The following is a 54,556-nucleotide window of genomic DNA, read 5'->3' on the forward strand; positions in this document are numbered from 1 at the left end:
GCAGTCGCGGCTTCTCGCGCTCCGCGACAGCATGCGTCAGGCGGGGTGACATCCCCCCGCAGGCGCCGCCCGTCTCCCGCGGGTCCCGTGACTTTTGCGCGCAGAAACTGCGCTTTGCCGCTTGCCCCTGCCAGCAAAGTCGGTATGTATGCGCCCGTCGGGCCGTGGCGCAGTCTGGTTAGCGCGTCCGTCTGGGGGGCGGAAGGTCGCGAGTTCGAATCTCGCCGGCCCGACCATTGAATTCCGCAGCAGATTGGGGATGACCGGGGTGCATGACGTGACATTGCCCATCGGTGTTCTCCCCGATCGCGCGATCTCCCGGATGATTGCCGATGGCGTGATTTCCGCCGAAGCACCCGTGCTCCCCGCCCAGATACAACCCGCGAGCCTTGATCTCCGCCTGTCCGGCACCGCCTATCGCGTGCGCGCCTCTTTCCTTGCAGGCCGGGGACGGACGGTGAAGGACCGGATCACGGAATTCGGCATGCATGAGATAGACCTCCGCCCCGGCGCGGTGCTGGAGAAGGGCTGTGTCTATCTGGTTCCGCTGGAGGAGCGTCTCGCCCTCCCCGACGGGATCGCAGCGGTTGCGAACGCCAAAAGCTCCACCGGGCGGCTGGACCTGCTCACCCGCATGATTACCGACGGCGGGACGGAGTTCGACCGGGTTGTCCCCGGCTATGAGGGGCCGCTTTACGCGGAGATCTGTCCCCGCTCCTTCTCCGTTCTCGTGCGGCCCGAAATGCGCCTGAACCAGATCCGGTTCAAACGCGGCAATGCCGTGCTCACGGATGCGGAACTCGCCGCGCTCCACGCGAAAAGCGCTCTCGTCGCCGGGGGGGAGCCGGTGATAGACCAGGGGCTCGGCTTTTCGGTGGATCTGAAGCCCGACAGCGGGACGCTGGTCGGCTACCGGGCCAAGCCCCATGCCGGGCTGATCGACCTCGACCGGATCGGAGGCTATGACCCGGCCGATTTCTGGGAGGAGCTGCACAGCACGGATGGGCGGCTGATCCTCGATCCGGGTGCGTTCTACATCCTCGTCAGCCGGGAGGCCGTGCACATCCCGCCCGATTGCGCGGCCGAGATGGCCCCCTACCTTGCGATGGTGGGGGAGTTCCGCGTGCATTACGCAGGTTTCTTCGATCCGGGCTTCGGCCATGCGGCTGCGGGCGGTGCCGGTTCCCGCGGCGTATTGGAGGTGCGCTGCCACGAGGCGCCTTTCGTGCTGGAACATGGTCAGATCGTCGGGCGGCTGGTTTATGAGCGGATGGCAGAGCTGCCGGACAGGCTCTACGGTGCGGGCATCGCCTCCAACTATCAGGGCCAGGGGCTGAAGCTCGCCAAGCATTTCCGCTGAGGTTTTACGCAGCGGAATCACACCGCGCCGGGTTGCAGCCCCCGCCGCCGTCAATATGTCAAAGGCAGAAACGAACCGGAGCGGTCAGGGACCGGCGGTGCGGGTCAGTTGACCTTGCGCCTTGCCGTGATATGTCCCGACCAAGCAAAGGATTGCCCGATGAACATATTCAACACCATTCGCGCCCTTGTCGTCGACAGCCTCGGGGATCTGACCGCTGAGGGCCTTCTGCCTGCCGGTCTGGACACCTCTGCCGTAACGGTAGAGCCGCCGCGCGATGCCGCCCACGGCGATCTGGCGACGAATGCCGCCATGGTTCTGGCCAAGCCCGCCAACATGAAACCCCGCGATATCGCCGAGGCGCTGGCGGCGAAGCTGACGGTCGATCCCCGCATCGCCGCAGCCGAGGTCGCCGGGCCGGGATTCCTGAACCTGCGGGTGCACCCCTGGGTCTGGGACACGGTGGTTCGCGGTGCGGTGACGGACGGCGCGGATTTCGGCCGCTCCACGCTCGGCGAGGGCAAGAAGGTCAACGTGGAATTCGTTTCGGCCAACCCGACGGGACCGCTGCATGTCGGCCATACGCGGGGCGCGGTGTTCGGGGATGCGCTTTCGCGTCTGCTGGATTTCGCTGGTTACGACGTCACGCGCGAATATTACATCAACGACGGCGGCGCGCAGGTCGATGTGCTGGCGCGCTCCGCCTATGAGCGCTACCGGGAGGCCAACGGCCTCGACCCCGAGATCCGCGAGGGGCTCTACCCGGGTGATTACCTGATCCCGGTGGGTGAGGCGCTGAAGGCGAAATACGGCACCTCGTTGCTCGACAAGCCCGAAGCCGAGTGGCTGGACGAGGTACGCAACTTCGCCACCGATGAGATGATGAAAATGATCCGGGAGGATCTGGCGCTCCTCGGCATCGAGATGGACGTGTTCTTCTCCGAAAAGTCGCTCTACGGCACCGGACGGATCGAAAGTGCGCTGGAACGCCTGCAATCCGAAGGGCTGATCTACAAAGGTGTTCTGGAACCGCCGAAGGGCAAGACGCCCGACGACTGGGAACCGCGAGAGCAGACGCTGTTCCGCTCCACCGCCTATGGCGACGACGTAGACCGACCGATCCGCAAGTCCGACGGCGCCTGGACCTATTTCGCTCCCGACATCGCCTATCACTGGGACAAGATTTCGCGCGGCTTCGACGTGCTGATCGACGTGTTCGGCGCCGATCATGGCGGCTATGTGAAGCGGATGAAGGCAGCGGTTGCCGCCCTTTCCGCCAACAAGGTGGAGTTCGACGTCAAGCTCACCCAGCTCGTGAAGCTTTTCAAGAACGGCGAGCCGTTCAAGATGTCCAAGCGCGCGGGCACCTTCGTGACCCTGCGCGACGTGGTGGATCAGGTCGGCCCCGACGTGACCCGCTTCGTGATGCTCACCCGCAAGAACGATGCGCCGCTGGATTTCGACTTCGACAAGGTGCTGGAGCAATCCAAGGACAACCCGGTCTTTTACGTCCAGTACGCCAACGCACGGGTGAATTCGGTGCTGCGCAAGGCGGCTGAGATGGGCATCGACGTCGATGACGTGACGCTCGCCGATACCGACCTTGCCCCGAACCGCCATCCGGCGGAGACGGAGTTGGCGCGGAAGATCGCCGAGTGGCCCCGCCTTGTGGAGATTGCGGCCCGCAACAACGAGCCGCACCGGATCGCCTTCTATCTCTATGAACTGGCGTCCGAACTGCATGCCTTCTGGAACAAGGGCAATGACACCCCTTCGCTCCGCTTCGTCCAGGAGGATGACATCGACGCGACGCAGGCGAAAATCGCCCTTGCGCGGGCCGTATCCGTTGTCATTTCCGCGGGCCTTGGTATCCTTGGCGTCACGCCGGTCGAGGAAATGCGCTGAGAACAAGCGCGCCGCCGGCGCGGCGGGCAGCAGGACGCCTCCTTCCCCGTTGCGGGGAGGAGCGGCTCCGTCGGTATGAGAGGCGGAGCCATGGCGGATTATGAGTATCAGACGACGGAAGACACTCCGCGGGAAGGACGCGGGGCGCGCCTTCAGGGGTTCGTCAATCTGGCGGGAACGGTCGTTTCCGTCTCACTGCTGATCGGCTTGGCCGTCTGGGGCTACCAGCTCACCATGCGGGATGTGACGGGGGTACCGGTTATCCGCGCGCTGGAAGGACCCATGCGTATCGCGCCTGAGGATCCGGGCGGGCTGACGACCTCCTATCAGGGTCTTGCCGTGAATGCCGTCGCGGCGGAGGGGTCGGCCGCCCCGCCGCCCGATCGTCTCGTCCTCGCTCCGCGCCCGGTGACCCTGGAGGAGGAGGATCGTCCCGCCGCCGCCTTGCAGGCCGAAGCCGTGCAGGAGAAAGTCGCCGCCGCCGTGGATGATGCCGCGGTGGACAATGCCGTGGCGCAGGCCGTGGCTGCCCTTCCCGCTGATATCTTCGCGCCCGAAGAGCCGGCGGGGGAGCCGGTTGCGGAGGAACCGCCTCCGCCCGCCTCCAATGCCCGGCTCTCCGCCGATCTGCGCCCCATGCCTCGCCCCCCGCGCCGCACGACGGTGGCGCCGGTGGCACAGCCGGTCGCCCAACCTGTGGAGCCATCGAGTCTCAAGACCGGCGATCAGCTCGTGCAGCTCGGTGCCTTTGACGATGCCGCGACGGCCGAACGCGAATGGGCGCGACTGCAATCGAAATTCGGTGCGCTTCTGCGCGCGCGGTCCCGCGTCATCCAGCCTGCGGAAAGCGGCGGACGCACCTTCTATCGCCTGCGCGCTGCAGGGTTCGCCGACGATGCGGATGCGAGACGCTTCTGCACCGCCCTTCTGGCCGAACAGGCCGCCTGTATTCCCGTAACGGTACGCTGATGCCCGGAGCCACCATTCTGGGGTGCGAGGGATTCGCCCTCCTGCCCGACGAACGCCAGTTCTTCCGCGAGGCCGACCCCTGGGGCTTCATCCTCTTTGCCCGCAATATCGAAACGCCGGAGCAGGTCCGCCGCCTGACCGACGATCTGCGCGACGCCGTGGGCCGGGAGGCGCCGGTGCTTGTCGATCAGGAAGGCGGTCGCGTTCAGCGGCTCCGCGCGCCGCACTGGACGGAGTGGCTACCCCCCCTGGAGCAGATGGCGCGGGCCGGCGCGGACGCCGTGCGCTCCATGTGGCTCCGCTATCGGCTGATCGCCGCGGAACTCCGCGATGTCGGCATCGACGCGAACTGCGCCCCCCTTGCCGACATCGCGGGGCCGGCGACGCATCCCTTCCTCCGCAACCGCTGCTATGGCGAGGATGTGGCGACCGTCACCGCCGCGTCCCGGGCTGTCGCGGACGGGCTGCTGGAGGGCGGGGTGCTTCCGGTGCTCAAGCACATCCCCGGCCATGGCCGCGCGACGGTGGACAGCCACCTGTCGCTGCCCACCGTCACCGCGCCGCTGGAGGAGCTTGAGAGAACCGATTTCGCCGTCTTCCGCGCGCTCAACGATCTGCCGATGGCGATGACGGCGCATATCGTGTTCCCCGCGCTCGATGGAGAGCGTCCGGCGACCTGCTCGCCCATCGTGATGCAGACGATCCGGCAGGACATGGGTTTTGGCAATCTCCTCATGTCGGACGACATCTCCATGCAGGCGCTGGCGGGCAGTCTGGCAGAGCGGAGCCAGTTGGCCATTGCCGCGGGATGCGATGTGATCCTGCACTGCAACGGCAAGCGCGCGGAGATGATGGAGGTGGTCGCTGCCTCCGGGCGGATGGAGGGGATCGCGGCAGAACGCGGGCAGCGGGCGCTCGCTGCCCGTCACGCGCCTGATGCGGTCGATCTCCCCGCGCTCCGTGCGGAACTCGACCGGCTGCTCGCGGAGCCGGTGAGTGGCTGAGACATCCGGCAAAGGGCGGACGGAAGCCTCTCGCACGGGCACGCCAGCGGCCGGAGCCGGACGCGGCCAAGCAGGTGACGCGGCATCCGCCCCCTCCCTTCCGGCAACCGACCCGGCAGAGGCACCCTGCCCGCTTTTCGCAGCCACTGGGCCGGGCAGTACCTCCGCTCCTCTCATGACCGCCCCGGCGGGCAGAGACGCCGCGATCCTTCTCTCGGGCGGCTCCGGCGCTCAGACGACCCCTGCCGGACCGGCCGCGTCCGGCGCGACCGGCTCCATCGCGGAGCGGCGCGCGGCAGAGGCGCTGATCGTCGATGTGGAGGGTTTCGAAGGCCCACTCGACCTGCTTCTCTCGCTTTCGCGCAGCCAGAAGGTGGACCTGCGCCGCATTTCCGTACTGCAACTGGCAGAGCAGTATCTGGCCTTCGTCGAGGAGGCCCGCGCGCTCCGCATAGAACTCGCCGCCGATTATCTGGTGATGGCCGCGTGGCTCGCCTACCTGAAATCCCGTCTCCTGCTGCCGCCCGACCCGGATGCGGACGGCCCCACGGGAGAGGATATGGCCGCGCACCTGGCCTTCCAGCTGGAGCGGCTTCAGGCGATGCGGGAGGCGGCGGAGCGCCTGATGGCCCGGCCCCGCGTCGGCATGGACATGTTCCCGCGGGGGCGGTCCGAACCCGTCGTCGCGGCGCGCACGACGCGCTATACGGCGACGTTGGCCGATATCATGCATGCCTATGCTCGGCTCCGCACCAAGGAGGAGTTCCGTCCCTATGCCTTCGACCGCGAGAACGTTTTCACCATGGAGCAGGCGCTCGCCCGTCTCCGCGACCTGATCGGCTACGGCGGTAGCTGGACGGATCTGAGCCGCTACCTGCCAGATGGCTGGGTGGAGGACCCCGGACGCCGCCGCTCCGCCACTGCCGCGACCTTTGCCGCGACGCTGGAGCTGGCGCGGCAGGGGCGGCTGGAAATCAGGCAGGGCAGCACTTTCGCGCCCATCCAGATCCGCGCGCGCAGCGCGGCGCGCGGATGACCGGGCTGTTCCCCCCGCCCCCGATGGAGGAGCAGGAGCGGATGGTGGAGGCCATGCTCTTCGCCTCTGCCGACCCGCTCACCACCCGAGCGCTGGCGGAGCGGATGCCGGACGGCTGCGATCCGGCGGAGGCTGTCGCCCGCCTCGCCCGCCGCTACGCAGGACGGGGCGTGGAACTTCGCCGTGCGGGCGAGGGCTGGGCCTTCCGCACAGCACCGGACCTGTCCGGCCTGTTCCGGGACGAGGTGGTGGAGACGCGCCGCCTGTCCCGCGCGGCGGTGGAGACACTGGCGATCATCGCCTATCACCAACCCGTCACCCGGACGGAGATCGAGGAAATCCGTGGCGTCGCCCTGTCGCGCGGCACGCTGGACCAGTTGTTCGAGCTGGGGTGGATCCGCTTCGGACGCCGCAGGCTGACGCCGGGTCGCCCCGTGACCTTCATGGTGACGGAGACATTCCTCGACCATTTCTCCCTTGCTTCCGCCCGGGATCTTCCCGGTCTGGCAGAGTTGCGGGCGGCAGGTCTGCTCGACAATCGCGTACCTCTCGACCGTGCGGACGCCCCGGGCAGCGCGGAGGAGCCGCCGGAGACCGGGGACGAGCCGGAAGACCGCCCGGCGACGCTGGACGACCTGTTCGGCGCCTGACGATAGAACGCGCCGGGCCGGGTCAGTCCCGGCCCGCGGCCAAGCCGGGCGTGGCACTGCCTGCCGACTCAGCCGTCAGGCAGTCTCCCCGAACAGCCGAGCATGTTCCTGCAGGGCGAAACGGTCGGTCATGCCCGCGACATAGTCGAGCACCACGCGGGCAAGCTGCGTCTCATCCGCCGCGCGCGCCACATCCACTTGCCATTCCACAGGCAGAAGCGCTGGATCGTTCATGAAGAGCGGAAACAGGTCGCGGACCACCTGCGTTACCCGCGCCCGCTCCTGCATGACGGAAGGAGCGCGATACATGCGCTGGAACAGGAAGGACTTGATCGCCTTCAGTTCCTGAAACAGCGGCTTGGAGAAGCGAATGATCGGCCCCTCCATCGCGCGTATCTCGTCCACCGACTGGGGCTGCGCCGCAGTGAGCCGGTTTCTGGCCACGGCGATCACATCCTCCACCATGACGCCGAACACCCGCCGCAGGGCTTCGTGCCGCCGCCGGGTGGGATCGAGCCCGGGATAAAGGCGATCCACCGCCGAAAAGGCCGGGCCGGTCAGCGGCAGTTCCATCAGGTCGTTCTCGTCGAACAGACCGGAGCGCAACCCGTCGTGCAGGTCGTGGTGGTTGTAGGCGACATCGTCTGCCACCGCCGCCACCTGCGCCTCCGCGCTGGCATGCGTGGACAGGTCGAGGTCATAGCCCGCGTTCACCTCTGCCAGAGCGTAGGAATAGGGCGGCTCCACCGGGCCATTATGCTTGGCAATGCCCTCCAGGGTCTCCCATGTCAGATTCAGCCCGTCGAAATCGGCGTAGTGCCGTTCGAGAGACGTGACGATCCTGAGCGCCTGCGCATTGTGATCGAACCCGCCATAAGGCGCCATAAGTTCCGCCAGCGCATCCTCGCCCGTATGGCCGAAGGGCGGATGGCCGAGGTCATGTGCCAGAGCCACGGCCTCCGCCAGCTCGGTGTTGAGATCGAGCACGCCGGCAATGGTCCGTGCCACCTGCGCCACCTCAAGGCTGTGGGTCAGCCGCGTGCGATAGTAATCGCCTTCGTGCTCGACAAAGACCTGCGTCTTGTGCTTCAGCCTGCGGAAGGCGGAGGAATGGATGATCCGGTCCCGGTCCCGCTGAAAGGGCGAACGGAAAGTGGACATCCGTTCGGGGTGAAGCCGCCCCCGGCTTTGGTCGGGGAGGCACGCATAGGGCGCGAGCATGGGTCTGCCTGTTCTTGTGCCGTCTTTTGCCCCCACCTATATTGCAGGGATGACCGGAATGATACGGGTTTTCCCATGAGTCTGACCCTTCCCCCCAAAGTGACCGACCGGGCCTTTGCCCGCATCGCGGAGATCAACGCTGCCACGGGAGAGGGGAAGGCCCTCCGCGTAGCGGTGGAGGGCGGCGGCTGTTCGGGCTTTCAGTACGACATTCGGCTGGACGACGCGACGGCCGACGATCTGGTGATCGAGAAGGACGGATCGCGGGTGCTGGTGGACAGTGTCTCCCTGCCCTTCCTGTCCTCTGCGGTGATCGACTTCTCGGAAGCGTTGATCGGCGCGCGGTTCACCATAGAGAACCCGAACGCCTCCTCCTCCTGCGGCTGCGGAACAAGCTTTTCGCTCTGAGGGCGTCGGCAGCCCGCGCATTCGCGCCCTGCCATCACGAGCACTCCGGCGCATGACACCGGGACCGCGTTTTCGGGGCGATTGCGTGGTGGGTATCCGTCCATCGCGCTCTCCCGGAGATGACCTTTCCCGTGCCGGGGGATCGGACCGGAGCTTGGTGAGTTGGCACGCGCAGATGGCGCAGGCCGCAACCGAGTCGCGGCCCGCCGCAGCCATGCAGCTTGTCTGCCTCTGGCCGACCGGCTCACGCACCAGCCCCGGCCAGGACGGCAAAACGACTTCCGGTCAGGCTGCTGAAAGGCTCACACTCACCTTGTCGCGTCCCTCCGCTTTTGCGCGGAGCAGCGCCTGATCCGCGCGCCGGATGATTTCCGCCGCCCCCTCGCGCGCGGTACCCGTCGCCACGCCGACGGAAAGTGTCACGCGCACATCTTCAGCCCCGTCGGGCAGTGACACGGGACCAGCGGCGGTCGCCCGGCGGATATCCTCGGCCACCTGTTGCGCCCGCGGCAGAGCGGCATCCGGAAGCAGGACCAGAAACTCCTCGCCCCCTATACGCGCGAGGAGACCCGAATTCCCGATCGCGGCACCGATGCGACGGGCAAGTTCCACCAGAACGGCATCCCCCGCGGCATGCCCCCAGGTGTCGTTCACGACCTTGAAACGGTCGATATCCAACGCAAGCACCGCGAAACTCCGTCCGGCGGCAGAGGTCCGCGCGATCTCCGGCAGGATGTGGCGACGGTTCGGCAGGCCGGTGAGCGGATCGGTCACCGCCAGCCGCAGCCCGGCACGGAGAGAGGCGCGGCGGCGATCGGCCAGCCGCTTGCGGTGAAGCTGCACCTGAAGGCGAAAGGCCAGCTCGGCGTCCGGCGCCTCGGCATCCACCACATCCGACGCGCCCAGATCGAACGCCATGGCCCGCGCGCTTCGTGAAGACTCCGGGAGTTGAATGCAGATCGCCGCATCCCTGCTGCTGGGCCGGGAGCGAAGGTCGGACATGAGCTGTAGCGCCTCCTCCTCCTGTCCTTCCACGGTGGTAAGGAGATAGAGATCAGCCGCCTTCTCACTGCCCAGCGCATCCGCGCGGCTGAGGTGCTGCGTCAGTCCCCCGCCCAGCGCTGCTGTCAGACACGGGCGGGGATCGCGGGAGGGGGTACCAAGTGTCACGACGGCGATATGGGCCGCGGCCTCAAAGGGATCCGCAGCCTCCGACAGGCCGAAGCCCGGCACGTCCTCCTCGAAGTCGCCCGCACGATCGCTGGCGCGGAGCAGGCTGCGAAGCCGCGCAAGCAGGATCATGTCATCCACCGGTCGCGGCATCGCATCATCCGCTCCGGCGCGCAATGCGGCCAGCCGCTGATCCCCTCCCGCAGCGCCAATGACGATGACCGGCAGGCGGCGGGTTCGAGGATCCCTGCGGAGCGTGCGACACATCTCGGCACAGGAGGGCGTGGCGAGACCGACATCCAGCAGGATGGCGTCCGGCCTGAGGCTCCGTGCGAGCGTCAGTCCCTGCGCCGCCGTCTCCGCCTGTATCGTTTCATAGCAGGCAGAGGCAAGGCGGACCTTGAGGACGATACGGTTCGTCGCCACCCCATCCACGATCAGGATTTTTCCGACCATTCCAATATCCGCCCGCTGCTTGCCGACTGCCTATCGAGCTTTTACGAAATTGGTTAAAATTTCCTTTCCGGATCAGGAGACATTTATGCAGAACGAGCGTGAATCCGCCGAGACTCTGGCCATCGCCGCGCTCGGCTGGCTGGCTGCCGATGAAGACCGCTGGCAGCGCTACCTGGGCGCCACGGGAGCTTCGGCGGAAAGTGTGGCCCGGTCGGCTCGCGAGCCGGAGCTTCTGGCGGCGGTCATGGACTTCCTTCTGACGGAAGATCAGCTGGTGATGGCGTTCGCCACAGATGCAGGTGTCAGACCAGAGGCCGTCCTGCGTACGCGCCGGCTGCTTCCAGGCGGCGAAGCGCTCGACTGGATGTGAACCTTGACTGGGCTTGGGGCCTCGCCGGCATGGCGAAGGCCGACGGCGCATGTGACCTGCTCCATCCTACCATCCAGCTGCCCGCGCGGAAGTGTCACGCCATCCTTGCCACGCCCTGCCGGAGCGGGCAGGGTTTCCACCTTGCTCGCGGAGAAACTGGAATGCCCCTCACCACCCCCGATATTGCCGCGATCGTGTTCGACAAGGATGGGACGCTTTTCGACTTCAACGAAAGCTGGTCCGCATGGTCTTCGCGGTTGCTTGAGGATCTGGCCGGAGGGGAGCGGGCACTCGCCTCATCCCTCGGAGCAGCCATCGGCTACGATCTGGAGGAGCGCCGCTTCGCGCCAGACAGCATCGTCATCGCGGGCACGCCGAAGGAGATCGCGGAGAAACTTCTGCCTCTGTTGCCGGGCACCAACATGGCGGGTCTGGTCACGCGGATGAACCTGCTGGCCGCACAGGCGCCTCTTAGGGCCGCCGTGCCGCTTGGCCCGCTTCTCCGGCAGCTGAAGCTTCGCGGCCTCATCCTCGGCCTTGCCACCAATGATGCGGAGGCGCCCGCCCGCGCTCATCTGGCGGAAGCCGAGGTGCTTGACCTGTTCGACTTTGTCGCAGGCTCCGACAGCGGGCATGGCGGCAAACCGGAGCCGGGAATGCTTCTGGCCTTTGCCCGCGCCTTCGATCTGGATCCCCGCCGGGTCGCCATGGTGGGCGACAGCCTCCACGACCTCTCCGCCGGACGTGCGGCCGGTATGCGGACGGTGGGCGTGCTGACAGGACCGGCGCGTCGAGCGGACCTGGCCCCTCTGGCCGATGTCGTTCTGGAGAATATCGGCGACCTCCCCGCCTGGCTGGAAGGCGGAGCGCGCCAGACTTGCGCGGAAACCGGCAGGGAATCGATCTCCTGAGCCACGCTTGCCGCCAAACCGACATGGCCATGTCGCGAACAGGCCATCCTTTCCCCTAGGGGGAGAGCATGTCTCTGGCGAGAAGCTACAGATGGGAAATGCGCCAATGGCGAGCGATGTCGTGCCGGGACAGATGCCGTGGTCTATTCCGGAGAACCCCGATCCGCCCCTCGGTTTCCTTTTGCCGGAGGATGTGATCCGCATCCGCCGCGCCGCGCTGCGCCTTCTGGCAGAGCGGGGTGTGGAGCTTCCTGGGCTGGAAGGAGAGGCCGGTCTGCGTCAGGCGCTGGCCACCGCCCGGGTGAGGACGGATGGAAATATCGCGCGGTTCGATCCCGACTTCGTGGTGCACATGGCGGGCCTCGCCCCTGCGATCTTTCGCCTGGAGCCGCGCAACCCCGCGCGCTCGGTCACCGTCGGCGGGCAGCACATGCTCTTCGGTGCGGTAGCCTCCGCGACCGAGGTCTGGGATTTGCAGCGCGGGCGCAGGAGCGGCGATCTCGCGGCCTGCGAGGATCTGCTGCGTCTCGCCCAGAGCTTCAACTGCATCCATTTCCTTGGCGGCTATCCCGTGGAGCCCCAGGACATTCCCCCTCCCATGCGCCATCTCGTCTGCGCGGAGGCCGCCCTTCGGCTGACAGACAAAGTCATTCACGCCTATCCGCTCGGCCCCGACGCGGTGCGGGACGTGATGACCCTGGCACGGTTCGCCTCGGGTCTGGAGGAGGCGGAATTCACGGCAAAGCCGCGCCTTTATGTCAATATCAACTCCGCAGGCCCGCTCGTCTTCGATGCGAGTGTGCTGGCCGCCACTCTCTGCGCCGCGCGGGCGGGGCAGGCGGTCATGGTGACCCCGCTCGTCATGGCAGAGGCCGGCTCAGGCGTGACGGTCGCCGGCATGGTGACGCTCGCACTCGCGGAGGCGCTGGCGGTGGTGGCACTCGTCCAGCAAGTGCGCCCCGGAACGCCGGTGATTCTGGGCGCGCTGTCCGCCTGTCTCGGTCCGACCTTCGGCGCACCGGTGTTCGGCACCGCAGAGAGCCTTCGCATGACGGAGGCGCTGGGGCAGATGGCGCGCAGCCTTCAGCTGCCCTTCCGCGCAACCGCGGCGTCCACCGCGAATATCGCCGATGCGCAAGCGATGGCGGAAACGGCCAATAGCCTGTGGAGCGGGGTGCGGTCCGGCGCGAACCTGCTCCAGCACGCGGCGGGGTGGCTGTCGCGCGGCACGGCCGCCAGCATGGAAAAGTTCGTCCTCGACTGTGAGCAGATCCAGCTTGTCCAGCGCTACTGGCAGACCTCCCCCGGCCGGACGGAAGACGAGGGCCTGCTGGCAGGACTCCCCGGCGCGGGCGGTACAGGGACTGCCTTCCCCGAACCGGTCTCCGCCGACTGGCGGCCCTACCCGGTGTGGGAGGAGGATGGCGCTCTCTGGGCCAGTGAGCGTGCGGCCAAATGCGCGCGGCGCATCCTTGACGCCTATCAACCACCCGCCCTCGATCCGGCGCGGGCGGAAGCGATGACGGACTTCGTGGCAAAGCGCCGCCGCGAGCTGGAGGCCAGCCTCGACTAACGGCCCGCGCGCGCAGGCGCCGTGATACTTTCTTAACCCGGCTGTGAAATGCTGCCCCCGAACTGGAGGCCTTCCATGCACGGACTCTTCAACCGATCTCTGCAATCCTATCTGCGCAACACCTTTGGCAGCGACTTCTGGGACGCGCTCGCCGCAGAGGCCCGAATCGACGCGGAAGGTTTTGAACCGATCCTGATCTACGACGACGACATCACCTGCCGCATGCTGGACGTCGCCGCCCAGCGGCTCAACAGACGGCGATGCGACCTGCTGGAGGATTTGGGCACTCACATCGTCTCCGGGGAGGACGGGGGCGCCTTCCGTCGTCTGCTGCGGTTTTCCGGTGTCAGCTTTCTCGACTTTCTCCGTTCCGTCGATCATCTGCCCGGCTGGGGGCGTCTTGCGCTGCCGGAACTCGATCTTCCGAGACTGGAGATGGAGGAGCTCGGCGCCGGTCGCTTCCGGCTCACCTGCCGGTTCCGCCTGCCCGGTGCAGGCCATCTGGCGAGCGGCGTATTGCGCGCCATGGCGGACGAATACGGCGCGCTCATCCTGATGGAGGAGGTGCAGGATCTTCCCCATGGCGGAGAGCGGATAGAGATAGACGTGCCGCACTGGTCCCACACGCCCGGTCGGCATTTCGAACTGGCGGGGTGAAGGATGGACCGTGACCTTTGCCGCATGCGCTTCAGCCACGACGCCCTCGCTCGGCTCATGCCGATGTTCCTGTGGATCGGCGCCGACACGAAAGTGCGCGCCGCAGGGCCGACGATCTCGCGCGTCACAGGGCCGGAGCCGCTTGTCGGACGGCCGTTCGGAGAGGTGTTCAGCCTCCGCAACAGCTCCCGAGGCATCCGGCTGGAGGATATCGCCCAGTCGGACGATCCTCGCCTCTATCTTCAACTCCCCGGACGCGGGGGACGCGAGCTGAGGGGCATTGCCGTGCCACTGGACGGAGAGGAAGTGTTCCTGAACCTTTCTTTCGGCGTCGGTGTGGCCGACGCGGTGCGCATGCACGGGCTGACGCAGGCAGATTTCGCGCCGACCGACCTCGCAGTCGAGATGCTCTATCTGATCGAGGCAAAGAACGCCGTGATGGAGGAGTTGCGCGGCCGGAACGACCGCCTTCGCAGCGCCAAGACCCGCGCAGAAGCAGAGGCACTGACGGACCCGCTCACCGGCCTTGGCAACCGTCGCGCGATGGAGCGGGCGCTGGAGGAGGTGATCCGCGCTGGGACGCCCTTCGCGCTCGTCCATGCGGACCTGGATTTCTTCAAGCAGGTCAATGACACATTGGGCCATGCCGCAGGCGACGATGTGTTGCGGGAAGTGGGTCGGATCCTGGCCACGCGGCTCCGGCAGCAGGATCATGCCGCTCGTATCGGAGGGGACGAATTCGTCGTTGTGCTGCCGGGCGTCACGTCCGCCGCGCCGCTGGAGGATATCGCTACCCGCTTGCGCAACCGCTTCTCGCGGCGGGTGCTAGACGGCGCACCTGGGGTCCGGCTGAGCGCGAGCCTGGGTGCGGTGATCGTTCCCGCTCGGACCGCTGCCACCGGTACCGAGGTACTGGATGCCGCGGATCGGGAACTTTATGCCTCCAAACAGGCGGGGCGGGCGCAACTCTCCGTCAGCACCTTCGACCCTCACCTCTCGCACCCTTCGTCGCTCCGGGCCGGCGAGGACCGCTGATCACCATCGGCGGAGATTTGCCGCCCCTTCCCACCCGTCAGCAGGAGTTTGCTAACGCTTTTCCATCCATCTTGCGAAGTGCCGAGGATCCCGGATTCTCCCCGGATTGCGAGATTACGGCGAAGCAAGCCGGCGGCGTCTGAGGGACATTATGAACGGAAAACGAGTCGGAAAAACCGGCCAGATGGCCTTTGCTCTCCTGACGGCCGCAGCTCTGGGTGCCTGCGCCTCACCTGCTCAGGAAATTGGCAACCGTCAGGGGATGGAGCCGGCTCGGGAACAACTCGCCCTGCTGGAGGTCAAACAGAAACAGGCGAAGGGGCAGCGCGTCTGGTGCGTGCCCTTCGCGCGCACGGCGAGTGGTATCAACCTTCGGGGGGATGCAAAGACGTGGTGGAACAAGGCAGAAGGCCAGTATGGCCGCGGAAATGCGCCGGAAGTCGGTTCCGTCATGGCTTTCCGGGCGACACGGGGAATGCCGCTAGGCCACGTCGCTATGGTTTCCGAACTGGTCTCGCCGCGCAAGATCAAGGTGGATCATGCCAACTGGAGCCGCAACGAAGTATCGCTTCGCATGGCCGTGATCGACGTTTCCGCCAAGAACGACTGGTCTGCCGTGCGGGTGGAGAGCCATCCCGCAAGCTTCGGACGGGTCTATCCGGTCACCGGCTTCATCTATCCGCAGCAGCACAAGTAACCCACTCCTGCCGACCGCATACCGCAAAAGGAAAAGGGCGCCCGTCAGGCGCCCTTTTCTGTCTCGTCCGAACCCCTGGGGTCAGGAGGCTTCGGTGATGAACTTCACCGCGTCGCCGAAGGTCTGGATCGTCTCGGCTGCGTCGTCCGGGATTTCGATCCCGAACTCTTCTTCGAAAGCCATGACGAGCTCAACGGTATCGAGGCTGTCTGCCCCGAGGTCGTCGATGAAGGAAGCGTTCTCGGTGACCTTGTCTTCTTCGACGCCGAGATGCTCGACGACGATCTTACGAACGCGATCTGCGATGTCGCTCATTTCAAGTCCTCATATGGTGTCGGGAAGGTTCCCGTCTTTGTCACGTTCCGGGCATGCCGGACCCCTGCACGTACGGGAGTTCCCGGTCAGGTCAGCGGCCTAATATCACAGGAGCGGACGGAGGCAACTGCTTTCCGGTCCGCGGCCTGCTGCTCAGATCATCGCCATTCCGCCGTTCACATGCAATGTGGTTCCAGTGACGTAAGCGGCCTCCGGGCTGGAGAGATAGAGGACGGCAGCGGCGATTTCCGCCGGACGCCCCATCCGGCCAGCGGGGATCTGGGCGAGCAGCGCGGATTTCTGGGACTCGTTCAGCTTGTCTGTCATCGCCGTTTCGATGAAGCCCGGCGCCACCGCGTTCACCGTGATCCCACGGGACGCCACCTCGGCGGCCAGCGCCTTCGACATGCCCACCATGCCCGCCTTGGAAGCGGCGTAGTTGCCCTGCCCCGGGTTGCCTGTCGCCCCCACGACAGAGGAAATATTCACGATCCTGCCCCAGCGCGCCTTCATCATCCCGCGCAGCACGCCACGGCAGAGCAGGAAGGTGGAGGTCAGGTTGACGTCGATCACCGACTGCCACTCCTCATCCGACATGCGCATGAACAGGTTGTCGCGCGTGATGCCCGCGTTGTTGACGAGGATGTCCACGCTGCCGAGCGCTTCCACCGCGCGCTTGGGAAGCTCCTCCACCTGCGACCGGTCGGAGAGGTTGCAGGGCAGCACAGGAGCATTTTCGAGCTTCGCCGAAAGCGCCTCCAGCGGCTCCACTCGTGTACCCGAGAGGGCGACCTTCGCACCCGAATTGTGCAAAATCTGGGCGATTTCGGCGCCAATGCCACCCGAGGCGCCTGTTATGAGCGCATTTTTCCCTTCAAGGTTGAACATCTTAGCCTCTTGTTTATCTTTACGTGCATAGGATACGGCAGACGCATCAGTGAGTTGCCCCTACGGCAACTCCTATCCTGCGAGGGAGAGAATCGCGATGGAGGAAATCAGCATCTCGCTAGATGGCGCAAGGCTGACCTCGGCCCTGTCGGGCACCGCCATAACGGCGATAATGGGTCTCACGTTGCTTCTGGTTCTCTCCTGCGCAGCCGCCGCCTACTTTCTTGGACGATCCCGTCGCAAGACGCCATCCCCCATGGCCAACCCGCTAAGGCAGCTTGAGGCGGTGCGGAATGTCGAATTCACCGTCAAACCGCTCCTTCCGCGCAGCACCGCACATGTGCTGCCGCTCGTCGAAGCGGCGTTGGCGGAATATGCTCCCGAACACCGCGTCATGGCGCAGGTCGCTCTGCAGGAGGCGATCCAGCCGGTCACGACGACATCGAGCAACGCACTGCTTCGTGCCGACCTGTCCATCAAGTCCAAGCGGCTCGACATCGCCGTGATCGACGATATGGGACAGCTTGTCGCAGCCCTGGGCTGCGCGGGGTCGCATTGCAGCCCGATGCGCGATTCGATCCGGCGGGAGGCACTTCAGAATGCCGGCATACCCTATCTCGACCTGAACGAGGTGCAGGACGAGCTCGCGATCTGCAGCTTCATCGCCCAGAAGGTGGCGGGTACGACGGTGCCGAGGACGCTCAGCTCCGCCGCCTGACCCCTTTACTGGAGGGAGGCTGCAGCCGCAGCGACTTCCTCCGGCGTACCTACGGTTCGCACGATGCTTTCCTTGGCAATCCGGCGAATCATGCCCGAGAGGGCTTTGCCCGCGCCAATTTCCCAGAACTCTGTCACCCCCTGACCCGCCATCCACTGCACCGATTCGCGCCAGCGGACCGATCCGGTGACCTGCTCGACCAATAGCTGCCGAATCGCTTCCGGGTCATTTACCGCCTCTGCCCGCACGTTGGAGACGACGGGCACCGCCGGCGCTGCCACCGCCACCCCGGACAGCGCCTCAGCCATTGCATCTGCGGCGGGCTGCATCAGAGAGGAATGGAACGGCGCGCTGACTGGCAGAAGGATCGCCCGCTTGGCTCCCCGCCCCTTGGCAATCTCGACGGCCCGTTCGACCGCCGCGCGTGTGCCGGATATGACGACCTGCGCGGGATCATTGTCATTGGCCGCCTGAACGACTCCGCCTTCGGCCGCAGCTTCCGCGGCAACTTCCGTCGCAGCCACAAAGTCCAGTCCCAGAAGGGCGGCCATCGCGCCCTCTCCCACCGGAACAGCCGCCTGCATTGCGCGGCCCCGCAGCTTCAGAAGCCGCGCTGTATCCGCAAGGCCGATGGCCCCTGCAGCGCAAAGCGCCGAGTACTCACCTAGTGAATGCCCGGCGACATAGGCGGCGGCGGAGATCGCCACGCCCTCCGCCTCCAGCGCCCGCATCGCGGCGATCGAAGTCGCCATCAGCGCGGGTTGGGCATTCTCGGTCAGCGTCAGCTCATCCTGGTCCCCTTCCCAGACGAGGCGGGACAGGGACTGGCCGAGCGCCTCATCCACCTCCACGAACACAGCGCGCGCGGCGGGATAGCTCTCCGCCAGCGCGCGCCCCATGCCGATGGTCTGGGCTCCTTGCCCCGGAAACACGAATGCGCGCATGTCTATCTCCCTTTTTGCGTCTCGCGGATACCCGCTCCCATCGCGTCCTGCAACGCTTGGCACCGCGCTTTGGCCTTGTTCTGCGACGCCTGCCGTGTATAAGGCGAGCTTCCTTCCGCTGGTCACGAAACCGGCGCAGACTCTCGTGGGCGGATGCGGAAGGTAAGTCCCGCCCTATGAAATGCGCCTGACAATGGAGCCTACATGCCGCTTTACGAGCATGTCCTCATCGCGCGTCAGGATCTGTCCAACGCGCAGGCCGAAGGCCTCATCGAACATTTCTCCACGGTTCTCGCGGATAACGGCGGCAAGGTCGTTGAAAACGAGTACTGGGGCGTCAAGACGATGGCCTACAAGATCAACAAGAACCGCAAGGGGCATTACGCCTTCCTGAAGTCCGACGCGCCCGCCGCGGCGGTGCAGGAGATGGAGCGTCTCGCCCGTCTGCATGACGACGTGATGCGCGTGCTGACCGTGAAGGTCGAAAAGCACGAGGATGGCCCGTCGGTGCAGATGCAGAAGCGCGACGACCGTGAGCGTGGCGACCGCGGTGATCGCGGCGACCGTCCGCGTCGTTTCTGATCTCGAAAGGATATTGATCCATGGCCAACAAACCCTTCTTCCGCCGCCGCAAGGTCGATCCGTTCGGGGGCGATAACGCGCCCAAGATCGACTACAAGGACACCCGCCTGCTGCAGCGCTACATCTCCGAACGCGGCAAGATCGTGCCCTCGCGCATCACCGCCGTCTCCGCGAAGAACCAGCGCAAGCTCGCCCAGGCGATCAAGCGGGCGCGCTTCCTTGCGCTCCTCCCCTACGCTGTGAAGTAAGGAGAGAAAGATGCAAGTCATTCTCCTGCAACGCGTTCAGAAACTCGGCCAGATGGGCGAAGTTGTGAACGTCAAAGACGGGTACGCCCGCAACTTCCTGCTGCCGCAGGGCAAGGCGCTCCGCGCCACCGAAGGCAACATCGCGAAGTTCGAAAGCCAGAAGGCGCAGCTCGAGGCCAACAACCTCGAGACGAAGAAAGAAGCCGAAGCGATGGGCGAGAAGCTCGACGGTCAGACCTTCGTGCTGATCCGCTCGGCTTCCGATGCCGGCGCGCTCTACGGCTCCGTCACCACCCGCGACGTGGCGGACGCTGCGACTGCCGACGGTTTCACGCTGAACCGCGCACAGGTCTCGCTGGATCGGCCGATCAAGGATCTCGGCGTGCACCCGGTCACCGTCGTGCTCCACCCGGAAGTTTCTGTCTCCATCGCCGTGAACGTTGCGCGTTCCGCCGAAGAAGCGGAACTTCAGGCGTCCGGCAAGTCGATCCAGGAGCTCGCGGCCGAAGCCGAAGCTGCTGCCGATTTCGAGATCGCAGAACTGTTCGATGACATCGGCGGAGCGGCCTCTGACGAGGAGTGATCCTCCAGAACCGACCTGTGGAAAGGCCGCGTCCCGGACGCGGCCTTTTGCTTTGCCGCCCGGTATCAGCCCTCATCATCGACGCTGGGTTCCAAGCCTTTTGAGCCTGCCAAACATGACTGGATGCTGCGTCGATGCCAGCAGCGTTGCAGTTCCTCCGGGGGTGCAACGCATCTCTGAACAGATCGCACGTCGTAACTACGATCAGGCGGCATTCAGGGCGGCTGGAAAGCTGGCTCTTCGCCAAGAAGGGCTATGGGCGTGCCATACGCCAGAAGCCGTACGCAAGCAGAAGGATCCGCTGACACCTTCTGAATTTCGTCACGGATCGTGGAGGAACGCGCCGTGCGGAGGCTCGGTGATCTGGTGTGCACCCGTTCGACCGACCTCATCAGGATTGCTATCCACACCATCGCGCCAGAACTGCGTCAAGATACTTGTGAGTCAGCCTCTCGCGACTGGCAGAGGCGGCATCAACGAGAAAGGCCGCGCCTTTCGGCGCGGCCTTCGGATCATGCGACGACGGTGGGGATCAGACCTCGTCCAGTGCCTCGATCGCCTTCTGGAGATCGTCCTTCGTGATCTCCTTGTCCGTCACCTTCGCGCCTTCGACGATGTAGTCAACGACCTTGTCCTCGAAGATCGGTGCGCGGAGTTGCTGCTGCATCTGCGGGTTCTTCTGCACGAATTCGAAGAACGCGCGCTCCTGCCCCGGATACTGACGGGCCTGTGCGAGCACGGCTTGCGTCATCTCCGCATCGGTGACGTCGATGTTCTCCTTGCGCCCCAGCTCTGCCAGCAGCAGTCCCAGACGCACCCGACGCTCGGCGAGCTTGCGGTGTTCATCGCTCACTTCGATGTTGCCGTGATCATGGGTGTGCACCTCCGGGTGCTCCTCATGCCAGAGCTGGTGCGCGATCTGGTTCGCCTCGGCTTCCACCAGCGTCGGCGGAAGGTCGAAGGCGACCTTGCCGTCAAGCTGGTCGAGGAGTGCGCGCTTCAGCACCTGACGCGCTGCGCCGGTATACTCGGCTTCCAGACGTTCCTTGATCTGCGACTTGAGCTGCGCAAGGTCTTCGGCGCCGAATTTCTTCGCCAGCTCGTCATCGATCTCTGCGGTTTTCGGCGCCTTCACGGCCTTCACCGTGACGGTGAAGACAGCTGCCTTGCCGGCCAGATGGGGCGCCCCGTACTGCTCGGGGAAGGTGACGTCCACGTCCTTCTCGTCACCGGCCTTCACGCCGACGAGCTGCTCCTCGAAACCCGGAATGAACGAGCCGGAACCCAGCACCAGCGGGTAATCCTCTGCAGATCCGCCCTCGAAAGCCTCGCCATCCACCTTGCCGACGAAGTCGATGACGACCTGATCGCCATCCTCGGCCGCGCCGTCCTTGTCGTCGTAGGATTTGGCGGTTTCGGCGAGATTCTGCAGCGCCTCATCGACGGAAGCGTCATCGGCCTTTACGACCAGACGTTCCAGCGCGATCTCTCCCCGGTCGAAGCCCGGGATCTCGGGCAGCGCCTCATAGGTGAAGTTGACGACCACGTCGTCGCCTTCCTTCCAGTTCTCGCCGTCCTGCATCTTCACTTCGGGCTGGAGGGCCGGACGGTCACCGGATTGCTCGAAATGCTCCTTCATCGCGCCGTCGATGGTGTCCTGCATGGCGTCGCCCAGCAGACGCGGGCCGAACTGCTTCTTCAGCATCGCCATCGGCACCTTGCCCTTGCGGAAGCCTTTCAGCTCAACCTCGGGCTGTGCTTCGATGAGCTTTTCCTGCACCTTGGATTCCAGCTCGGCTGCCGTCACCGTGATCTGGTAACCGCGCTTAAGGCCTTCGTTCAGGGTCTCGGTGACCTGCATATATCCGTCCTTTTCCTCTCTGGTGCGGGTGAAGGGACTTGAGTCCCCACGCCTTGCGGCGCCAGAATCCAGATCTGTTCACCTCGCGATTGGGTGGCCTTTTATTGAGGTTTCGGGCGGATGGGAAGAAGAAAGCAGCGTCACGCGATCCGGGTGGCCACAACTTTGGCCAAAGGTTTTGCGCCAGTTGACGAGGCACCCTGAGCACTAGATACAGGCACGAGTGCGGGCGTGGCGGAATGGTAGACGCAGCAGGTTTAGGTCCTGCCGCCGCAAGGTGTGGGGGTTCGAGTCCCTTCGCCCGCACCAGCCGGCCTGCCAGTCGCGTCCGACGGCGCTCTTCCCTCTCTCCCCGAGGTCCGACTCGTAGCGCCTCCCGGCCTGGGATCTTCCCTCAAGCTTCAGCTTGAGGCGAGAGGAAAGGCGATTTCGCCGCGCCCTCGGCGGCGCCCGTTCTTTTGGCGCCCACACCCAGCGCGCGCAGGCACTCCGGCACCATGTCGGGCAGGTCTTCCGCGATGAGGCCCGGACCGAAACGACGCGCCGCATCGGCATGCAACCAGACAGCGGTCCGCGCGGCCCGACCGGGAGAGAATCCGCGGGCCAGCAACCCCGCGATCAGTCCGGCGAGCACGTCCCCCGAGCCCGCCGTGGCAAGCCACGGCGCGGCCTCCTCCGCCACGGCGGCATGGAGCCAGACCGTACCGGAAGGGTCTGCGATAGCGGTGACTGCTCCCTTGAGCAGAACGGTGGCCCCGGCCCGCGCCGCCGCTTCGCGCACCAGATCGACACGGCTTTCGCCTCGGGACAGACGGTCGCCAAGATCGGGGAACAGCCGGGCGAACTCCCCCTCATGCGGGGTCAGAACGGCGGGCCTCGCAAGCGGCATCACCTCCCGCCGCTCAGCCAGGGCGGTCAATGCATCCGCATCCAGAACCACGCCCGGAGCGGTGAGGGCCTGCGGCAGCACGCTCGCCGCCCGCGCGACGCCAAAGCCGGGGCCGAGGCAAAGGGCGGTGACACGCGGATCCGCCAGCAGCGTGGGCAGCTCCGTCGCCGCGCGGATCATCACCGCATCAAGACGCGCTGCGTTCTCCGCGACGGCCTCCAGTGGACAGACCAGTGTCACCAGCCCCGCGCCCACCCGGAGCGCGCTCCGTGCCGCCAGCCGCGCCGCGCCCCCCGCGCCCGGCGGGCCGCAAAGGATCAGCGCATGGCCGTGACGGAACTTGTGACCGGCGGTCGCCTTGTCCAGCGTATGGACCTCTGGCCGCTCCAGACGCATGATCGGGGGGAGATCGCCACGCCATGTGTCGTTCTCCGGCCTCAGCCCGATATCCATGACCGCGAGCCGCCCGGCGATCTCCGCCCCCGGCAGAAGCAGGTGACCCAGTTTCGGCGCGTGAAAGGTCACCGTCAGGTCCATCGGCGCGATCTCCGCGCCTTGGCGACCGGTATCCGCATCCACACCCGACGCAATGTCCACGGCGACCCGCAGCCAGCCTTCCTGCCGCGAGAGTCGGTCAAGCTGCTCCAGCACGGGTGGACGGTCCCATAGCCCCCGGAATCCGATGCCATAGACCGCGTCGATCATCACGGCGGGCAGCTGTTGCTCAAGGCTGCCTGCATCCCAGCGCGAGGTTTCCGAGATCTGCCTCCAGCGCCGGAAGTTTTCCGCAGCCGCGGGGGACATCCGGTCGAGCACGCCGAAATGCGCCACCTCCACATGCCAGCCCAACCCATGCAACAGTCGCGCAACGACATAGCCATCCCCGCCGTTGTTGCCCGGACCGCAGGCCACAAGCGCGCGTCGCGGCAGGCCGCCCCGCCGCATCCCCTCCTCCAGAATGGCGGCAACGACCCCCTGCCCCGCCCGCTCCATCAGGTCGAGCGGAGTTGCGGCGCCGGACCGGAAAGCGGTGTCCTCGATGGCGCGCATTTGGGCAGATGTCAGAACTTCTGTCATAATTCCTGCCAATCTGTTTTCATTTAGCCCACTAAATAATCTTAATGCTCATTTTGTATGCGGTTATTTGCGGATTTTCCGCTATCCCTCAGAAGCTATCGGGAGGCGCATTGTCCCCCCGCCGCGAAAATGGTCTGACAGCAACGGTATAGTCCGAGGGAGTCGCCACACCATGAAGAAAGTCGAAGCGATCATAAAACCCTTCAAACTCGATGAGGTGAAGGAAGCGCTTCAGGAAGTCGGTGTTCAGGGGCTCTCCGTGATCGAAGTCAAGGGGTTCGGCCGCCAGAAGGGCCATACCGAACTCTATCGCGGTGCCGAATATGTGGTGGATTTCCTGCCCAAGGTGAAGATCGAGGTGGTTCTGACCGACGATCAGGTCGATGCCGCCGTCGAGGCGATCATCTCCGCCGCACGGACCGACAAGATCGGCGACGGAAAGATCTTCATCTCGCCGGTCGAACAGGCCATCCGCATCCGCACGGGTGAGACCGGCGACGACGCCGTCTGATCCGACCGAAGAATACGCCGGGAGCGCGCGTGGCGCCTCTCCGGCCAAGGACTGCTCAACAGAAGGAAACGACGCCAGATGAGCAACGAGAAGGTTCTCCAGATCCTGAAGGACGAGGATGTCGAATATGTCGATATCCGCTTCACGGACCCGCGGGGCAAGCTCCAGCATGTGACGGTCATGGCGGACCAGGTCGATGAGGACTTCCTGACGGAAGGCTTCATGTTCGACGGCTCCTCCATCGCCGGCTGGAAATCCATCGACCAGTCCGACATGAAGCTGATGCCGGACACCGAATCGGGCTATATCGACCCGTTCTACGCGGAAAAGACGCTCTGCATTCACTGCAACGTCGTCGAGCCCGACACGATGGAGCCCTACTCCCGCGATCCGCGCTCCACGGCGCTGAAGGCGGAAGCCTATCTGAAGTCCACGGGCATCGGCGACACGTCCTACTGGGGACCGGAAGCCGAATTCTTCGTCTTCGACGACGTGCGCTATGCCGTGTCGATGAACAAGGTGGCTTTCGAGGTCGATGCCGTTGATGGCGCCTGGAACACCGACACTGCCTACGAGATGGGCAACATGGGTCACCGTCCCGGCATCAAGGGCGGCTACTTCCCGGTGAACCCGATCGACCCGGCGCAGGATCTGCGGTCCGAAATGCTCTCCACCATGAAGCGGATGGGCATGAAGGTGGACAAGCACCACCATGAGGTGGCGTCCAACCAGCACGAACTCGGCCTGATCTTCGGTTCGCTGACCAAGCAGGCGGACGAGCTGCTGAAGTACAAATACGTGATCCAGAACGTCGCCGCCGCCTATGGCAAGTCGGTGACCTTCATGCCGAAGCCGATGCGCGGCGACAACGGCACCGGGATGCACGTGAACATGTCGATCTGGAAGGACGGCAAGCCGCTCTTCGCAGGTGACAAATACGCGGACCTCAGCCAGGAAGCCCTGTGGTTCATCGGCGGCATCCTGAAGCATGCCAAAGCGCTGAACGCGATCACCAACCCGTCCACCAACTCCTACAAGCGCCTGATCCCCGGCTTCGAAGCCCCGGTTCTGCGCGCCTACTCCGCCCGCAACCGCTCGGGCTGCGTGCGTATTCCGTGGTCGGAATCGCCCAAGGCCAAACGTGTGGAAGCCCGCTTCCCCGATCCGTCGGCGAACCCCTATCTGTGCTTCTCCGCGCTGCTTATGGCGGGCATCGACGGGATCAAGAACAAGATCGATCCGGGCCCGGCCTCGGACAAGGATCTCTACGATCTGCCGCCGGAAGAACTGGCAACCATCCCGACCGTCTGCGGCTCGCTGCGCGAGGCACTGACCGAACTGGAGGCGGATCACGAGTTCCTGCTCGCGGGCGATGTGTTCACCAAGGACCAGCTCGAGGGCTACATGGCTCTCAAATGGGAAGAAGTGTATAACTACGAACACACCCCCCACCCGATCGAATACCAGATGTATTACTCCTGCTGAGGCAGGATGGGACAGTGATACCGAAACCCCCGGAGGCGAGTCCTCCGGGGGTTTTTTATATGCCATTGGGGAGGCATGGATGGAGGACAACGAAACCGTTGTGCTTACGGGGTGGCTGCTCTGCGCCACGATGGCGGATGCCGATCTGGCTGCGGCGCTGCTGGAAGAGCACACCCGGCTCAGCCGCGCGGAGCCGGGTTGCCTGTCCTTCGAGGTCGTGCGCTCCATGTCCGATCCCATGCGCTTCGCCGTCAGGGAAGCCTTCGTCGATCGCGCGGCATTCATCGCGCATCAGGAGCGGGTGAAGGCCTCCGACTGGGGACGACAGACAGCCCATATCGAGCGGGACTACCGGATCGAACGCGGGGAATAGCAGGGGCTCTACCCTAATGGGAGCCCGCAGGGTGCAATCCGCGCCTCTGTCGCAAATGAGGCCTTAGGCGAGAATCGACGTCCCGCTGGGCAGATTATTCCGCGAGGCTCGCGAAGGTCTGGAACGGCGGTGCCTTTTGCTGGGATCTGGGCTTGGCAGATCATATGCGCGATGTCGGCGATGGTCGCTGCGGCTGGAACGCCTTGGAAACCCATCATGGGATTGGTGATCCGCTTTATGAAGCGGTGGTCCTGTTCAAGGATATTGTTCAGGTATTCGACCTGTCGCACCAATGATGCGCCCGCTTCCGGTAAATTTCAGGATCGCATTCACTGCCTGCAAAGGCCCGCGAGGTTGGCGCCGCCCTTGTCGATCACGACCCGATCTGGCGCACCATGATCGGCAATCGCCTGCTTGAAAAAGCGCCGGGCTTCGGCCCGCTCTCTGCGAGAGGAAAGCAGGAAATCAAGGGTTGTCCGTCGCGATCCAGGACCCGGTAGATGTAGGTCCATTTTTCCCCTTCATGTAGGTCTCGTCCACCTGCCGCGAGGAGGCGGTCTGTCGCTTCCCGGCTTGTACCTGGGCCGCAAACAAAGGATCGAACCTCACTAACCAAGGGTTCAGCGTAGTTTGGTCGAATCTGACCCCACGCTCAGCCATGATCTCTTCCAGATCACGGTAGGAGAGGGAGTAGCGGGGGTAGAAGAAAACGGTACGCAGGATCACCGATTTCGGAAAGTGCGCTCCCTTGAAATCGTCATCCTGCCCTCGTCTTCCCGGCCCGTAGAAAACAAACCACATAGGCCCCAACCCTGACATCGAAAGTCCAAAATTATTGTGACATAACCCGATCACTTGACCTTGGCGGTCCGCTGAGAAGGTCCTGGAGTGTCGTGTTATGTGCCGGAAATTGGAAAATTGAACCGGATCCTTCGGGGGATACAGAGTTCAGGCATGTTCTATCTGATTTAGGATAATTTCCGCTTCTACGCAGGCCGAAAAGCCTTTTCAGCAGCCCGTCAGGTCTGCCTGGGCCAGGCCGCATTCTGAAGCACGACGCGATAGCCGTCGGGATCTTCGAATGTCCTGCCGCCTCTGTCCCAATAGGGGTTGAAAGACGGCACCGGCTCGTGCCCGCGCGACGCAGACGCCCGACGACCGCCTGCCATTCCGCGGGGTTCTGGGATGGAGAAGACCAGCAGATTGTCCTGTGTCGGCGCACGCCCCGCCGGGTGACCAGCCTTCCGCGTGAACTCAAGGTGATAGGGGAGTCCCAGCCTGCCCGCATGACGCCGTCGAACCCGCCGTGCGCCTCGAAACTGGCGATGACTCAAATCCCAGACCATCATGGTAAAACGCCACCACGGCCTCCAGATCGTCACTCGGCCGCGCGATGCTAAGCCCTGCGCCTCCATCAGGCGAACCGTTCGTTGCTGAAGATGCGAAGGCCCCTCATGCAAAAGGGCCGGGCCCGAAACACGGACCCGGCCCCCAAGATATCATCTGATGCTATCACACCTGATCAACAGAAAGCGCCACGAAGCGCGGCTCGCCATCGCGGCGGATGAGAAGGAGGAGGGACTTCCGACCCGCCTCCTTGGCCTCGGAAATCCGGGCCTCCAGCTCCTTAGGCGAGGAGACTTTCTGCTGACCCGCCTCGGTGATCAGATCGCCATTGCGCAGACCCTTTTCAAATGCCTCGCTTCCATCGTCGATGCCGGTAATCACCAGACCGTCGGTACCGTTCGGCACTTCAAGCTGCTTGCGCATTTCGGGCGTCAGGGAGGTGACTGTCATGCCGAGAAGCGTCCGCTGCTTCTGGGCCTCCGGCGCAGCGGCTGCAGGAACCACTTTCGCACCCTCGGCTTCCTCGCGACGACCGAGCGTCAACTCCACCGTCACGGGCTTGCCTTCGCGCATCAGGGCAACATCGACCTTCTTGCCGACCTCGGTGGCGCCGACCTGACGAACGAGTTCGCGTGTATCGTTCACCTTCACGCCGTCGAATTGGGTGATGACATCGCCCGACTTGATCCCGGCAACCTCTGCCGGCCCCTTCGGAACATCAGTCACGAGGGCACCACCCGCGCTTGCCAGCCCCATGGATTCGGCGATATCCGGCGTCACGTCCTGAATGCGGACACCGAGCCAGCCGCGCCGTGTCTCACCGAACTCCTTGAGCTGATCGACCACGCGGGACACGACCGCCGAGGACATGGCGAAACCGATCCCGATGGAGCCGCCGTTGGGGCTGAGAATCGCGGTATTCACCCCGATCACCTCACCATCCATGTCAAAGAGCGGCCCGCCGGAGTTCCCGCGGTTGATCGCCGCATCGGTCTGGATGTAGTCGTCATAAGTCCCCTGGAGAGCCCGACCGCGGGCAGAGACGATGCCGGAGGAAACGGAGAAGCCCTGACCCAGCGGGTTGCCGACGGCCATCACCGGCTCACCCACGCGGACCCTGTTTGAATCGCCGAATTTCACGAAGGGGAGTTGCTTTGCATCCTCCACCTTCAGAAGCGCGATATCGGTGTTGGGATCGGTGCCCACAACCTTGGCATCCAGTTTCTCGCCGGCGAAGGTCTCGATCTGAATCTGGTCCGCACCTTCAATGACGTGGTTGTTGGTGACGATGAAACCGTCAGCGGAGATGATGAAGCCCGAGCCGAGCGCCTGGCTCCGCCGCGGAACCGGACGGGCACCGTCACCGCCACCCTGCCCCGGGGGCATGAAGTCCCGGAAGAAATCCTCGAATGGCGATCCGGGAGGAATGCCGGGGACCCCACCCTGTGTGGAGGTAGCGACCGTCGATGTGGTGGTGATGTTGACGACCGCCGGGCTGACGTGCTCCGCAAGGTCGGCAAAACTCAACGGGGTCCCGTTCGGGGCGGTCTGAGCGAAGGCGGGGGGCGCTAGAACCGGCACCAGCGCCGTGCTCAGGCCCAGTCCGGCGACCAGCCCGAGGGCCAGCAAGGCGCGCGCCGGGGCGCTGCGCAGCGATTGTGATTTGACGACCAAGGACGACACTCCGAGCTCCTTCCTCTTCAGGGTTCGGCGAAACATCTAGCTCCCGAACCGTCTCCTCCTATGTGGGACCTGTGCGCTTTAGCCGCAAATCAACGACCGTCGCGGTGTCTCAATTCGGTGTGAAACTTCGTAACATGAAGGGTTTCACGGGTGATTGGAGAGAGCAAGCGCTTCCTGCGGCCCGAATGAAAAGGCCGGCCAATGAAAAAGGCCGGTCGCTGGGACCGGCCTTTTCATCAGTTCGCGGGTCGGGTGCCGCTATCGCTTTTGAAGAACTCGAAGAACTCGCTTCCGGGGCTCATCACCACGGAGGTGTTGTTCTGCTGAAGTGCGTTCTCATAGGCGGTGAGCGACCGGGTAAAGGCAAAGAACTCCGGGTCACGGCCAAATGCCTCAGCATAGATGCGGTTGCGCTCCGCATCGGCCTCACCGCGGATGACCTCACTCTGACGGCGGGCATCGGAGACAAGCTCCGTCACTGTCCGGTCGGCCAGCGCCTGAATACGCTGCGCGGCCTCGTTCCCGCGCGCGATCTCGTCGGCGGCTTCCCGTTCACGCTCCGCCCGCATCCGGGCAAAGGTCGCGGCGAGGTTCTGCTCCGGCAGGTCGGTGCGGGTCAGGCGCACGTCGATCACCTCGATCCCGAGCGCCTGGGCCTGTACGCGGGCCTGATCGCGGATGCGGTTCATCAGTGGCGTCCGGTCCTCGGAGAGCACTGCACCGGACGGTACGGACCCCAGAACCTCACGGATTTCCGCATTCAGGATCCGCTCCAGCCGCGCCTGCGCAGCGCGCTCGCCCTCAACGCCGACAGCTTCGCGGAAACGCACCACATCGGCAATACGCCAGCGGGCAAAGGCATCCACGACCAGACGACGGTCATCGAGCGGCGTGATTTCCGCCGGCTGCGTGGGCAGGCTCAGGATCCGCCCGTCATAGCGAACGACCTCCTGAATGAAGGGGATCTTCAAATACATCCCCGGTTCCTCGCGGACAGCCTTCACCTCTCCGAACTGAAGGACCAGAACCCGCTCCCGCTCATCGACGATGAAGATGGAGGACAGGCCCAGAACGGCCAGAAGAACAACGACGGCAATGCCGATGGTGGAGCGTTTCATCAGTTGTTCTCCCCATTGGTCGTCGTGCTCCCGGCTGCGCCGGTGGCGGGCATCTGCGGCATGGTCCGGTTGCCCAGCGGAAGAAGCGGCAGCACGCCTTGTCCGCTCTCGCCGTTCACGCCATCGACGATCACCTTGTCCACACGACCGAAGACGCGCTCCATGGTTTCCAGATACATCCGGCGGCGGGTTACGTCGGGCGCATTCCGATATTCGTCATAGACGGAAACGAAGCGGCTCGCCTCACCCTGCGCCGCGTTGACAGCCTGCGCGCGGTAGCCCTCGGCCTCTTCCAGCACGCGAGCGCTTTCCCCCCGCGCCCCGGCGAGCACACGGTTCGCATAGGCATCCGCCTGATTCTGGAGCCGGTCGCGTTCCTGACGTGCCGCCTGCACCTGGCGGAAGCTGTCGATCACCTCGGACGGCGGGTCAGCTCGGTCGAAGTTCACCCGGATGATGTTGATGCCGCTGTCATAAGTGTCCAGCGTCGATTGCACCGCCTGTTGCAGGTCGGAGGCGATGATCCCCCGGTCCCGGTTCAGGATCGGCGCCATCTGCGAGCGCGCGATGATGTCACGCATGGCACTTTCCGAAACGGCACGGATCGTGTCCATCGGATCGGCGAGGTTGAACAGGTATTTGGACGGATCGTTGATGTTCCAGACGACCTGGAACTCCGTATCCACGAGGTTCTCGTCCTGCGTGAGCATCAGCCCGTCGGAGCGGCGGGAATTGGCGTTGGAGCCGATGTCCAGCGTGCGCTCGCCGGTGACGGAGAAGATTTCCCGCGTCACCACCGGCCAGGGCGCGAAGTTCAGACCGGGTTCCCCCGTCTTGTAATAGCGTCCGAAGAGCAACTCGACCGAGCGCTCTTCCTGCCGCACAGTGTAGAAGGAGAGTGCGAGCCAGCCGATGAACAGCGCGCCGATCGCCAGAAACACGCCCTTGCGCGTGATGCCCAGACCCGGGCCGGACTGACGCGGGCCGCCGGTGCCGGTTCCGCGACCGCCCATCAGCACGCGGAGCTGCTCCTGCCCCTTCTTCATGATCTGGTCGAGTTCGGGGATCTGCGGACCTTCACCGGGGCGCCGGTTCCCGCCGCGGGGATCGTCCCCCCGGTTGTCGCCGCCACCGCCGCCTGATCCTCCGCCCCCCCAGGGGCCGCCGGAATGTCCTGCCATTAATCCGGTTTCCTTCCTCTCAGCCTCGGTTCCGCACTGGTGCGAGGTGCCAACTGTGGACTATCGCCGCTCATGTCAAGCGCCGGAGGGTGCGTCACCATGACCGGGAGGGCGCCTTCATGGTGACCAGTTCCTCTGCCATCGTGGGATGAACGGCCACAGTTCTGTCGAAGTCTTCCTTGGTCGCGCCCATCTTCACCGCAATCGCGGCAAGCTGGATCATCTCCCCCGCTTCCGGTGCGACGATGTGACACCCGAGCACGCGGCGGCTTTCGCTGTCCACCACCAGTTTCATCAGCACCCGATCATCCCGCCCTGCGAAGAGCGTCCGCATCGGGCGAAAGGCGGTGGAGTAGATCTGCACCCCGCCCCGTTCCCGCCCCTCCTGCTCCGTCATGCCGATCCCGGCCATTTCCGGCTGAGTGAACACGGCAGAGGGGACGAGGTCATGATCCGCCTTCGCGGGAGTGCCGTGGAACACGGTCTCGGCGAAGGCCTGCCCCTCCCGGATGGCGACGGGCGTGAGGTTCACCCGGTCGGTCACGTCGCCCACCGCATAGATGGACGGGACGGAGGTCTGTGACCACTCGTCCACCGCGATGGCCCCCGACTTGCGCAGCCGCACGCCCAGCGCCTCCAGTCCCAGCCCACCGGTCGAGGGCGCCCGGCCGGTGGCGTAGAGCACGCGCCCGTAGTCACCCTGCCCGCCATCGGCGAAGGCAACGCGCACGCCATCCGCAGCGGGATGCAGCGCCGCCACATCCGTCTCCGTGCGGATGTCGATGCCCGCGCCCCGCATTGCGGCGGAGACGTGGCCGCGGACCTCCTCGTCGAAGGGGCGCAGGACTTGCGGGCCGCGGTAGGCCAGCGTCACATCCACGCCAAGACTATTGAGAATGCAGGCGAATTCGCAGGCGATATACCCGCCGCCCACCACGAGGACGGAGCGCGGCAGCTCCTCCATCAGAAACATGTCGTTGGAGGTGGAGGCAAGCTCCCGCCCCGTAATCTCCGGGATGAAGGGCGCGCCGCCCGTCGCGATCAGGATATGCTTCGCAGTGAATCTCTCACCGCTGTCGAGCCGGACGGTATGGGCATCCTCCAGCACCGCGCGGGCGGCATGGATTGTGACACCCGCCCGCTCCAGATTGGCGCGGTAGATCGCTTCGAGCCGGTCCAGCTCGTCATGCAGCGCCTTGCGGAAGCGGCTCCAGTCGAAGCTGCCGATGCTCGCGTCCCAACCATAGGTGCGCGCGTCCTCCACCACCGCCGGAAAGGAGGAGGCGAAGACCATCAGCTTCTTCGGCACGCAGCCGCGGATGACACAGGTGCCGCCCACGCGGTATTCCTCCGCGACGGCGACCCTCGCGCCGGACTGCGCCGCAACACGGGCCGCACGCACGCCGCCGGAACCCGCGCCGATCACGAACAGGTCGAGGTCGAAGGACATGCGACTGCTCCTAGAGATCCGCGAAGATGTTGTCGCCCTCGCCCAGATCGCTCCGTTCGATGGAAACGGTCCCGGCATCAAGGTCGCGCAGTTCCACCCGCCCGTCCGCATAGCCGATGACAACGGTATCGCAGATGTCGATGAAAAGCCCGTTCTCCACCACGCCGGGGATCTGGTTCAGCATGAGCGCCAGAGAGCCGGGATTGCCGATCCGTGCCAGCGAGAGATCGAAGATATGGTTGCCCTCGTCCGTGACGAAAGGCCGCTCCCCCGCCATCCGCAGGGTAAGGGTGCGGCCCATCACATCCTGCCCGGCCAGAACCTCCTCGATCAGCGTGCGCGTGGCCTGCATGCCGAAAGGAATCACCTCCACAGGCAGGTCGAAGGCGCCGAGCATGCCGACCTCCTTGGCCGCATCCGCGATGACGATCATCCGGTCGGAGGCCGTCGCCACGATCTTCTCCCGCAGCAACGCCCCGCCGCCGCCCTTGACAAGATTGAGCGCCCCGTCGAATTCATCCGCCCCGTCGATGGTCACGTCGAGCCAGCCCGCCTCATCCAGCGTGGTGAGCGGAATGCCGAGTTCCCGCGCGAGATCCGCCGTGCGCGTGGAGGTCGGCACCGCGGTGACTCGAAGCCCCTCCTCCCGCACCACTTCGCCCAGCCGCCGCACCATGAAGGCAGCGGTCGAGCCGGTGCCCAGGCCCACCTTCATTCCGTCCTCGATGAAGTCCACGGCGCGGCGGGCGGCAACGACCTTGGCCCGGTCGATGGGGGAGAGGGACATGGCAGGCTCCTTGCTTTGCCTGCCGTTATAGCAAGTTGTGACCGCCCTGCGAGAGCCAATTGCCGGGATGGTCCCGCAGGGGTCATGATCCTTTTGGTGGTCAGCGCAGGAATGCCAGCAGATCCGCGGTCAGCCGCTCCTTGTGAGAGGCCTGCAACCCGTGCGGCCCGCCCTCGTACTCCACCAGCTGGCTGTTCGCGATGCCATGCGCCGCCGCGCGGGCGGAGGGGTCGATCGGCACCGTCTTGTCGCCCGTTCCATGGATGATGAGCGTCGGCATGGTGAAAGCGGTGAGATCGGTGCGGAAATCCGTGGTTGCGAAGGCCTCCGCACAGGCCAATGTCGCCTTGAGGCTCGCCTGCATCGCAAGATTGCATGACCACTGAACGACCTCGTCGCTGACGCCACCGGTCAGCAGGCCGCCCCCCTGCATCAGAGTCTTTCCGTAGAAAGTCTTGAAGAAGTCGGCGAAGAAATGGGCGCGGTCCTCCTTCATGCCCTTCGCCATCTCGTCGAACACCTCCTGCGGTGTCCCGTCGGGATTGTCCGGCGTCTTCAGCATGTAGGGCACCACGGAGGAGATCAGTCCCGCCGCCCAGATACGTGTGGAGCCGTGACGGGACAGGTAGCGCGCAACCTCTCCGCCCCCCATGGAGAAGCCGACGAGCGCCGCATCCTCGGCGCCAGTGGCTGCCAGAACATCCGCCAGATCGTCGGCCAGCGTATCGTAGTCATAGCCCGTCCACGGCTGCTCCGACCGTCCGAAGCCGCGCCGGTCATATGCGATCACCCGATGGCCCGCTGCAGCAAGCGCCATGCCGGTATCATCCCAGGTATCGGAAGACAGGGGCCAGCCATGCAGCAACACCACAGGCCGCCCCTGTCCCCAGTCCTTCACATAGAGCTTGGTCCCATCGCGGGTCTCGATCATCGCCATCCGAATCTCCTGTGCTTTCCGAAGCGAACGGGCTGCCGGAGGGTTTGTTCCTTGCCCGCATTTCCGTTGACACGGGCCAAGGCGCGCCTAGATTGCGAACGCTTCTCAATTTTAGGCACCGTCCCCATGCCGGACAATTTCAGACTGAGCGAGATCGGCTCCGGCCCCAGCTCCGGCTGGCGGCAGGACCGGGGAGAGGCCGCGCTGTCGGACGTGCATTCGAGTGTCGCGGTGCCCAAGGGTCGCTGGCGGCGCTTCGCCGCCTTCATCGGGCCGGGCTACATGGTTGCGGTGGGCTACATGGACCCCGGCAACTGGGCTACCTCGCTCGCGGGGGGATCACGCTTCGGCTACACCCTGCTGTTCGTGGCGTTGCTGTCCAACATCATGGCCATCGTGCTCCAGTCGCTCTGCGCCCGACTGGCCATCGGCTCCGGCCGCGATCTGGCGCAGGCCTGCCGGGATGCCTTTCCGCGATGGGTTTCCATCCCGCTATGGGCTGCGGCAGAGGTCGCGATCATCGCGACCGACATCGCCGAGGTGATCGGTACCGCCATCGGGCTGAACCTGCTGTTCGGCGTGCCGCTGGAACTCGGCGTGCTGCTCACATCGCTCGATGTGTTCCTGATCCTATGGTTGCAGCACAAGGGCTTCCGCTGGCTGGAGGCGTTCGTCATCGCCCTTCTGGGGGTAATCACCTTCAGCTTCTGCGTGCAGATCCTCCTGGCCCATCCCGACTGGGGTGGCGTGCTGCGCGGTTTCTTCCCCACGACGGAAGTCCTGCGGAACCCGGAGATGCTGTATCTCGCCCTCGGAATCCTCGGCGCCACGGTCATGCCGCACAATCTCTACCTGCACTCCGCCATCGTCCAGACCCGCGCCTATGGCGATACGGTGGCGGAGAAGCGGGCCGCGCTGACCTACTCGACGCTGGATTCGACCATCGCACTGATGTTCGCGCTGCTCATAAACGCGGCCATCCTGATCCTTGCCGCCGCGAGTTTTCACGGCGCGGGACACACCGAACTCGCGGAGATCGACGATGCCCACAAGCTTCTCGGTCCGCTTCTCGGCTCGGCCATCGCGCCGACGCTCTTTGCGGTGGCACTTCTGTGTTGCGGACTGAACTCCACGGTAACGGCCACACTTGCAGGACAGGCGGTGATGGAGGGGTTTCTCCAAATCCGGCTCAAACCATGGATCCGCCGGTTGGTCACCCGCGCCATCGCCATCGTTCCTGCTGCCGCGGTCACCCTGCTCTACGGACCGCGCGCGACAGGGGAACTGCTCATCCTGACGCAGGTGGTGCTCAGCCTGCAACTCACCTTCGCCGTCGTGCCGCTGGTGCTGTTCACCTGCGACAGGCGGAAGATGGGGCCCCTCGTCGCCCCGCGCTGGCTTGGCATCACCGCATGGGCGATCGCAGCGATCATCATGGCGCTGAACGCCAAGTTGGTGCTGGATTTCCTTGGATGAAGAACAACGCCGCTGGCATCTGAAGAACCGCGCGTGATCAGTACCAGCAGTCAGGCGGTCATCAGTCAGGGGATCAGCGGTCAGACGATCAAGCGAACAATATTCAGGGCCACTGCATTCGGGGCCACTGCCGGATCCTTATCCGCACTTCCCGTTTCCGGCCCGGCAGAAGTCCTGCCCGCGGGCCGCCTGCCCCGCGTTCGCGCATTTCCCAACGACCGTGTTTCCGGGCCGCGCCCGGCACGTGTCGGTTCGGGCCGGTCGCAGAATCCGGCCGGGCCCTGCGGAACGATCGGCTTGGCGCTCCGGAAAACGTCAAAGGCCGTCAGATATGGACCTTGTCAGGAGCGCGGCGTTCGCGGCGGCTCCACCCACTGCGCGGAGGGGGAGATCGTCACACCCTCCTGCCGCGTGTCGATATAGGTGGCTGGGGTTCCGTCCGGATAGAGCGGCACACCGTCGGCCCCGCAGGCCGACAGCGCCAGAAGTGCCAGAAGCGGCAGAAGCCTCACGCCAGCTTCTCCTTCCAGCGGGCGATCTGGCGGCGCACCTGATCGGGCGCGGTACCGCCATAGCTCTGGCGGCTGCGGACGGAATTGTGAACGCCCAGAACCGCGAACACATCGTCCCGGATGCCCGAATGTACCGACTGCATATCGGCCAGCGTGAGTTCCGGCAGATCGACGTCTTTCTTCTCCGCCATGGCGACAAGCGTGCCGGTGACATGATGGGCATCGCGGAACGGCAGCCCCAGTTCCCGCACCAGCCAGTCGGCAAGGTCGGTCGCCGTGGAGAAGCCGGAGGCGGCGGCGGACTCCAACACCGGGACATTGGCGGTCAGGTCGCGCACCATGCCCTCCATCGCGGCGAGCGACAGGATCAGGTTGTCGGCGGCGTCGAAGACCTGTTCCTTGTCCTCCTGCATGTCCTTGGAATAGGTGAGCGGCAGGCCCTTCATGATGGTGAAGAGCGCGACCGTCGCGCCGAGGATCCGGCCCAGCTTGGCGCGCAGAAGCTCCGCCGCATCCGGGTTGCGCTTCTGCGGCATGATGGAGGAGCCGGTGGAGAACCGGTCGGACAGCCGCGCGAAACGGAACTGGGCGGAAGACCAGATCACCAGCTCCTCCGCAAAGCGCGACAGGTGCATGGCGCAGATGGAGGCGGCGGAAAGGAACTCCAGCGCGAAATCCCGGTCCGCCACCGCGTCCAGCGAATTGGCCATCGGCCGGTCGAAGCCCAGTTCCTGTGCCGTCATCTCCCGGTCGATGGGGAAGGACGTGCCGGCCAGCGCGGCGGCGCCGAGCGGGCTTTCATTCATGCGGGTGCGGGCGTCCTGAAAGCGCCCCATGTCCCGGCCCAGCATCTCCACATAGGCCATCATGTGATGACCCCAGGTCACGGGTTGCGCGGTCTGGAGATGGGTGAAGCCCGGCATGACCCAATCCGCCCCCTTCTCCGCCTGGGCGAGGAAGGCGCGGATCAGCAGTTCCAACCCGGCGATCACCGCGTCCGTCTGGTCCCGCACCCAGAGGCGGAAGTCGAGCGCGACCTGATCGTTCCGGCTCCGTGCGGTGTGCAACCGGCCCGCCGGCTCCCCGATGATCTCCTTCAGCCGGGCCTCCACGTTCATGTGGATGTCTTCCAGATCGGTGCGGAACTTGAATGCGCCGCCCTCGATCTCTGACAAGACCGTGAGCAGCCCTTCCCCGATCGCCTGCGCATCGGTATCGGAGATGATGCCCGTCACCGCCAGCATCGCGGCATGGGCGCGCGAGCCGCGGATGTCCTGCGCCGCAAGCCGCTGGTCGAACCCGATGGAGGCGTTGATCGCCTCCATGATCGCGTCCGGCCCTGCGGCGAAGCGGCCACCCCACATGGAGTTCGCGCCCGTGTCGGAAGTGCCTTTGTCGGTCATACTGGTCATCGTGGCCTCTGGAGGAAACATGCGCATTCGATCCCTTTTCCTATACGCGGCCCTCGGGCTTGGCGTAAACACGCCTCATGTCTTCGCGGCGGATCTGCCCGCGATGGAAGCGGCCCGCGCGGGCGACATGCGCAAGCTCACCCTCTCCGCCAACCCGCCCGACCTCTCCTCCGCCGCGCTGGAGGATGAGGCGGGCAACCCGCGCTCCATCGCCGAATGGCGGGGGAAACCGGTGCTCATCAACTTCTGGGCAACGTGGTGCGCCCCCTGCCGGGAGGAGATGCCGTCCCTCGAGCGGCTTCAGAAGAAGATGGCCGATACGCCTTTCGAAGTGGTTACCGTTGCGACCGGTCGCTCGGATGCGCGGGGCGTGGACAAGTTCCTCAACGAGATCGGCGTGACGGAACTGCCGCGCCTGCGCGATCCGAAGATGCAGATGGCGCGCGACATGGGCGTGCTGGGGCTTCCCGTCTCCGTTCTGGTCGATGCAGACGGCAGGGAGGTCGCCCGCCTGATCGGCGACGCCGACTGGGACACGCCGGAGGCTGCGGCGATCATCGAGGCGCTGATCCGGCCCTCGCAATGATCCCCTGACGGAAGCAGGCGCCGACATGGTCGTTGACCAGGCCCGCCGACTGCATGAAGGCATAGACCGTCGTCGGCCCGCAGAAGCGGAATCCCGCGCGGGACAGCGCCTTGGACAAGGCAATGGAATCGGCCGTCTTCGTCGGCACCTGCGCCATCGTCTCCGGCGGCACGTGGTCGCGGGGCGCATGGCTCCACACCAGATCGGCGAACGGCTCTGCACCCCCGAGGGCAAGGAAGGCCCGCGCATTGCCGATGGTGGCCTCGATCTTGCCGCGGTGCTGGACGATGCCGGCATCCGTCAGCAGACGGGCCACCTCTGCCTCCTGCCACCCGGCGACAACCGCCGGATCGAACCCGGCGAAGGCCCGCCGGAAGGCCTCCCGTTTGCGCAGGATGGTGATCCACGACAAGCCCGCCTGGAACCCTTCCAGCTGTAGAAGCTCCCACAGGGCGCGCCCCTCCCGCAGCGGAACGCCCCATTCCGTATCGTGATAGGTGACATATAGCGGGTCGGTTCCGCACCAGCCGCAACGGGCCGGCGATGTCTCGACGCTCATGTGCAACGCTCCTTTTGAGAACGAAAAATGAACTTTTTACCACCAGGGTCAAGGTGCGGCATGCCACCGCCGTCGGTGTTGCGCTCTCTGTGGTGAGCCGCCATAGATTGCACAAGCGCCGGTGCGTCCACGCATCCCGGCCCAAGGGGAGAATTGCCATGACCAATGTCGTGATCGTTTCAGCCGCCCGTACTCCGGTCGGCAGTTTCAACGGCTCTTTCGCATCCACGCCTGCCCACGAACTGGGCAAGGTCGTGCTGGAGGCCCTGGTGGAGCGCGCAGGCATCGCGCGGGAGGATGTCTCGGAGACCATCCTCGGCCAGGTCCTCCCTGCAGGGCAGGGCCAGAACCCGGCCCGTCAGGCGCATGTGAACGCCGGTCTGCCGATCGAATCCGCCGCATGGGGCATCAATCAGGTCTGTGGCTCCGGGCTTCGTGCCGTGGCGATCGGCGCGCAGCACATCCAGCTTGGGGATGCCGCCGTGATCGCGGCGGGGGGGCAGGAGAGCATGTCCCTTTCCCCCCATGTGCAGCATCTGCGCGCGGGCACCAAGATGGGCGACATCAAGTTCATCGATTCGATGATCCGCGACGGGCTGTGGGACGCCTTCAACGGCTACCACATGGGCCAGACGGCAGAGAATGTCGCCGCCAAGTTCCAGATCACGCGTGAAGCGCAGGACGAATTCGCCGTCGCCTCCCAGAACAAGGCCGAGGCCGCACAGAAGGCCGGGCGCTTCCGGGATGAGATCGTTCCCGTCGTGCTGAAGACCCGCAAGGGCGATGTGACGGTGGATGCCGACGAATACATCCGCCACGGTGCGACCATGGAGGCGATGGCCAAGCTGAAACCCGCCTTCACCAAGGATGGCACCGTCACCGCCGCCAATGCCTCCGGCATCAATGACGGCGCAGCGGGCGTTCTGCTGATGACGGAGGAGGAAGCGGCGCGGCGCGGCCTGAAACCCATCGCGCGCATCGCCTCCTGGGCCACCGCCGGGGTCGATCCGGCGATCATGGGCACCGGGCCGATCCCCGCCTCGCGCAGGGCGCTGGAGAAGGCGGGCTGGAAGGTGTCGGACCTCGATCTGGTGGAGGCGAACGAAGCCTTCGCGGCGCAGGCGCTGGCGGTGAACAAGGAGATGGGCTGGGATCCGGAGATCGTGAACGTGAACGGTGGCGCCATCGCCATCGGCCACCCGATCGGCGCTTCGGGTGCCCGCATCCTCAACACGCTGCTGCACGAGATGACCCGGCGTGACGCGAAGAAGGGTCTCGCGACGCTCTGCATCGGCGGCGGAATGGGTGTGGCGATGTGTCTCGAACGCGGGTGAGCGACGCCGGACTATCATTGCCGCACAAATGATTTCAGGAGAGGGGGGAAGCTATGTCTAGAGTCGCATTGGTGACGGGTGGCACGAGGGGGATCGGCGCAGCCATCTCTCTCGCGCTCCGGGATGCGGGCTACAAGGTTGCCGCGAATTATGCGGGCAACAGCGCCGCGGCGGAGGAATTCAGCCGCGACACCGGCATTCCAGCCTTCCGTTGGTCGGTGGCCGATTACGAAGCCTGCAAGGCGGGAATCGCCGAGGTGGAGGAGGCGCTCGGCCCGATCGATGTTCTGGTGAACAACGCTGGGATCACGCGGGACTCGCTCTTTCACAAGATGACGCCCGATCAATGGCGTGAGGTGATCGACACCAATCTCAGCGGGTTGTTCAATATGACCCACCCGCTCTGGCCGGGGATGCGGGAGCGGAAATTCGGCCGCGTGATTTCTATCTCCTCCATCAACGGGCAGAAGGGACAGGTGGGGCAGGCGAATTACTCCGCCGCCAAGGCAGGCGATCTGGGCTTCACCAAGGCGCTGGCACAGGAAGGCGCGCGCGCGGGTATCACGGTGAACGCCATCGCACCGGGCTATATTGCCACGGAGATGGTCATGGCCGTGCCGGAGAAGGTGCGGGAAAGCATCGTGGCACAAATCCCGACCGGACGACTCGGCCAGCCGGAAGAGATCGCGCGTTGTGTGGTGTTCCTCGCCTCCGACGACGCGGGCTTCATCACAGGCTCGACCATCACGGCAAATGGCGGGCAATTCTTTGTCTGAGTCCGGACAGCACCTTGTCTGAACCCTCCTCGCCCCAACCGAGCGGGCTTTTGCCCGGCGCCGGGGGGATGCGTCACTCTGACGCGTCCCGCAGCCGGGCGACCCTCATCGGCCTGTCGGCGGTGCTTCTGTGGGCCTTGCTGGCACTGTTCACCATAGGATCGTCTCCAGTCCCCCCGCTCCTGCTGAATGCGCTGTGTTTCGGCATCGGCGGGATGGTCGGCGTGATCTGGATGAGTATCTCCGGCACGGCACATCGGCTGCGGCAGGTGCCAATTTCCGTCTATGCCTTTGGAACGGCCGGGCTTTTCGGATACCATATTCTCTATTTCTATGCCTTCCGTCTTAGCCCGACGGCAGAAACGGGGCTGATCGCCTATCTTTGGCCATTGTTTATCGTGCTGGGGTCCGCGCTGCTTCCCGGTGAACGGCTTCGCGGCGGGCATATCGCGGGCGCGCTGCTCGCCTTCGCGGGCGCAGCGCTCATCGTGCTGGGCAAGGGGTCAGACGGTGCGGCATCCGGGCTGGGGCAGATGCTGGCCTTTGGCTGTGCCCTGACGTGGACGGCCTATTCGCTCATCTCGCGCAGGCTTGGCACCGTGCCGACCGAGAGCGTGGCCGTATTCTGTATTGCCACGGCGGTGCTTTCCGCCGTGGCGCATATGAAATTCGAGCCAACGGTCTGGCCCGACAGCCCCATGGGCTGGGCCTCTGTCCTTTTGCTGGGACTGGGACCGGTAGGCATCGCCTTCTACACGTGGGACGTGGGGATGAAGCGGGGAGATGTGCAACTGCTGGGTGTTGCCAGCTATGCTGCCCCGTTGCTATCCACGCTCGCGCTGATCATCGCAGGCATCGCCGAAGCCAGTATCACCCTGCTCGTCGCTGCGCTGCTGATAACCGGCGGAGCAGCTCTCGCCGCCCGCGCCGGCAAGGCGCGACGGACGATCAGTGCGTCGAAAGACGTTTGATCTGCTCCTTGAGACGCATCTTCTGCCGCTTCATCTCGGCAATGTGGAGCGCGTCCGTCGCTGGACTGCGCTGCGCCTCCTCGACGCGCGCCGACAGCGCGGCGTGCTTTTTGCGGAGCTCTTGCAGGTGGGAACTGACTGCCACGGTCTTCCTCCTTTGGTGATCCACACCTCAATAGGAACACAGGAGACGAGTCGTGTCACGCCCGGAATGAAACGGCGATATGACGTAACGGCGACCGGATGAGCACATTTGTTACTAAAATGGCAGGTTTTTGCCATCACGAAGAATTTCAGAGACATCATTCTTGAAATTTTCGCCATCTTTTTCGTGATTTGCCCCTTCGTGCAGCACAAAAGGTGCGAGCAGGCGGAAGGCAGCGCGGCTGCCTTTTCGCGCCCGGCAGATGATCCGCCGTGCAGCGCGTCCCTCCCGCGGGGCGAGCGGCAGAATTACGATCCCCCCTGTCCGTGCGGAGAGCGCGGCGAGCAATTCCGGTAGTCGATCCGCTGCCTGAATGATGCTAAGGTACCCCCCGGGAGAGAGCCGCCTCAGCCCCGTCTCTACCCAGAGCTCGAGCGGCGTTTCCTCCCGGAGCGCAGCCTCCCGCCCCGGATCGCTGGCACGGGTGCCGCCTTGCGCACGATAATAGGGTGGGTTCGCTATGACGTGGTCGAAGCTCTCCGCCTTCAAGATCGCAGGGAGCGCGGCGATATCGCCCTCCGTCACCGCCATCGGGATGCCGTTGGTCGCGGCATTTCTGCGGGCGAGGTCCGCATAGGCGGCCTGACGCTCTACCCCGGCCAGGCGCAGCCCCGGCACCCGTCTGCCCAGACACAGGCTCGCCACGCCCGCCCCGCAACCGAGTTCGAGGACCGACTCACCCTCTCGTGCAGGCACCGAAGCGGCGAGAAGCACCGGATCGACAGCCGCACGATAGCCGCCCCGCGGCTGCAGGATGCAAAGCCGGCCGCCGAGAAATCCGTCGGACGTAAGGTCACCATCCGAGAAGCGCGGCGGGGAAGCACCGTCCAGTGGCTGGATCATCTGCTGGCCGTCCTCATGGATCAGTCGCTGACCGTGAGGCCGTTGTCGGTGAGTACGCGGCGCGCATGGTTCAGATCGCCGTCCCGCACCATGAGGCGCCGCGGCAGAATGCCCAAGGATCCTTCGAGAATGCTCATGTGGACGTCCAGTGGAAACGCGGCTATACCCTCGCCCTGAAGCAAGGCCACGGCAAAGGGGATGACGGTTGGGTCGCTTGTTCGCAGCACTTCTCGCATGAGCGGAGTAAACGTGACTTCCCCCCGGTTGTCGAGGCCGGGCGTGGAACCGGCGCGCGTGCACCCCCTCGATGCGCTGAACGCCTATCTGGCGGAGGACATGACGGCGGTGAACCGCCTGATCCGCGAGCGTATGGCATCGGAGAATGCGCCCCGGATTCCGGAGGTGACGGCGCATCTGATCGAGGCGGGGGGCAAGCGCCTGCGCCCCATGCTGACGCTCGCCGCCGCGCGGCTCGCGGGCTATGACGGCCCCTATCACATCCATCTCGCCGCGACGGTGGAGTTCATCCATACCGCGACGCTGCTCCATGACGACGTGGTGGACGAAAGCCGCCAACGTCGGGGACGTCCGACGGCAAACCTGCTGTGGGACAACAAATCCTCCGTCCTTGTTGGCGACTACCTGTTCGCCCGCGCCTTTCAGTTGATGGTGGAGCCGGGGTCCATCCGGGTGCTGGACATCCTGTCCAACGCCTCCGCCACGATTGCGGAGGGGGAGGTGCTCCAGCTTACCGCCGCTCAGGATCTGGCGACGACAGAGGCCACCTACCTGAAGGTCGTGCGGGGCAAGACCGCGGCGCTCTTCTCCGCGGCGACGGAATCGGGCGCGGTGATCGCGGACGCGCCGGAGGCGTGGGTGGCGGCGCTCCGCGACTACGGCGATGCGGTTGGGATAGCCTTCCAGATCGTCGATGACGTGCTCGATTACGGCGGCTCCACGCAGGAGATCGGCAAGAACATCGGCGACGACTTCCGGGAGCGGAAGCTGACGCTGCCGGTCATCAAGGCGGTGGCGAAGGCCGGAGCGCTGGAGCGTGACTTCTGGAGCCGCGTCATCGAAAAGGGCGATCAGCGGGACAGTGACCTGGAAGAAGCGCTGCAGCTGCTCCACCGGCACGGGGTGCTGGAGGAAACCCGGGCAGAAGCGCGCGCCTGGGCCGAGCGGGCAAAGGCATCGCTTGATCCTCTGCCCGATCATCCGGTCAGGGCCATGCTGTTCGATCTAGCCGACTTCGTGGTCGCTCGGATCAACTGACCCCTACAGCGCGGGCGGCTCCCGCAGCGCGGGGGCGGCAGCGATCCACCAGCCCTGCCTCTGCACCGCCCGCGCAGCGGCTTCCGCCTCCGCTTCGCCGTCAAACAGCCCGAAGCACGTGGCGCCCGAGCCGGACATCCGGGCGAGGTGACATCCCGGCTGCGCCGCCATCGTATCGATGACATCTGCGATGACAGGTGCACGGGCGCGGGCCGGTTCTTCCAGATCATTGCGCGTTTCAGCCGCCAGCCAATGCCCCAGCGCCGCGGCATCCGCGAGCCGCGGGAGCGGCGGAAGGGGCGCGTTGTCCCGCCGGACGAGCGCGGCAAAGACCGCGGCTGTCGGCACTTCCACGCCAGGGTTGACCAGTACCAACCAGAAATTCGGCAGGCCGGACAACGGCGCCACTTCATCCCCGATCCCTTGCATGCGCGCGGGCCGCCCGCCGAGGCACACCGGCACATCGGCCCCCAGCGACAGGCCAGCCCCCGGCACGTCCCGCCCGGTGATGCGGGCGAGCGCGCGGAGTGTCGCCGCCGCATCGGACGATCCGCCCCCGATTCCCGCAGCGGCGGGCAGCCGCTTCTCGAGCCTGATTGCCGCTTCCACTTGCATCAGCTGGGCGGCACGCAGCACGAGGTTGCCCTCTCCCCGCGGCACATCCTTCGCGCGCGGTCCCGTCACGGTGAGGGAAAGGGGTCCCGGCGCGACCGTTATCCTGTCCCCCACACCGGCAAAGATCACCAGGCTGTCAAGCAGATGGTAGCCATCGGCCCTTCGCCCCGTCACATGCAGGGCGAGGTTCACCTTGGCGGGCGCGAATTCCCCGATCGTTGCTTGCGGCACCACGGGAGGATCAATCTGCGCCGCCGGTCCGCACAATGGGCGGAGCACCCTCCTCCTTCAGCACCGCATCGAGGCCGAGGGAGAGCTTCTTGCGGATGCGTGCCGCTTCATCTTTCTCCGGGTTGAAGGAAAGGGCGCGGCGCCACTGGAAATCGGCCTCCAGCTTGCGCCCCACGGCCCAGAAAACGTCCCCCAGATGGTCATTGACCACCGGGTCGACCGGCATCAGCTCCGCCGCTCGCTCAAGATGGCCGACCGCCTCGTCATACCGGCCCAGCCGGAAGAGCGCCCAGCCAAGGCTGTCGGTGATCGCGCCATCATCGGGACGGGCGTCCACCGCGCGCTGGATCATCGCCAGCGCCTCGTCCAGATGTTCATGCCGCTCCACGTAGGAATAGCCGAGGTAGTTCAGCACGGCGGGCTGATCCGGCGACAATTCCAGCGCCTTGCGGAAATCGGCCTCCGCCTTCGGCCACTGGCCGGAGCGTTCGAACGCAATGCCACGGGCAAAGAAAAGCGGCCAGTGCTGCGGGCCCGGCGTTCCCAGCAAAGAGATGGCCCGGTCATAGCTCTGCGCGGCTTCGGCGAACTTCTCCTGCCGACGGAGCATGTCGCCATAGGCCACCTGCACGGACAGCACATCGGGAGAGGATTTCGCCAGTTGTTCCATCGCCTCCAGCGCGGCCTCCGTCCGACCCCCATCATAGAGCGCGGAGGCCCGGCCCATTTCCGCCACGTGGAAGGCTGGATCGTTTCGGGGGATGCGGTTGTAGGCGACGGTCGCAAGGTCATACTGGCCCTGCTTTTCAAGTATGCCTGCAACCATCAGGATCGCTTCGGTGAAGTCGGGGCGGAGGTGCTCTGCCATGCGGGCATAGACCAGCGTGAAACCATCCTCGCCCCCGCCGTTCGCCAGCACGCCCGCAACGCCGTGAAATGCTTCGGCCATGCCGTCGGACGCGGAGCGCACCACGTCAAAGGGCAGTGTTTCGCCGGCCTCCAGCCGGGCCCGGAACCCGTCCATCTCCGGATCGCCCTGGAAGGTGCTGTCGATCAGGGCGATGGCGTCGGCATCGCGGTCAAGCTGGCTCAACACCTCCACCTGTGCGACGACGCCCCGGCGCGTGATGCTCACCACCCGCCCGGTCTCCCCGCCCAGAATGGCCTGCGCCCCCTCGAAATCGCCCGCGGCGGCGAGCGCCAGTGCCTTGTGATAAAGGGCAAAAGCCTTGAGCGGCTCGTTGCCGGCAACCTTGTCGAACGCGGCTTGCGCATCCGACATCCGCCCAAGCCCGAACTCCGCCCAGGCACCCGCGAGCCCGTCGATCAGCGGGCTGATCTTCGGTCCGCCCTGCACATCGGCCTTGACCGCCGCCCAGTCCTTCCTTCCGATCATGTCCACGAGCAGCAGCAGATCCGCGAGCTGGCTGTCCTGCCCTTCGCGCTGCATGGCCTGCGCCACCTTCAGCGCGGCGTCGAACTCTCCCCGGCCGATATCGGAAAGGAGTGCGAACTCCTGCAGCTGGGCATTGCCCGGATCATGAGACAGCGCCTCGTGGAAATAGGTGCCGGCAGCGCGGTAGTCCCGCTCCCCCGCAGCGGCGCGACCGGCGAGGTACGGCCCCGCATAGCCATCCGCCCATGCGGTCGTTGCCCCGAGAAGCAGGGCGGAACCGCAGAGCACGGAGGCGGCAAGACGGGAAAGCTGGAACATCAGGAGCACCACAGATCGAACGTTCGGGTGACCGTATCCGTGGGGCGCCAGCAAGGCAATCGCCCCGCGCAGGCGGGGCGGATGCTCGCCCGAATGTTACATGTTCGGATAGTTCGGCCCGTCACCGCCCTGGGGTGTCGTCCAGGTGATGTTCTGCGGCGGATCCTTGATGTCGCAGGTCTTGCAGTGGACGCAGTTCTGGAAGTTGATCTGGAAGCGCGGCCCCTCCGCGCCTTCGATCACCTCATAAACGCCGGCGGGGCAATATCGCTGCGCAGGCTCGGCGAATTTTGGCAGGGTGTAGCTGATCGGGATCGTCGGATCCTTCAGCTTCAGGTGGCAGGGCTGGCTTTCCTCATGGTTGGTAAAGCTGAAGGAGACATTCGTCAGCCGATCGAAGGACAGCACGCCGTCGGGCTTGGGATAAGTGATCGGGGCATAGCCCGACGCGTCCTCCGTGGCAGCGGCATCAGTCTTGGGATGCGGCATCGTGCCGAACAGGCTCGCCCCGAAAAGCGAGTTGGTCCACATGTCGAACCCGCCGAGGCCGAGGCCCAGCATCCCCATCTTCGACCACAGCGGCTTCACGTTGCGCACCTTCTTCAGGTCACGCCCGATCTCCCCCGTGCGGACTTCGGTCTCGTAATCCGAAAGCTCGTCGCCCGTGCGGCCAGCAGCAATCGCCTTCTGCGCCGCCTCCGCCGCCGCGATGCCCGACAGCATGGCGTTGTGACTGCCCTTGATGCGCGGCACGTTCACCATGCCCGCAGAACAGCCCAGCAGCGCCCCGCCCGGGAACACCATCTTCGGCAGCGACTGGTAGCCGCCCTCGGTGATCGCCCGGCCGCCGTAGGCCACGCGCTTGCCACCCTTCAGAAGCTCCGCCACCATCGGATGGTGCTTGAAGCGCTGGAATTCCATGTAGGGGAAGACGTAGGGGTTCTTGTAGTTCAGGTGGACCACGAAACCGATGAACACCTGGTTGTTCTCGGCGTGATAGATGAACGATCCGCCATCGGCATTCTTGCCGAGCGGCCAGCCCATCGTGTGGATGACCGTCCCCTCGCGGTGCTTGGCCGGGTCGATCTCCCAGATTTCCTTCATGCCGAGGCCGAATTTCTGCGGCTCATGCCCGGCGGAGAGGTCGTAGCGGGCGATGATCTCCTTGGCCAGCGAGCCGCGCACGCCCTCCGAGATGAAGACGTATTTCCCGAGCAATTCCATCCCCGGCTCGTAGCTGTCGCCCACCGAGCCGTCGGCCTCGCGCCCGAACTCGCCCGCGACGACGCCCTTCACCGTGCCGTCCTCTCCATAGACGATCTGGGAACAGGCCATGCCGGGGAAAATCTCCACGCCCAGTTCCTCCGCCTGGCCGGCAAGCCAGCGGCAGAGATTGCCGAGCGAGATGATGTAGTTCCCGTGGTTGGACATCAGCTTCGGCATGGGCCAGTTCGGCAGCCGGATCTGACCGGATTCGCCGAGCATGTAGAAGCTGTCGTGCTTCACGGCCACGGTGACGGGCGCGCCCTTGTCCTTCCAGTCGGGGATCAGCTTGTTGAGGCCCACCGGGTCGAGCACCGCACCGGACAGGATATGCGCGCCGACCTCGGACCCCTTCTCCAGCACCACGACGGACAGGTCGGGATCGAGTTGCTTCAGACGGATCGCGGCGGACAGGCCGGCAGGGCCGGCCCCCACGATGACCACGTCATATTCCATCGATTCCCGTTCGATTCCGTCACTCATGCTGGTCCCCCCTTGCCCGCGGATGCGGGCGAACTGGCTTTTGTCAGGGGCCAGCGTTACCGGGCCGTAGCCAACGGGTCAATCGTCACGGACTGCCCGGCCGCAATGCCCTTGCGGCAAAGCGCCGCCGACGGCGCCGCCTCTCCGCATGGATCAGGCTTGCAATCCATGCCCGTCTCGGTTCAGGTGCAGCAGAAATGACACGCATGCACCCGCGCGCTTCACTGAGCGCGTTCGGGTGCTTTTGTTCCAGACCGGGAAAGACGACGATGGAAAAGATCCTTATGACCCGTAAAGGTCAGTCCGCGCTGGACGAGGAACTGCGCAATCTGAAGTCGGTCGAGCGTCCTGCCGTGATCCGCGCGATTGCGGAGGCGCGGGAGCATGGCGACCTCTCCGAGAATGCCGAATATCATGCCGCCCGCGAACGACAGAGCTTCATCGAAGGCCGGATCGGCCAGATCGAGGCCATTCTCGGGCTGGCGGAGGTCATCGAGCCGTCCCGCCTGTCCGGCCCGATCAAGTTCGGCGCAACGGTCACCCTCGTCGATGAGGACACCGATGAGGAAAAGACCTACCAGATCGTGGGTGAAACGGAGGCCGATATCGAGAACGGCCTTCTCAACATCCGTTCCCCTCTCGCCCGCGCGCTCATCGGCAAGGATGAGGGAGACACGGTCGAGGTCAAGACACCCGGCGGCGAACGCAACTATGAGATCGTGACCGTCCGCTATATCTGAGGAGGGCGCCGCAAGCGCATTCCGCATGCCTGACACACCGCAAGACGACCAGACTTTCCCCCGTCCCGCAGGATCGCCGCGGGAGGGAGGCGCCTTCCGCCAACTTCCGACGATCGACATAGCCGCGGCAGCGCTCACGCTGCTGTGGCTGGTGATCGCAGCGGTCTTTTTCTTCACCGGCGACGGAAGCGAGGGCGGGCGACCACTTTCCGCGCTGGTCGCCGCGCTGGCCGTGCTGATGCCGGTTGCGCTGATCTGGTTGATCGCGACCAGTCTGCGCACGGTCCGCCTGCTGCGCGAAGAAGCCGCTCGCCTGCAGCAGGAGATCGAGGCCCTGCGCCGCGGCGCGACGGCCCAGCCGTTGCGCCAGCCGCCGCTCGCGCAACCGACCCTCACTCACCCACCCGTCTCGCCTCCACCCGCGGTGCAGCCCCCCCTTCCCACCGCGGGGGGAGCAGCCGCACGTCCGGCGCAACCGGCGCGCCGTCAGTCCACCCCACCCCGCCCCATGGCACAGCAGACCCCTGCCGAAGCCACGGAACACGAGCCGTTGCCTCCTGCCGATTTCATCGGCGCGCTGAACTTCCCCGATTCGCCCGACGACGCGGAAGGGATCCGCACTCTTCGCCGTGCCCTGGAGGACCCGACCGCCGCCAAGCTCATCCGCTCGGCGCAGGACGTTCTGAATCTTCTGGGTGCCGACGGGATCTACATGGATGATCTCGTGCCGGAGGAACTGCCCCCCGGCGTGCTCTGGCGGCAGTTCAGCGAGGGTTCCCGGGGTCAGTCCGTTGCGGGGCTTGGTGCGATCGAGGAGCCGAACGTGCTGGCGGCGACAGCCACCCGGATGCGGAGCGATCCCGTCTTCCGCGATGCCGCACAGCACTTCCTGCGCCAGTTCGACCGCAGCCTCTCCGACTTCGCTCCCACCGTCCCCGACGAGATGCTGGGAATGGTCGGCATGACACGCACCGCGCGCGCCTTCATGCTGATCGGCCGCGTCGCGGGAACATTCGACTAGGCCGGAACCACCCGCGCCGCGGTCCCGTCAGCCGCCATCGGACGCAGCGATGCAATATCGGCGTGTCCGCGCGCAGCGGGCGGTTGCAAACCCGGACCGCGTCTCCTTATGGTGACGCGGTGTCGGCGGAGGCGACCAGCGCCAATGTTTCTCAATCCATGGTTTCGTCGGGGCGTGGTTGCGGGCCTGCCCTACCTCATTGTCGTCGTGCCCTTCGGGCTGCTGTTCGGCATTACGGCCCGCACGGCGGGCTTCAACCTCACCGAGATCATGGGATTTTCCATCCTGGTGATCGCGGGCGCCTCACAGTTCAGTGCCCTGCAGCTGATGAATGACAATGCGCCGGTGCTCATCGTTATAGCGACGGGCTTGGCGGTGAACATCCGCATGGCGATGTATTCGGCCTCTCTCGCACCGCATCTGGGCGGAATGCCGGTGTGGCAGCGGGCGCTCGCGGCCTACAGCCTGACGGACCAGTCCTACGCGATCAGCGCGTTGCGGTTCGAGACCGGCGCCCCGATGCGACCGCTTGACAAGGTGGCCTATTACTTCGGCACGGTGCTGTTCACCGCGGTGCCATGGCCCGTCTCCACCCTGGTCGGCGCGACTGCGGGAGGCTTCATTCCGGCCGGCGTGCCCTTGGATCTCGCCATCCCGATCACCTTCCTCGCCATGATCGCACCGCTACTACGCAACCCCGCCCATCTGGCCGCGGCGGTGGTATCGGTCGTTCTCACGCTTGCGCTTTCGTTTATTCCATACAACCTCGGGCTGCTCGTCGCGGCTGTTTTCGCGATGATCGCGGGCGCGGCAGTGGAGCAGCTCCTGGCGCGGCGGAGGGTGCGGGAGTGAGCTATGGCAAGCTCGAGATCTGGACGATCATCCTTGCGCTCGGGGCGGGCACGTTCCTGCTCCGCTTCTCCTTCCTCGGGCTGATGGGAAACCGGCCCTTCCCGGACTGGCTGCAACGGCACCTGCGCTACACGGCGGCGGCGGTGCTGCCCGGGCTCGCCATGCCCATCGTCCTTCAGCACATGCCGGACGGTGGGCTTGATCCGCTGCGCCTCATGGCGGCGGGGGCGACGATCGTGGTGGGGATGGTCACGCGCAGCACCCTTGCCGCGATCCTTGGCGGCGGCGTGGCGCTGGTGTTGCCCTATTTCTTCTGACGGCCCTCACCGAGGGCCGTCATCCACGGCCAGCAGTGACGGCCGTGAAGGATCGGGCAATGACGGTCAGCGAATCGGATCGGGATGGTCCTGCTGCCGGAGCGGATTCGAATTATCCTCGTCATCATCGTAGAAATAGGTCGTGACGACGCCCGGCATCTCTCCGAATTCCTGCATCAGCGTCTTCGGGAAATAGGTCCGACCGATCCGCTCAAAACCCGGTAGCTGGGACAGGACGCTGCTGACAGCCCGGGCACACATCGCCTTGGGCGTCGCGCCATGGGCTTCTGCCAGCCGCTTGGCCTCCGCCGCAACGGCGGGGGTCACCACCAGTTCCTGACGGACCACATGATAGGCCGGGCGGGCGTGGTAATTGACATACCAGTGCTCCACGCCTGTGCTGATGCCGTAATGGACATCGTTCCGCTCGGGCACCTTGCTATGTGTCCAGCTTCCGGCGGGATCGAAAAGCACGCGCTGATCGGCGTTGATCATCAGGCCGGAGTGTTCCCCCGCACCCGTGTTGTTGTTGATCGCGGTATAGAGCGTCAGGGTAGGCGGTCCATCGAACTTATAGGTCGCCGCCTGCACCGCCGCATCTGGCGCCCATGTCTTTTCCGCCGCGCCGCAGGCGACAAGCCACAGCGGCATCGACACCACAGCCAAAAGCCGCAGCCAACGCGCAGCGTTCATGGGGCGGCAACCTCCGCTTCGCGGAATGCGCTCATGATCAGAGAGTGGTCAGCGCGAGAAAGATGAGGACGAGCAGAACAACCACCGTCCCGTAGGTCATGAAGCGAATGAAGCCCTCGAAGGTCTTCTCCTGCGCGGAGATATCCATCGTGCCATGCTCATGGGCGGGGGATTGGGCGTGGTCCTGCATCATCTCGCCTTCCTGTCAGTTCTTCGTTCCAAAGCGATAGCTTATCGGGATGCGCCTGTCACCACCGACGGAAGGACCAGCCACGCCACAGCACAGAGCGTTGCCGTTCTGCCCAGCAGGCCGCGGAGTCGCCCCGCAGGTCAGGTGCGCTTCCAGAGCCACGCCTCACTTCCCGGTTCGCGATAGCGCCGCGCCCTCCCCGTTTGGGCCAGATGGTTCAGGTGGGCGACCGCCTCTCCCAGAGCCAGCGTATACTCGCTCTCGCCAATGGGACGGCGGAACAGGAAGGGAAAGCACTCCGCCGCACGACGCGGGGTGGCAAGCGCCTCCTCGAGCCGGTCGAGCGCCGCGACATGGCCGGAAATCATCTGCGCGAGCCGCGGCCCGACCCCGAAGAACGGCAACTTGTGCCCGGAAAGCGCCAACTGCCCCTCGCGGGCATAACGGCCCAGACGTGTGCAGCTTTCCAGCCAGTCGCCGACAGGATCGGCCTCCGGCTCCGTCGCATAGACGCCGAGATTGGGCGAGATGGTGGACAGGATCTGATCGCCCGCGATGACAAGGCTGCCGTCGCTGCTCCACAGGGTGGCATGCTCCGGCGCATGGCCGTTGCCGATATGCACCTCGAAATCCCGCCCGCCGATGTGGATGGCATCCCCCTCTGCGATACGGCGGAAGGCTCCGGGGATCGCATGCACGACATCGGAACTGTTGTAGGGCCGCTCGTTCGCCCGCTTGTCATAGATCGCCGGATCCATGCCGCAGGCCCGCCAGTAGGAAAGCTGTGTCTCCGGCGGGCGATCATGGGCCTCCAGCCGCAGCATCCGGGCAAAGAGGAAGGCTGTTCGCGTGGTGACCAGCTCCGCCCCGTGCTTCTCCACAAACCATCCGACAAGACCGATATGGTCCGGGTGGTGATGTGTGCCGATCACGCGGCGAACGGGACGGCCCGCCAGTGGGCCGGACAGGACGGCCTCCCACATCTCTCGCGTGGGAGGGGTATCGAAACCGGTATCGACCAGCGTCCAGCCATCGCCTTCGTCGAAGGCATAGGCGTTCACATGATCGAGGCGCAGCGGCAGCGGCACCCGGATCCACAACACCCCGTCGGCGATCTCGGCCACACCACCCGGAGCCGGCGGCGCCTCCAGCGGATAGCGCAGCGCGTTCAAACCGCCAGCTCCTCTGCCGTGATCGCATAGAGCCCCGCAGCCCCCTCATGTGCCTGCCGCAACAGCGAAACATGGTCGGGCAGCATCCGCCGGATGAAGAAGGTGGCCAGCGCCTCCCGTTCTGCCGGGTCGGAGCAGGCGGCGCGAAGGTGGTAGGATCCCCCCAGCACCAGCGCAAAGGCACGCAGATAGGGCACGGACCCGGCAAAACGGTCGTTCACCGGCTGGGCGACGAGCCAGTCCGTTACCTCCCGCAGCGACTCGGCAGCGTTCCAGACTTCCTCAGCCAATTGTGGGTGATCGGGTTTCGCGGCCTCTGCCCCGGACTGGACCTCGTCGATCAGACGGTTGATGGCCTCCCCCCCGTCCATCATCTTGCGGCCGACGAGATCGGCGGCCTGAATGCCGTTGGTCCCCTCGTAGATGGCGCAGACCCGCACGTCGCGAGCAAGCTGGGCGGCGCCCGTCTCCTCGATGAAGCCCATGCCGCCGTGGATCTGGATGGAGGTCTGGGTGACCTCGTTGCCGGTGTCGGTGCCGAAAGCCTTGGCGATCGGGGTCAGGACGCCGGCGCGGGCCTCCCATTCCGGCTCGCTCGTGGCCTTGGCCATATCGAGGGCGAGCGCACAGTCCAGCACGATGCACCGGGCGGCGAAGGTCTGCGCCTTCATGCCGGCCAGCATCCGCCGCACGTCGGCATGATCGATGATCGTGCCCTGGCCCGGCACGGGCGTCTTGCCCTGCCTGCGGTCCAGCGCATAGGCCAGCGCCTGCTGGCAGGCCGCCTCCGCCACGCCGACCCCCTGCGTCGCCACACCGAGACGGGCATTGTTCATCATGGTGAACATCGCCTTGATGCCGCCGTGCCGCTCGCCGATCAGCCAGCCGGTGGCGTTGTCATATTCCATCACGCAGGT

Annotated in this window: 59 protein-coding genes, 2 tRNA genes and 1 pseudogene (2 of these 62 cut by a window edge); 33 read left to right on the forward strand and 29 right to left on the reverse strand. The window is 65.2% G+C overall.

Translation table 11 applies throughout. From position 1 onward, the window contains the following. The 8 genes from CG51_RS19375 to scpB form a co-directional block, all read left to right on the forward strand. Positions 1-49, forward strand: partial view of a MerR family transcriptional regulator gene (locus CG51_RS19375; RefSeq protein ID WP_332888839.1) — the final stretch only. It extends 605 nt beyond the left edge of the window; the window shows 49 of its 654 coding nt (coding positions 606-654); the start codon falls outside the window, past its left edge; it ends in the stop codon at positions 47-49. Positions 50-158: 109 nt separating this feature from the next. Next, a tRNA-Pro gene (locus tag CG51_RS02770) sits at positions 159-236 on the forward strand. Positions 237-259: 23 nt separating this feature from the next. Further along, positions 260-1,360, forward strand: a complete 1,101-nt coding sequence (locus CG51_RS02775) for a 2'-deoxycytidine 5'-triphosphate deaminase (RefSeq protein WP_035741583.1) — start codon at positions 260-262, stop codon at positions 1,358-1,360. A gap of 159 nt (positions 1,361-1,519) precedes the next feature. Next, positions 1,520-3,265 carry an arginine--tRNA ligase gene (gene argS / locus CG51_RS02780; protein WP_035741586.1) on the forward strand — a complete coding sequence of 582 codons (1,746 nt, stop codon included), beginning with the start codon at positions 1,520-1,522 and terminating at the stop codon, positions 3,263-3,265. 90 nt (positions 3,266-3,355) lie between these two features. Beyond that, positions 3,356-4,234, forward strand: a complete 879-nt coding sequence (locus CG51_RS02785; protein ID WP_035741588.1) for an SPOR domain-containing protein — start codon at positions 3,356-3,358, stop codon at positions 4,232-4,234. Continuing rightward, entirely contained in the window at positions 4,234-5,238 is a 1,005-nt protein-coding gene (nagZ, locus tag CG51_RS02790) for a beta-N-acetylhexosaminidase (RefSeq protein ID WP_035741591.1), read from the forward strand. The genes CG51_RS02785 and nagZ overlap by 1 nt, the downstream gene beginning before the upstream one ends. Before the next feature lie 175 nt (positions 5,239-5,413). Continuing rightward, entirely contained in the window at positions 5,414-6,274 is an 861-nt protein-coding gene (locus CG51_RS02795; protein ID WP_084694998.1) for a segregation and condensation protein A, read from the forward strand. Then, the gene (gene scpB, locus CG51_RS02800; RefSeq protein ID WP_035741593.1) at positions 6,271-6,924 is read left to right on the forward strand and encodes an SMC-Scp complex subunit ScpB; all 654 of its coding nucleotides are present in this window, start codon (positions 6,271-6,273) and stop codon (positions 6,922-6,924) included. Before CG51_RS02795 ends, scpB begins: the two co-directional genes overlap by 4 nt. 75 nt (positions 6,925-6,999) lie before the next feature. On the opposite strand, the gene CG51_RS02805 is transcribed toward scpB, so the two are convergent. Beyond that, complete coding sequence (locus CG51_RS02805; RefSeq protein ID WP_035741595.1) at positions 7,000-8,145, reverse strand: deoxyguanosinetriphosphate triphosphohydrolase; 1,146 nt, start codon at positions 8,143-8,145, stop codon at positions 7,000-7,002. 81 nt (positions 8,146-8,226) lie between these two features. Here CG51_RS02805 and CG51_RS02810 point away from each other — a divergent pair, with 81 nt between their 5' ends. Further along, positions 8,227-8,553 (forward strand): HesB/IscA family protein, encoded by a 327-nt coding sequence (locus tag CG51_RS02810; RefSeq protein ID WP_035742029.1) that lies wholly within the window; start codon positions 8,227-8,229, stop codon positions 8,551-8,553. 285 nt (positions 8,554-8,838) lie between these two features. On the opposite strand, the gene CG51_RS02815 is transcribed toward CG51_RS02810, so the two are convergent. Next, positions 8,839-10,179, reverse strand: coding sequence for a diguanylate cyclase domain-containing protein (locus tag CG51_RS02815; protein ID WP_035741598.1), 1,341 nt, complete (start codon positions 10,177-10,179; stop codon positions 8,839-8,841). Between the two features lie 85 nt (positions 10,180-10,264). Here CG51_RS02815 and CG51_RS02820 point away from each other — a divergent pair, with 85 nt between their 5' ends. The 6 genes from CG51_RS02820 (at position 10,265) to CG51_RS02845 (ending at position 15,422) form a co-directional block, all read left to right on the forward strand. After that, positions 10,265-10,549, forward strand: coding sequence for a DUF3572 domain-containing protein (locus CG51_RS02820; protein ID WP_035741601.1), 285 nt, complete (start codon positions 10,265-10,267; stop codon positions 10,547-10,549). A gap of 161 nt (positions 10,550-10,710) precedes the next feature. Further along, positions 10,711-11,460 (forward strand): HAD family hydrolase, encoded by a 750-nt coding sequence (locus tag CG51_RS02825; RefSeq protein WP_051929998.1) that lies wholly within the window; start codon positions 10,711-10,713, stop codon positions 11,458-11,460. Between the two features lie 106 nt (positions 11,461-11,566). Further along, positions 11,567-13,033, forward strand: coding sequence for a trimethylamine methyltransferase family protein (locus tag CG51_RS02830; protein ID WP_051929999.1), 1,467 nt, complete (start codon positions 11,567-11,569; stop codon positions 13,031-13,033). A 75-nt stretch (positions 13,034-13,108) separates the two neighbouring features. After that, positions 13,109-13,690 (forward strand): heme NO-binding domain-containing protein, encoded by a 582-nt coding sequence (locus tag CG51_RS02835; protein WP_035741604.1) that lies wholly within the window; start codon positions 13,109-13,111, stop codon positions 13,688-13,690. 3 nt (positions 13,691-13,693) lie between these two features. Next, positions 13,694-14,725: a GGDEF domain-containing protein gene (locus CG51_RS02840; protein WP_084695001.1), complete on the forward strand. Its 1,032-nt coding sequence runs from the start codon at positions 13,694-13,696 to the stop codon at positions 14,723-14,725. 184 nt (positions 14,726-14,909) lie between these two features. After that, positions 14,910-15,422: a CHAP domain-containing protein gene (locus CG51_RS02845; protein ID WP_088233453.1), complete on the forward strand. Its 513-nt coding sequence runs from the start codon at positions 14,910-14,912 to the stop codon at positions 15,420-15,422. Between the two features lie 81 nt (positions 15,423-15,503). Here the strand turns inward: CG51_RS02845 and CG51_RS02850 are convergent, their stop codons facing one another. Together CG51_RS02850 and fabG are read right to left on the reverse strand one after the other, a co-directional pair. Further along, positions 15,504-15,737, reverse strand: coding sequence for an acyl carrier protein (locus tag CG51_RS02850; protein WP_035708729.1), 234 nt, complete (start codon positions 15,735-15,737; stop codon positions 15,504-15,506). Between the two features lie 153 nt (positions 15,738-15,890). Continuing rightward, positions 15,891-16,625 carry a 3-oxoacyl-ACP reductase FabG gene (gene fabG, locus CG51_RS02855; protein WP_035741611.1) on the reverse strand — a complete coding sequence of 245 codons (735 nt, stop codon included), beginning with the start codon at positions 16,623-16,625 and terminating at the stop codon, positions 15,891-15,893. Between the two features lie 97 nt (positions 16,626-16,722). Between fabG and CG51_RS02860 the strand changes: the two genes are divergently transcribed. Then, positions 16,723-17,343 carry a DUF2726 domain-containing protein gene (locus tag CG51_RS02860; RefSeq protein WP_035741613.1) on the forward strand — a complete coding sequence of 207 codons (621 nt, stop codon included), beginning with the start codon at positions 16,723-16,725 and terminating at the stop codon, positions 17,341-17,343. 5 nt (positions 17,344-17,348) lie between these two features. On the opposite strand, the gene fabD is transcribed toward CG51_RS02860, so the two are convergent. Then, positions 17,349-18,287, reverse strand: a complete 939-nt coding sequence (gene fabD, locus CG51_RS02865) for an ACP S-malonyltransferase (RefSeq protein ID WP_035741615.1) — start codon at positions 18,285-18,287, stop codon at positions 17,349-17,351. A gap of 204 nt (positions 18,288-18,491) precedes the next feature. Between fabD and rpsF the strand changes: the two genes are divergently transcribed. From rpsF to rplI, 3 genes are read left to right on the forward strand one after another with little or no spacing between them, the layout of a single operon-like run. Next, positions 18,492-18,869, forward strand: a complete 378-nt coding sequence (gene rpsF / locus CG51_RS02870) for a 30S ribosomal protein S6 (RefSeq protein ID WP_035708738.1) — start codon at positions 18,492-18,494, stop codon at positions 18,867-18,869. A gap of 20 nt (positions 18,870-18,889) precedes the next feature. Continuing rightward, positions 18,890-19,117 (forward strand): 30S ribosomal protein S18, encoded by a 228-nt coding sequence (gene rpsR, locus CG51_RS02875; RefSeq protein ID WP_035708741.1) that lies wholly within the window; start codon positions 18,890-18,892, stop codon positions 19,115-19,117. Between the two features lie 10 nt (positions 19,118-19,127). Beyond that, a complete protein-coding gene (gene rplI / locus CG51_RS02880; RefSeq protein WP_035741617.1) occupies positions 19,128-19,700 on the forward strand; it encodes a 50S ribosomal protein L9 in 573 nt (190 codons plus the stop codon). A gap of 532 nt (positions 19,701-20,232) precedes the next feature. Here the strand turns inward: rplI and tig are convergent. Next, positions 20,233-21,561: a trigger factor gene (gene tig / locus CG51_RS02885; RefSeq protein WP_035741618.1), complete on the reverse strand. Its 1,329-nt coding sequence runs from the start codon at positions 21,559-21,561 to the stop codon at positions 20,233-20,235. Positions 21,562-21,786: 225 nt separating this feature from the next. Here tig and CG51_RS02890 point away from each other — a divergent pair. Continuing rightward, a tRNA-Leu gene (locus tag CG51_RS02890) sits at positions 21,787-21,870 on the forward strand. Positions 21,871-21,955: 85 nt separating this feature from the next. On the opposite strand, the gene CG51_RS02895 is transcribed toward CG51_RS02890, so the two are convergent. Then, positions 21,956-23,527 carry an NAD(P)H-hydrate dehydratase gene (locus CG51_RS02895; RefSeq protein WP_084695002.1) on the reverse strand — a complete coding sequence of 524 codons (1,572 nt, stop codon included), beginning with the start codon at positions 23,525-23,527 and terminating at the stop codon, positions 21,956-21,958. A 172-nt stretch (positions 23,528-23,699) separates the two neighbouring features. Between CG51_RS02895 and CG51_RS02900 the strand changes: the two genes are divergently transcribed. The 3 genes from CG51_RS02900 (at position 23,700) to CG51_RS02910 (ending at position 25,896) form a co-directional block, all read left to right on the forward strand. Next, positions 23,700-24,038: a P-II family nitrogen regulator gene (locus CG51_RS02900; protein ID WP_035741620.1), complete on the forward strand. Its 339-nt coding sequence runs from the start codon at positions 23,700-23,702 to the stop codon at positions 24,036-24,038. Between the two features lie 78 nt (positions 24,039-24,116). Continuing rightward, on the forward strand, positions 24,117-25,523 hold the full coding sequence (gene glnA / locus CG51_RS02905; protein WP_035741622.1) for a type I glutamate--ammonia ligase: 1,407 nt from the start codon (positions 24,117-24,119) through the stop codon (positions 25,521-25,523). Between the two features lie 79 nt (positions 25,524-25,602). Then, a complete protein-coding gene (locus CG51_RS02910; protein ID WP_035741623.1) occupies positions 25,603-25,896 on the forward strand; it encodes a putative quinol monooxygenase in 294 nt (97 codons plus the stop codon). Between the two features lie 94 nt (positions 25,897-25,990). On the opposite strand, the pseudogene CG51_RS02915 reads toward CG51_RS02910, so the two are convergent. The 9 genes and pseudogenes from CG51_RS02915 to CG51_RS02950 all read right to left on the reverse strand — a co-directional run bounded on the left by CG51_RS02915 (position 25,991) and on the right by CG51_RS02950 (position 34,399). Next, a pseudogene (locus tag CG51_RS02915) lies at positions 25,991-26,697 on the reverse strand (IS6 family transposase). 218 nt (positions 26,698-26,915) lie between these two features. Continuing rightward, positions 26,916-27,065 carry a hypothetical protein gene (locus tag CG51_RS21090; RefSeq protein WP_416171653.1) on the reverse strand — a complete coding sequence of 50 codons (150 nt, stop codon included), beginning with the start codon at positions 27,063-27,065 and terminating at the stop codon, positions 26,916-26,918. 85 nt (positions 27,066-27,150) lie between these two features. Then, positions 27,151-27,291: a hypothetical protein gene (locus CG51_RS21095; protein WP_425319656.1), complete on the reverse strand. Its 141-nt coding sequence runs from the start codon at positions 27,289-27,291 to the stop codon at positions 27,151-27,153. Between the two features lie 117 nt (positions 27,292-27,408). Then, positions 27,409-28,962, reverse strand: a complete 1,554-nt coding sequence (locus CG51_RS02925; RefSeq protein ID WP_051930000.1) for a DegQ family serine endoprotease — start codon at positions 28,960-28,962, stop codon at positions 27,409-27,411. 200 nt (positions 28,963-29,162) lie between these two features. Further along, complete coding sequence (gene hflC, locus CG51_RS02930; protein WP_035741625.1) at positions 29,163-30,044, reverse strand: protease modulator HflC; 882 nt, start codon at positions 30,042-30,044, stop codon at positions 29,163-29,165. Then, positions 30,044-31,225: an FtsH protease activity modulator HflK gene (hflK, locus tag CG51_RS02935; RefSeq protein ID WP_035741626.1), complete on the reverse strand. Its 1,182-nt coding sequence runs from the start codon at positions 31,223-31,225 to the stop codon at positions 30,044-30,046. The genes hflC and hflK overlap by 1 nt, the downstream gene beginning before the upstream one ends. Before the next feature lie 94 nt (positions 31,226-31,319). Further along, complete coding sequence (gene gorA / locus CG51_RS02940) at positions 31,320-32,675, reverse strand: glutathione-disulfide reductase (protein ID WP_035741628.1); 1,356 nt, start codon at positions 32,673-32,675, stop codon at positions 31,320-31,322. A gap of 10 nt (positions 32,676-32,685) precedes the next feature. Continuing rightward, the gene (gene rpiA / locus CG51_RS02945) at positions 32,686-33,462 is read right to left on the reverse strand and encodes a ribose-5-phosphate isomerase RpiA (protein WP_035741629.1); all 777 of its coding nucleotides are present in this window, start codon (positions 33,460-33,462) and stop codon (positions 32,686-32,688) included. Positions 33,463-33,562: 100 nt separating this feature from the next. Then, a complete protein-coding gene (locus tag CG51_RS02950) occupies positions 33,563-34,399 on the reverse strand; it encodes an alpha/beta fold hydrolase (RefSeq protein WP_035741631.1) in 837 nt (278 codons plus the stop codon). A gap of 126 nt (positions 34,400-34,525) precedes the next feature. Between CG51_RS02950 and CG51_RS02955 the strand changes: the two genes are divergently transcribed. Further along, a complete protein-coding gene (locus CG51_RS02955) occupies positions 34,526-35,875 on the forward strand; it encodes an Nramp family divalent metal transporter (RefSeq protein ID WP_051930001.1) in 1,350 nt (449 codons plus the stop codon). 341 nt (positions 35,876-36,216) lie between these two features. Here CG51_RS02955 and CG51_RS19910 read toward each other — a convergent pair whose 3' ends face one another. Continuing rightward, positions 36,217-36,387: a hypothetical protein gene (locus CG51_RS19910; RefSeq protein ID WP_156961328.1), complete on the reverse strand. Its 171-nt coding sequence runs from the start codon at positions 36,385-36,387 to the stop codon at positions 36,217-36,219. Continuing rightward, complete coding sequence (gene argH, locus CG51_RS02960; protein ID WP_035742048.1) at positions 36,384-37,790, reverse strand: argininosuccinate lyase; 1,407 nt, start codon at positions 37,788-37,790, stop codon at positions 36,384-36,386. Before argH ends, CG51_RS19910 begins: the two co-directional genes overlap by 4 nt. Positions 37,791-37,818: 28 nt before the next feature. Between argH and CG51_RS02965 the strand changes: the two genes are divergently transcribed. Then, entirely contained in the window at positions 37,819-38,385 is a 567-nt protein-coding gene (locus CG51_RS02965; protein ID WP_035741633.1) for a TlpA disulfide reductase family protein, read from the forward strand. Here CG51_RS02965 and CG51_RS02970 read toward each other — a convergent pair. Beyond that, complete coding sequence (locus tag CG51_RS02970) at positions 38,354-38,944, reverse strand: DNA-3-methyladenine glycosylase I (protein WP_035741634.1); 591 nt, start codon at positions 38,942-38,944, stop codon at positions 38,354-38,356. The two genes, CG51_RS02965 and CG51_RS02970, sit on opposite strands and share 32 nt — an antisense overlap. 158 nt (positions 38,945-39,102) lie before the next feature. Between CG51_RS02970 and CG51_RS02975 the strand changes: the two genes are divergently transcribed. The 3 genes from CG51_RS02975 (at position 39,103) to yddG (ending at position 42,025) form a co-directional block, all read left to right on the forward strand. After that, positions 39,103-40,278, forward strand: a complete 1,176-nt coding sequence (locus tag CG51_RS02975) for an acetyl-CoA C-acetyltransferase (RefSeq protein ID WP_035741636.1) — start codon at positions 39,103-39,105, stop codon at positions 40,276-40,278. Between the two features lie 53 nt (positions 40,279-40,331). Next, positions 40,332-41,054 (forward strand): beta-ketoacyl-ACP reductase, encoded by a 723-nt coding sequence (phbB, locus tag CG51_RS02980; RefSeq protein ID WP_035741638.1) that lies wholly within the window; start codon positions 40,332-40,334, stop codon positions 41,052-41,054. Between the two features lie 68 nt (positions 41,055-41,122). Next, the gene (gene yddG, locus CG51_RS02985; protein ID WP_035741640.1) at positions 41,123-42,025 is read left to right on the forward strand and encodes an aromatic amino acid exporter YddG; all 903 of its coding nucleotides are present in this window, start codon (positions 41,123-41,125) and stop codon (positions 42,023-42,025) included. Here yddG and CG51_RS19380 read toward each other — a convergent pair. The 3 genes from CG51_RS19380 to CG51_RS02995 form a co-directional block, all read right to left on the reverse strand. Continuing rightward, positions 42,003-42,170, reverse strand: coding sequence for a YdcH family protein (locus tag CG51_RS19380; RefSeq protein WP_084695003.1), 168 nt, complete (start codon positions 42,168-42,170; stop codon positions 42,003-42,005). The genes yddG and CG51_RS19380 overlap by 23 nt on opposite strands. Positions 42,171-42,284: 114 nt before the next feature. Further along, positions 42,285-43,073 carry a tRNA1(Val) (adenine(37)-N6)-methyltransferase gene (locus CG51_RS02990; RefSeq protein WP_051930002.1) on the reverse strand — a complete coding sequence of 263 codons (789 nt, stop codon included), beginning with the start codon at positions 43,071-43,073 and terminating at the stop codon, positions 42,285-42,287. A 20-nt stretch (positions 43,074-43,093) separates the two neighbouring features. Beyond that, the gene (locus CG51_RS02995) at positions 43,094-43,309 is read right to left on the reverse strand and encodes a putative signal transducing protein (RefSeq protein ID WP_035741642.1); all 216 of its coding nucleotides are present in this window, start codon (positions 43,307-43,309) and stop codon (positions 43,094-43,096) included. A 100-nt stretch (positions 43,310-43,409) separates the two neighbouring features. Between CG51_RS02995 and CG51_RS03000 the strand changes: the two genes are divergently transcribed. Beyond that, positions 43,410-44,348: a polyprenyl synthetase family protein gene (locus tag CG51_RS03000; RefSeq protein WP_233141244.1), complete on the forward strand. Its 939-nt coding sequence runs from the start codon at positions 43,410-43,412 to the stop codon at positions 44,346-44,348. A 3-nt stretch (positions 44,349-44,351) separates the two neighbouring features. Here the strand turns inward: CG51_RS03000 and CG51_RS03005 are convergent, their stop codons facing one another. The 3 genes from CG51_RS03005 to CG51_RS03015 all read right to left on the reverse strand — a co-directional run bounded on the left by CG51_RS03005 (position 44,352) and on the right by CG51_RS03015 (position 48,654). Then, on the reverse strand, positions 44,352-45,197 hold the full coding sequence (locus CG51_RS03005; protein WP_416171651.1) for a 4-(cytidine 5'-diphospho)-2-C-methyl-D-erythritol kinase: 846 nt from the start codon (positions 45,195-45,197) through the stop codon (positions 44,352-44,354). Between the two features lie 7 nt (positions 45,198-45,204). Beyond that, positions 45,205-46,908 (reverse strand): tetratricopeptide repeat protein, encoded by a 1,704-nt coding sequence (locus CG51_RS03010; RefSeq protein ID WP_051930028.1) that lies wholly within the window; start codon positions 46,906-46,908, stop codon positions 45,205-45,207. A gap of 96 nt (positions 46,909-47,004) precedes the next feature. Then, the gene (locus CG51_RS03015) at positions 47,005-48,654 is read right to left on the reverse strand and encodes an electron transfer flavoprotein-ubiquinone oxidoreductase (RefSeq protein WP_035741646.1); all 1,650 of its coding nucleotides are present in this window, start codon (positions 48,652-48,654) and stop codon (positions 47,005-47,007) included. A gap of 269 nt (positions 48,655-48,923) precedes the next feature. On the opposite strand from CG51_RS03015, the gene greA reads away from it, so the two are divergent. The 4 genes from greA to CG51_RS03035 all read left to right on the forward strand — a co-directional run bounded on the left by greA (position 48,924) and on the right by CG51_RS03035 (position 51,584). Then, positions 48,924-49,394 carry a transcription elongation factor GreA gene (gene greA, locus CG51_RS03020; RefSeq protein ID WP_035741647.1) on the forward strand — a complete coding sequence of 157 codons (471 nt, stop codon included), beginning with the start codon at positions 48,924-48,926 and terminating at the stop codon, positions 49,392-49,394. 25 nt (positions 49,395-49,419) lie between these two features. After that, entirely contained in the window at positions 49,420-50,415 is a 996-nt protein-coding gene (locus CG51_RS03025) for a hypothetical protein (RefSeq protein ID WP_035741650.1), read from the forward strand. A gap of 144 nt (positions 50,416-50,559) precedes the next feature. Next, entirely contained in the window at positions 50,560-51,267 is a 708-nt protein-coding gene (locus tag CG51_RS03030) for an AzlC family ABC transporter permease (protein ID WP_035741652.1), read from the forward strand. Further along, positions 51,264-51,584, forward strand: a complete 321-nt coding sequence (locus tag CG51_RS03035; RefSeq protein WP_035741656.1) for an AzlD domain-containing protein — start codon at positions 51,264-51,266, stop codon at positions 51,582-51,584. The genes CG51_RS03030 and CG51_RS03035 overlap by 4 nt, the downstream gene beginning before the upstream one ends. A gap of 66 nt (positions 51,585-51,650) precedes the next feature. Here the strand turns inward: CG51_RS03035 and CG51_RS03040 are convergent, their stop codons facing one another. The 4 genes from CG51_RS03040 to CG51_RS03050 form a co-directional block, all read right to left on the reverse strand. Further along, positions 51,651-52,277 (reverse strand): hypothetical protein, encoded by a 627-nt coding sequence (locus tag CG51_RS03040; RefSeq protein ID WP_035741658.1) that lies wholly within the window; start codon positions 52,275-52,277, stop codon positions 51,651-51,653. A gap of 37 nt (positions 52,278-52,314) precedes the next feature. Next, positions 52,315-52,470, reverse strand: coding sequence for an aa3-type cytochrome c oxidase subunit IV (locus CG51_RS19385; protein WP_332888850.1), 156 nt, complete (start codon positions 52,468-52,470; stop codon positions 52,315-52,317). Positions 52,471-52,607: 137 nt separating this feature from the next. After that, the gene (locus CG51_RS03045) at positions 52,608-53,639 is read right to left on the reverse strand and encodes an MBL fold metallo-hydrolase (protein WP_035741660.1); all 1,032 of its coding nucleotides are present in this window, start codon (positions 53,637-53,639) and stop codon (positions 52,608-52,610) included. Continuing rightward, positions 53,636-54,556, reverse strand: the 3' portion of a protein-coding gene (locus tag CG51_RS03050) for an acyl-CoA dehydrogenase family protein (protein ID WP_035741663.1). 786 nt of this gene lie beyond the right edge of the window; 921 of the gene's 1,707 nt are visible here — the last part of the coding sequence; the start codon falls outside the window, past its right edge — the gene reads right to left on this strand; it ends in the stop codon at positions 53,636-53,638. Before CG51_RS03050 ends, CG51_RS03045 begins: the two co-directional genes overlap by 4 nt.

The organism is Haematobacter missouriensis (assembly GCF_000740775.1).
Taxonomy (GTDB): domain Bacteria; phylum Pseudomonadota; class Alphaproteobacteria; order Rhodobacterales; family Rhodobacteraceae; genus Haematobacter; species Haematobacter missouriensis.

Bases quoted from the DNA above. Each gene is read 5' to 3' on its own strand.
- CG51_RS02775 (WP_035741583.1), top strand. From the start codon at position 260: ATGACCGGGGTGCATGACGTGACATTGCCCATCGGTGTTCTCCCCGAT.
- argS (WP_035741586.1), top strand. From the start codon at position 1,520: ATGAACATATTCAACACCATTCGCGCCCTTGTCGTCGACAGCCTCGGG.
- CG51_RS02785 (WP_035741588.1), top strand. From the start codon at position 3,356: ATGGCGGATTATGAGTATCAGACGACGGAAGACACTCCGCGGGAAGGA.
- nagZ (WP_035741591.1), top strand. From the start codon at position 4,234: ATGCCCGGAGCCACCATTCTGGGGTGCGAGGGATTCGCCCTCCTGCCC.
- CG51_RS02795 (WP_084694998.1), top strand. From the start codon at position 5,414: ATGACCGCCCCGGCGGGCAGAGACGCCGCGATCCTTCTCTCGGGCGGC.
- scpB (WP_035741593.1), top strand. From the start codon at position 6,271: ATGACCGGGCTGTTCCCCCCGCCCCCGATGGAGGAGCAGGAGCGGATG.
- CG51_RS02805 (WP_035741595.1), bottom strand. From the start codon at position 8,145: ATGCTCGCGCCCTATGCGTGCCTCCCCGACCAAAGCCGGGGGCGGCTT.
- CG51_RS02815 (WP_035741598.1), bottom strand. From the start codon at position 10,179: ATGGTCGGAAAAATCCTGATCGTGGATGGGGTGGCGACGAACCGTATC.
- CG51_RS02820 (WP_035741601.1), top strand. From the start codon at position 10,265: ATGCAGAACGAGCGTGAATCCGCCGAGACTCTGGCCATCGCCGCGCTC.
- CG51_RS02825 (WP_051929998.1), top strand. From the start codon at position 10,711: ATGCCCCTCACCACCCCCGATATTGCCGCGATCGTGTTCGACAAGGAT.
- CG51_RS02830 (WP_051929999.1), top strand. From the start codon at position 11,567: ATGGCGAGCGATGTCGTGCCGGGACAGATGCCGTGGTCTATTCCGGAG.
- CG51_RS02835 (WP_035741604.1), top strand. From the start codon at position 13,109: ATGCACGGACTCTTCAACCGATCTCTGCAATCCTATCTGCGCAACACC.
- CG51_RS02840 (WP_084695001.1), top strand. From the start codon at position 13,694: ATGGACCGTGACCTTTGCCGCATGCGCTTCAGCCACGACGCCCTCGCT.
- CG51_RS02845 (WP_088233453.1), top strand. From the start codon at position 14,910: ATGGCCTTTGCTCTCCTGACGGCCGCAGCTCTGGGTGCCTGCGCCTCA.
- CG51_RS02850 (WP_035708729.1), bottom strand. From the start codon at position 15,737: ATGAGCGACATCGCAGATCGCGTTCGTAAGATCGTCGTCGAGCATCTC.
- fabG (WP_035741611.1), bottom strand. From the start codon at position 16,625: ATGTTCAACCTTGAAGGGAAAAATGCGCTCATAACAGGCGCCTCGGGT.
- CG51_RS02860 (WP_035741613.1), top strand. From the start codon at position 16,723: ATGGAGGAAATCAGCATCTCGCTAGATGGCGCAAGGCTGACCTCGGCC.
- fabD (WP_035741615.1), bottom strand. From the start codon at position 18,287: ATGCGCGCATTCGTGTTTCCGGGGCAAGGAGCCCAGACCATCGGCATG.
- rpsF (WP_035708738.1), top strand. From the start codon at position 18,492: ATGCCGCTTTACGAGCATGTCCTCATCGCGCGTCAGGATCTGTCCAAC.
- rpsR (WP_035708741.1), top strand. From the start codon at position 18,890: ATGGCCAACAAACCCTTCTTCCGCCGCCGCAAGGTCGATCCGTTCGGG.
- rplI (WP_035741617.1), top strand. From the start codon at position 19,128: ATGCAAGTCATTCTCCTGCAACGCGTTCAGAAACTCGGCCAGATGGGC.
- tig (WP_035741618.1), bottom strand. From the start codon at position 21,561: ATGCAGGTCACCGAGACCCTGAACGAAGGCCTTAAGCGCGGTTACCAG.
- CG51_RS02895 (WP_084695002.1), bottom strand. From the start codon at position 23,527: ATGACAGAAGTTCTGACATCTGCCCAAATGCGCGCCATCGAGGACACC.
- CG51_RS02900 (WP_035741620.1), top strand. From the start codon at position 23,700: ATGAAGAAAGTCGAAGCGATCATAAAACCCTTCAAACTCGATGAGGTG.
- glnA (WP_035741622.1), top strand. From the start codon at position 24,117: ATGAGCAACGAGAAGGTTCTCCAGATCCTGAAGGACGAGGATGTCGAA.
- CG51_RS02910 (WP_035741623.1), top strand. From the start codon at position 25,603: ATGGAGGACAACGAAACCGTTGTGCTTACGGGGTGGCTGCTCTGCGCC.
- CG51_RS21090 (WP_416171653.1), bottom strand. From the start codon at position 27,065: ATGGCAGGCGGTCGTCGGGCGTCTGCGTCGCGCGGGCACGAGCCGGTG.
- CG51_RS02925 (WP_051930000.1), bottom strand. From the start codon at position 28,962: ATGTTTCGCCGAACCCTGAAGAGGAAGGAGCTCGGAGTGTCGTCCTTG.
- hflC (WP_035741625.1), bottom strand. From the start codon at position 30,044: ATGAAACGCTCCACCATCGGCATTGCCGTCGTTGTTCTTCTGGCCGTT.
- hflK (WP_035741626.1), bottom strand. From the start codon at position 31,225: ATGGCAGGACATTCCGGCGGCCCCTGGGGGGGCGGAGGATCAGGCGGC.
- gorA (WP_035741628.1), bottom strand. From the start codon at position 32,675: ATGTCCTTCGACCTCGACCTGTTCGTGATCGGCGCGGGTTCCGGCGGC.
- rpiA (WP_035741629.1), bottom strand. From the start codon at position 33,462: ATGTCCCTCTCCCCCATCGACCGGGCCAAGGTCGTTGCCGCCCGCCGC.
- CG51_RS02950 (WP_035741631.1), bottom strand. From the start codon at position 34,399: ATGGCGATGATCGAGACCCGCGATGGGACCAAGCTCTATGTGAAGGAC.
- CG51_RS02955 (WP_051930001.1), top strand. From the start codon at position 34,526: ATGCCGGACAATTTCAGACTGAGCGAGATCGGCTCCGGCCCCAGCTCC.
- argH (WP_035742048.1), bottom strand. From the start codon at position 37,790: ATGACCGACAAAGGCACTTCCGACACGGGCGCGAACTCCATGTGGGGT.
- CG51_RS02965 (WP_035741633.1), top strand. From the start codon at position 37,819: ATGCGCATTCGATCCCTTTTCCTATACGCGGCCCTCGGGCTTGGCGTA.
- CG51_RS02970 (WP_035741634.1), bottom strand. From the start codon at position 38,944: ATGAGCGTCGAGACATCGCCGGCCCGTTGCGGCTGGTGCGGAACCGAC.
- CG51_RS02975 (WP_035741636.1), top strand. From the start codon at position 39,103: ATGACCAATGTCGTGATCGTTTCAGCCGCCCGTACTCCGGTCGGCAGT.
- phbB (WP_035741638.1), top strand. From the start codon at position 40,332: ATGTCTAGAGTCGCATTGGTGACGGGTGGCACGAGGGGGATCGGCGCA.
- yddG (WP_035741640.1), top strand. From the start codon at position 41,123: ATGCGTCACTCTGACGCGTCCCGCAGCCGGGCGACCCTCATCGGCCTG.
- CG51_RS02990 (WP_051930002.1), bottom strand. From the start codon at position 43,073: ATGATCCAGCCACTGGACGGTGCTTCCCCGCCGCGCTTCTCGGATGGT.
- CG51_RS02995 (WP_035741642.1), bottom strand. From the start codon at position 43,309: ATGCGAGAAGTGCTGCGAACAAGCGACCCAACCGTCATCCCCTTTGCC.
- CG51_RS03000 (WP_233141244.1), top strand. From the start codon at position 43,410: ATGACGGCGGTGAACCGCCTGATCCGCGAGCGTATGGCATCGGAGAAT.
- CG51_RS03010 (WP_051930028.1), bottom strand. From the start codon at position 46,908: ATGTTCCAGCTTTCCCGTCTTGCCGCCTCCGTGCTCTGCGGTTCCGCC.
- CG51_RS03015 (WP_035741646.1), bottom strand. From the start codon at position 48,654: ATGAGTGACGGAATCGAACGGGAATCGATGGAATATGACGTGGTCATC.
- greA (WP_035741647.1), top strand. From the start codon at position 48,924: ATGGAAAAGATCCTTATGACCCGTAAAGGTCAGTCCGCGCTGGACGAG.
- CG51_RS03025 (WP_035741650.1), top strand. From the start codon at position 49,420: ATGCCTGACACACCGCAAGACGACCAGACTTTCCCCCGTCCCGCAGGA.
- CG51_RS03030 (WP_035741652.1), top strand. From the start codon at position 50,560: ATGTTTCTCAATCCATGGTTTCGTCGGGGCGTGGTTGCGGGCCTGCCC.
- CG51_RS03040 (WP_035741658.1), bottom strand. From the start codon at position 52,277: ATGAACGCTGCGCGTTGGCTGCGGCTTTTGGCTGTGGTGTCGATGCCG.
- CG51_RS19385 (WP_332888850.1), bottom strand. From the start codon at position 52,470: ATGATGCAGGACCACGCCCAATCCCCCGCCCATGAGCATGGCACGATG.